Source organism: Asticcacaulis endophyticus (assembly GCF_014652575.1).
GTDB lineage: Bacteria > Pseudomonadota > Alphaproteobacteria > Caulobacterales > Caulobacteraceae > Asticcacaulis > Asticcacaulis endophyticus.
In genome coordinates this window covers 632,395-689,896 of the sequence record NZ_BMZB01000001.1, presented here as the reverse complement: position 1 = coordinate 689,896, position 57,502 = coordinate 632,395, and the positions used below count along the sequence as shown (strand labels likewise).

The window sequence follows — 57,502 nt, the reverse complement described above, 5'->3', positions numbered from 1 at the left end:
AACAGCGGTCGCAAAACCCAAAGGTGCACTTAGCCTGCTAGGCCGTCTGGCGCTATTGGGTGTAGCGTCCGTCGCGACCCTGATGGCCGTCGTGCTGGGCATCCCTGATGATAACGACTACGCGCGCGCTACCCTGTTGAAGCATGACCGGCTCTCGACCCTGCCGGGCAAAAAGATCGTTCTGGTGGGCGGATCGAACCTGTCCTACGGTATGGATTCAACGCTGATTGAGCGTGAAACCGGCTGCCCGGCCGTCAATATGGGCCTCAACGGCTATTTCGGTGTTCGCTATCTGATGCGCGAAGTGGCTGACGATGTGAAGCCCGGCGATATCATTGTCATCGCCTTTGAATGGGACAGCTTTGGCAAGCCGATCGAAGGGTCGGGCAAGGATCTTTACGCCATCGTCAAGACCAACCCCGCTGCCATCGCTTACCTGACGCCACAACAAATCGGTGAGGCCGTATCCGCCATCCCGTTCGTCGCCCAGTCCAAGCTGCTGCGCATAGGCAATCAGGCGGCGCGCGGTGAACTGTTCATGCCCAAAGGTGACAATCTGCTGGATAAGCTGATCGAGGTTGAATCCTTCAAGAGCTTTGCCCCGACCGGCGACCTGGTGGGCCACAAAGGTGTGACCTGGACCGGCGACATCGAAGAGGGCACCAAGCTTTATCAAACCGGCATTGACCCCACGGTTGTCCCCGCCATCAAGGCCTATGCCAAGGCGATGGAAGCCAAAGGTGTCCATGTGGTCATGTCCTACACCCCGACCATGCGCCACTATTACGCCGCCAACAAAACCCAGATCGACAGCGTTCATACGGCGCTTACCACCGGCCCTGATGCCGTTAAGGCCCCGCGTCCACCGTCCGATTATGTGTTCGATGAATCGCTATTTTTCGACACGGTCTATCACCTCAAGGCCGAAACCCGTCACCTCCGCGTCCAGCAAGTCGTGGGCGATCTGCGCACCACACTCAAGGACGCGGCCACCTGTCCTAAATCTAACTAAAGGAAACTAATAATGACCGAAGACCAAATCTACGCCGCCATCGTTGAAATCATCAGCCAGACTCTGGATGACAAGGGCCTCGACGTGCCGGAAATCACCCCGGCGACTGAAGTTCTGGGCGATGAACTGGGGATCGACTCGCTCGATCTGGCCACCCTCGTGTCTGAACTGGAAAAGAAGATCGGTTTCGATCCGTTCGCCAAGGGCTTTATCGAATTCAAAACGGTCGGTGAACTGACCAAGCTTTACGTGCGTTAAGCGCATGCGGATGGGGCTGGATCTTACACCCGGAGATGACACGCCGCTGGTAGCGCGGGGCGAAGCCCTGTTCACCCGCGGCGATATCCGGGCACGCGCCGACGATCTGTCGGCGGCTATTACCGAACGCGGGGTTTCCCGCGTTCTGGTGCGCAGTGACGATTCCGCCCTGATCTTTGAAGCGATCGATGCCTGCGACCGGGCGGGGGCGGATCTGTTCATCGCCCACACCACGATTGCGCAAGACCGCATTGAGGCCATCTGCGCCGAACATGGTATCGGGCTGGTGCTGAACGGTGAACTCGATTGGCGCTCAACGACCCAGACCCCCGCAGACGGCCGCATCTATATGATGACCTCCGGCACGACGGGCATGCCCAAGGTCGCTGGCCATTCCCTTGAAAGCCTGCTGGCCAAGGCCAAGGCCGGCGTCAAGCGCCGTCCCGATCAGGGCGGGCGCTGGGTGCTGACCTATCAGCCAACAGGCTTTGCCGGTATTCAGGTTTCTCTGACGGCGGCCCTGTGGGGCGGACTGCTGATCACCCCGGCTGAGCGCACCATCGGCGGGTTCTACCACGTCAGTCGTCACTGGAACGGCACCCATATTTCCGGCACGCCGACCTTTTGGCGGTCGTTCCTGATGGTGGCCGATCCCACGCAATTGAGCCTTGCGCAGATCACTCTGGGCGGCGAAGCGGCGGATCAGCCCACGCTTGACCGCATCCGCAAAGCCTTCCCCGACACCCGCGTCACCCACACCTATGCCTCGACCGAAGCAGGCGTGGTCTATGCGGTTCATGACGGGCTTGAGGGCTTTCCCGCCGCATGGTTAGAGTCCGCACCGTCTGGCGTGGCCCTCCGGATCAAGGACGGCTTTCTGCAAATCAAGACCCCCAATATGATGAGCGGCTACCTGTCGGCGGCGTCGCAACCGCTGCAGGATGACGGCTGGCTCGCCACCGCCGATCTGGTTGAACTGGCCGGAGACCGCGTCAAGGTTCTGGGCCGCGATGACAACACCATCAATGTCGGCGGCTCAAAGGTTTACCCACTGCCGGTCGAAGCCCTGATCCTGAAACAGGACGGGGTTATTGAGGCCCGCGTCTATGGCCAGCCCAATCCGGTCACCGGTGCGCTCGTTGCCGCCGATGTCGTGCTCGAAGCCGGTGCCGATGAGAAGACTGCGCGTAAAGCGATCCTGACCGCCTGTCGCGAAGCCCTGCCCGCCTATTCGGTGCCCAGATCACTTAATTTTGTCGATAAGATTGCGGTCTCGGCTGCCAATAAAAAGGGATAGTTATGCGTCACGTTATTGTCACCGGCGGCAGCCGCGGTCTGGGCGCGGTGATGATCGAAGGCCTTCTGGCTGACGGTTATCGCGTCTCGACCTGTAGCCGCAAGAAAACCGACAATATTGCCCGCCTTGAGGCCCATCCCGAATATGGCCCCTACTTTTTCTGGCAGGCGTGCGAAGTCGGTGAAGCCGATCAGGTTGATGCCTTCGTAGAAGCCGCCGTCGCCTGGGCGGGTGACGATGGCCTGTGGGGTCTGGTCAACAATGCCGGTGTGGCTCAGGCCGGGATTCTGGCCTCCTTCCCCAATGTCGAGAGCGAGCGGATCATAAAGATCAACCTGCTCGGCACCATTCAGATGGCGCGCGCCGCCTCCAAGGTCATGCTGGCGCAAAAGCCTTCGGAAAATCAGGGCGGCCGGATCATCAATATTTCCTCGATCATCGGCACGCGCGGCTATAACGGCCTGTCGGCCTATTCGGCCTCAAAAGCGGGCGTTGATGGCTTTAGCCGCGCTCTGGCCCGTGAACTGGGCCGTCGTCAGATCACGGTCAATAGCGTCGCGCCCGGCTATGTGGCGACCGAAATGTCATCGACCCTTAGCCCATCACAGCTCAAGCAGATTGTCGGGCGCACCCCGCTGGGTCGGCTGGCCGATGAGGATGATATCTTAAATGCCGTCCGCTTTTTCCTGAGCGACGGGGCGCGCATGATCACGGGTCAGACTCTGATCATTGACGGCGGCATTAGTACTTAAGTTTAGTTTTCAAGGCTTTATGAGTTTGAGTGGCGTGAGGTTGGATCAGATTTTTGCCTGATCTTCAAAGGTTCATATGGCACAGGTGTTGCACCGCGTCATGGCCGCAACCCAATACGGAGCAAGTGACATGACGCGCAAACCTTTGCTGTCTCTGGTGACCCCCGCCTATAACGAAGCGGAAGGCATTCAGGCATTTCATGCGCGCGCTCAGGCCGTCATGGAAAGCCTCGATGGGCTGGATTACGAAATGATCTATGTCGATGACGGCAGCCGTGACGACAGTTTTAAGATCATGAGCGAATTTGCCGCCACCAATCCGCGTGTCAAGGTCGTTAAATTTTCCCGTAATTTCGGCCACCAGATCGCGATTACGGCCGGCCTTGATCACGCTAGGGGCGACGCCATTGTCTTTATCGATGCCGACCTGCAGGACCCGCCTGAACTGATCCATGAAATGGTCACAAAATGGCGCGACGGCTTTGATGTGGTCTATGCCAAGCGCGCGCGCCGCGAAGGTGAAACCAAGTTCAAGCTATGGACCGCAGCGATGTTTTACCGCCTGCTGCGCTCACTTTCCAATATCGATATCCCGCAGGATGTCGGGGACTTCCGCCTGATCTCCGCCCGTGTAGCCAATGAGCTGCGGGCTATGCGTGAAAAGGACCGCTTCATTCGCGGACTGGTGAGCTGGGTCGGTTTTCCGCAGACCTTCGTGCTCTATGACCGCGATGAGCGCTTTGCCGGAGAAACCAAGTATCCGCTTAAGAAAATGCTGAAATTTGCCTTTGACGGCATTACCTCATTTTCCAATACACCGCTGAAAGTGGCGACCTGGATGGGTTACGGCGCGTCGGCTCTGGCGTTTCTTTATCTGGCGTCCGTATTCGTGCAGTGGGCCTTTGGGATCACGGTCGAAGGCTGGGCCACCATGATGGTCGCCATGCTGTTCTTAGGCGGCGTGCAGTTAATCTGCATCGGGATTCTGGGCGAATATCTTGGCCGCATCTTTAATGAGATCAAACCCCGCCCCGTCTATATCGTGCAGGAAGTCGCCAGTTCCGCCGAGACGACCACCCCCGACCTAGACACCACCGCCCCGATGGCGGCCTTTGCCGAACACGGCCGGAGATAGATTGTGACCTCTGACCTGACCCCCGTGACACCCAAATCCCTGCCCACCGCCCTGATCATCCGTGTACTGGCATTCAATCTGCCGCTGGTGCTTGGGCTATTTAGCCTCAAAGTCCTGCCGGAGGTGTTTCAGCCCTTTGTGGCGGGCCTGATGATGATGATCCTGCCGGGCCTGGCCTGGTCAGATATGCGCGGACGTGATTTTGTCGCCCTTCTGTTTCGGGTCGTTATCATTTCCATTCTGGCCTCAGCCGCGGTGTGGTTATTGCTGATGCCCCTGCCGGGCCCGACCAGCCGCATCGCGTTCGTGGTCGGTCTTGCCGTCATCGTCAATGCGGGCCTGTGGTTTGGCACCAAGCGTCAGTGGTTCGATCTGACCGAGATCGTCAAGCCCTTGCCCGCCGTTCTGCTGGCGGTGGCGGCCCTGTTTTACCTGCAATCGTTCCTGGGGGCGACCAAGTTCGTGCCGCAGCTCGAAGATCAGGACATGGAGCTTCAGGCGACCGCTTACGGCATGATCAATGACGGCACGCCCAACATGGTCACCAATCGCGGCACACGGTTCTATCTGGCCCACCCGCTGATGCTGCATTTCTGGATCGGCGAAGGGGCGCTGTTCGAGGATCAGATCGACGGCTTCAAATATTATTATGACGCCTCCGTCGCTGCCAAAGACCCAGGCTTTGATCGTAAGGCGGCGTGGGATCAGTCGTTCGTGCAGTTCAATACAACACCTCTGCTGCTGGCGACGCGCACACCCAATATTTTCCTCAGCTTCCTGATCATTTTCCCGCTTGGGTTTCTGGTCCACCGCCTGTCGGGATCGCTGATTGCCGCCGCCGGTGCGGGGGTATTTTACGCCACCTTCCCGGAGATATATGTCCGCTCCAGCTACGGCGGCTATATGGCCATCAGTAATTTCTGGCTGGTGTGCAGCGCCTATTTCTATTTGCGGGCTGCGGGCCTGTTCACCCACGGCGCAAGTCTGACCGATCCGGTCGACAGCGATCGCCGCCGCGGGTTCTGGGCGTCGTTCATGTCGTCTATCTCCGACCAGAAAGGCGCGCTTCTACCCATGGCCGTGCCAGTGCATGTAGGTTTGCGTTTCCTGATGGACGGCGGCCTCAAAGACCTGTTTGTCGGGGGCATCAAGGGCGCATGGCAAAAGGTCATGGCGCGCACGGATGTGCTGGCCGGGCTTGGCATCTGTTTCGGCTTTCTGGCCGGGTGGATGGCGTTCATCGCCTATGGCTTTACGGTCGATCCGCACGAGTTTTACGAAGAGCATATCTATGATCACCTGATCGGACGGCTCAAAGCGGCTGAGGATCAGGTGGTCAGTGACTGGGTCTATCCGTCTGCCGGTGAGTTGTGGATGCAGTTCATCACCCACTATGGCTGGCTTACCATGATCGCCTTTGGTCTGGCGCTGATCTACGGCGGGCGTCGCATCCGTCAGGGCGTGGGCTTTCTGGTGCTGTGGTTTGCGATTGGCGCGATTGGCTTTAGTCTGGTTGACTGGCGTCAGACCAAGCATTTTGCCCACTTTGTCCCGGCCCTTGTGATGCTGACCGCCGTTTACTGGGCGTCGCTCAAAGGCCGCTGGCAGCAAGCGTTTAGCGCTTTTATGGTCGTGACCATTCTGTGGAATTTCTATCGTGTGATTTTAACCATGCAAAACTTCACCTATATTTCACCGCTGCCGATCTGGTAGCCTTAGTCTGATTTTGAAAAAGGCGTTTCAAGGTGCGTAAAATTGTGGTCGCGGGTGCGGCGGGTCAGGTTGGCAGCCGGTTGTGCGCCTTACTGGCAAACGCCGGTCATGTGGTGCTTGGCATTGACCGCAATGTCCGCCCGCAGGACGCCCCCAGAGGCGTGGTCTGGATCAGGTCAGACTTGCTTGAACCGCAAAACTATGCCCATGCGCTTAATGGCTATGAAATCGTCATCGACTGTGCAGGCCTTGCCGGTAAGGCGCGCCCCGCCGACTATATGCGTGAAAATGTCGAAGCTACGCGTACCCTCCTTAATGCGGGGTTGAGCGCCGGGGTAACGCGGTTTATCTATATCTCCAGCATTGCCGCCAAGTTCACCGACCGTAAGCACTATGTCTATGCCGACTCACGCAGTGCCGCCGAAGCGGTGGTATCAGCCGCCCCGCTTAACTGGACCATTATTCGCCCGACCATGATCTTTGGCCCGGATTCAGCGGTTCAGGCCAATCTGTCGAAGCTGGCGGGCCTGCCGGTGACGCCCGTGTTCGGGGATGGCCTCAGCAAAGTGCAGCCGGTGACGTCAGACGACGTGGCCAGCCTGTTGTCGGCACTGGCTTTCGCAGACGATGCCAATGGCGCCACGATCGAAGTCGGGGGTGCGGAAACCTTTGATATGCATGGCCTGCTGACCAAACTGCGCGCACTTAATGGTGCCGATAAGCCCGCAAAATTTGTGCATCTGCCGCTGCCGTTCATGCGCGCATCACTGGCGATGGTTGAGGGCCTGTTATTCAAATTCCTGCCGTTCACCAGCGGTCAGTTAGCCGCCTTTGCCAATGATGCGGTAGCCAGCCCGCATCCGCTGATGGCCAAATACCTGCCCGCCCCGCAGGCGCTGGATGCGCGGATCGTCCCGCCCAAAGGCGCCCATGCCACTTCGGACTCGGCACTGGGCAAGGAGTTTTACCTGTTCGCGCGCCACCTGACCCGGACAGGTGGCACGGCCTATCAGGAAGGTAAATATCTCGATTTTCACCGCGGCCACCCGCTTGAGCCGGCCAACGATTTTGAGCGGTTGCTGCTCAAGGTCGCCCGCTCCGGCGCGTTTGGGGTGTGGCTGACCGACAGCTTCACCGGCCTGTTGGGGCGGCAATCGGTCGTGCGCGCCAAGCTGGTTCTGACCATGGCCCTGCTGGAATCGGCCCCGCCCAGTTTTCACGAACTGGATGCGCCTGACCCCAAGGGTATGGCCTGGCCGTTCATGGTTCTGCGTGGGATCGAAGCGGCCTTTGGGGTGCTGCTGGGGGCGCTGATCTTCATTCCGGCCAAGCTGATTTTGGGTCGAAAGGCTAAGGGAGCGCGGTCATGAGCGATAACCTCGTCATCATCGGCGGCGGCGCTTCTGCCGTCCATGCCGCCCAGACCGCCCTTGAACGTGGCCGCACCGTCACCCTGATCGATATCGGCGTCACCGGCCCTGATCCCGCCCTGCCCGGTGCATCGCTCAATGGCCTGAAAACCGAACTCGAAGACCCGGTTGCCTATTTTCTGGGTGAGGACTACTCATCCCTTATTCTGCCCTCAAACGGCAGTGAATATTACGGTTTCCCGCCATCAAAAGAATATGTCCTGCGCGATGTCATCGGTGCCGAGCAAAAGGTTGCCGGTATTGCACCTTTGTCGTCCTATGCCGGGGGCGGTCTGGCTCAGGCCTGGACGGCCGGGTCCTATCCGTTCACGGACGCAGAGCTTGAGGCCTTTCCCATTGGCTGGTCAGATATGGAACCGGCCTATAGCGAGGTTGCGCGCCGCATCGGCGTCAGCGGGGTCACCGATGATGACCTGTCGGTCTTCATGCCGACCCACGACGCCTTGCAAACGCCGATCCCGATGGATGAGCACTCGCAACATCTGCTGGCGACCTATTCGGCCAAACGCGCCAAACTGACCGCCAAGCACAATATGTATTTGGGTCGCGCCCGCATCGCGTCTCTGTCTCAGGATCATGGTGGCCGTCCCGCCTGCTCACAGTGTGGCCGATGCCTGTGGGGTTGTCCGACCCAGTCGATCTATACGCCGTCGGTCACGCTGGAGCATCTGCGCCGTCAGCCGGGGTTTAGCTACCTGCCCGGTGTGCGCGTTGACCGGTTTGAATTTGACGATGGTGGTCGGGTGACGCAGATCGTGGCCCATCGGCTTGAGGATGGTGAAGCCCTTACCCTGCCCGTTGAGACTCTGGTGCTGGCCGCCGGCACGATCGGCAGCGCGCGCATCCTGTTGCAATCGCTGCATCAAACGGGTCAGGACGTGTCGCTATCGGGCCTGATGGACAATCGTCAGGTGCTGATGCCGTTCATCAATCTGGCGCGGGTCGGCTCACCCTTTGATGACAACAGCTATCAGTATAATCAGCTCGCCATCGGCGCGCCGATGGATCACCCCCATGACTATGTGCATGGCCTGATGACGACGCTGACCACCGCCCTGATCCATCCGGTAGCGCAGTCCTTACCCGTCGGGATGCGCACTGCGACTGGGATTTTCCGAAATATTCACGGCGCGCTGGGGCTGGTCAACATCAACTTCGCTGATACCCGCCGCGCAGATAACACCGTGTCGCTGGAGCCGGGTAAAGACGGCAAGCATCGGCTGGTGATTACCTATACGCCGTCGGCGGATGAAGCCGACCGCATCAAGCGGGTGGTGCCAAAGTTCCGCAACTTCCTGATGGATATGGGCTGCTTTGCGCCACCGCCGATGACGCGTCTGCGCCCAATGGGGGCCAGCGTGCACTATGCCGGTGTGATGCCGATGCTGAGTGACGGAGATGATTTCACCACTGATCGCGCCGGGCGGTTGCGGCCGTTTGAGAACCTGATCGTGGCGGACGGTTCGACCTTTACGTCCCTGCCCGCCAAGAACCTGACCTTTACCCTGATGGCCAACGCCACACGCATCATGCATGAAGCGCTGGCCTAAGCGCACCCCAAAAAGTGTGATGCGGTTTTTTGGATAAAGATGCGCGTTAACAAATAAATTCCCTAATACGGCGGGTCGATCTTTGGGGGGTTACCCGCCACCGTCTGCTTGGCGATATCGACCGCTGCGGTGAACTGACCGACATTGTTGATGCCGCCGCACACCATGACCACCGCCGCCAGAACCAGCGCCTTAAGCCGGTGCGGGCTGAACCAAGAAAATGCCGCCAGCATGATCAGCGGCGGCAAGACATAGGGCGCATAGAGAAACGTCAGTTCACCGTACAGCACATGCAGTACACCTTCGGCCACAATCATCAGGGCCACCGCAATCGCTACCGGACGCAGGCGCTGATGGACAATCGCCCCCCAGATGCCGAGCCCCAGAAGGACGACCCACGCCACGGTCGCGGCTATACCCGGCACGGTTTGGCTAAAGCCCGAATGTTGATTATTGATGATGTAATATTCTTTGTTGACCCACTGCGAGACCTCCATGACCTGCAGATAGGGAGCCGGCGAAATCTGGGTGGTGATATAGAGCGACTGAAGGTTTTCCCACGGCGTCCAGCCCGGCCGGCCAGCCGCACCTGCGACCGGCTGCACGAAATAGGCTTCGGTTTTAACAATGCGCGGATCAAAGAACAGCCCGGCCTCGTTAAAGGTGAAAAACTGCACCACCGCCAGCACAAAAATAATCCCTAGCGCTATGGCTGAGATACGGATCACGGGCGATTTCATCCAATAGCCAACAAAAGCCTTTAGGGAAAACTTGCCTTGCGGGGCCGCTTCGCCGTCAGGCCGCATCGGCCAGCGTGCCAGGGTCGCGATCAACCCGAACATCCAGCTCGTGATCGTGATGCTGAGCGTACCCGCACTCATCAGTATCCACCAGATATGCGATTTTGTGCGGCCATAGGCCAGCAGGACCAGCGCCAGAATGATGGTTATCTGCGACGGCAGGCTCTGCTCAATGACGCTGTTCCAGTGCAGGAACGTGCCGCTGGAGGCCATGACGCCGACAAACAAAGCCGATACCGCCTTGGGCATAGCCAGCAACCGCAAGGCGGCATACATCAACCCAAGGCTTAGGGCCGAAAACAGCAGGATAATGTTTCTGGCCGCCTCATAGGGCGCCATGCCCAGCTTGGTGAGAATAATGCCAAAGGGCGAAATCAGGATCGAGGCCGCCGGGTGGACCGTGGTGCGGTAATGATCGCTGTCGGCATCGGTCATGTTCTGAGTGACCCGGTAGATATCGCCCTGAAACCACAGATCAAGTCCACGGGTGTCTTCGAGGGTCATCCCAAGCTGATTGAAGCCCCACAGCGACGTCATCAGCCCCAAGGCCCCTAATGCGGCGGCGATGACTCCGTCCAGCCGGTCAAGTTTAACGCGCTCACCCGTATCGTGTCGGGCAAGCGTACCCTGTAGCTCAAGCGCCTGTTGCGGCAGCCGTAAAATATCCTTGGTCGCAATGGTCATCGGAAGGCTTTCATTTTTATAGTTTTTTGAAAATGAAACGCAAAAACTAACGGGCGCATATCGCGCTGCAGCCAAAAATTAATAAAGCATAAACCACGTTATATGAACAAGATTCTCCAATATCAAACGCTTTGCGATAACGGTGATGTGTGACGGTCCTGCCACTGAATATTCATAGCTTAGCCCCCACGGTGTAAGCCGTTGACTTTCACGGTATTGACAGGCTCAGTGCCGCTTACGCCCTTTTTGCCATTGCCAACCCGAATTGACTAAGGTGACCTCTTGATCCCTGGCCTTAAGTTCACACCCGATCCGGTGACACAGCCTTTACTGCACCGCATCATGACTATACTGGCTCTGCCCATGGTCGGTCAGTTCGCGCGCTTTCTGTTGGTCGGGGCCACAGCGACCGTAACCCATTCGCTGATCCTGTTTCTGCTGGTGGAATATGCGCACCTGAAACCGCAAATCGGTAATGCCATCGGCTTCTGCGGCGGGGTGACGGTCAGCTATATCTTAAACAGCCGCTTCACGTTTCGCGCCAAGGCCGGAGCCCCTGCCGGTAATGCGGCCAATTTCCGCTTTGTGCGTTTTTTAGGTGTAACCGGGATCGGCTTTTGTCTGAATGGCCTTCTGTTTGGCCTGTTCCACAATATGGGTCTGCATTATCTGGCGGCGCAGTTGATGGCGACCGCTATTGTCGTATTCTGGAATTTTTTCGGGTCGCGCCTGCTGGTCTTTTTCCACCACCCGCATAAGACCGACGCCTGAGACCTAGAGCAAATTTTGATCATATTGGATCGAAAATTTGCTCTAATTTTTTAGTGGTCGCTCTTTCTGATCCATCAAGTGATTCCACTTGATGGGAAAACGCTCTAAAACGTGGGCACACTTAAGTGCAGAACGTCATCACCAGCAATGACATCGCCCGGTGCCAACGCCGCCTGAGCCTTGATCCGAGCATACAGCGGGGCGAAATCTTCCTGTGTGAAGTGTAACAGCCGCTCCAGATCCGGCAGGACGAAATAGGTTTCCTGAAAATCATCGATGCGGTAGCGCGTGCGCATGACCCGCTCCAGATCAAACATAATCCGGTTCGGCACCGGGCTTTCCAGCGCATAGGGCGTTTCGCTATGGGAGGACAAAATCCCGGCCCCGAAAATGCGCACTTCACCCCCTTCCCGCACCAGACCAAATTCAACCGTGTACCAGTAAAGCCGCGCCAGAGGTTCCAGCGCCCCCAAGCCTTGCGCCCGCAACCCACCCTGACCGTAAGCCTGAATGAAATCGGCCATGACCGGATGCATCAGCATCGGCACATGCCCAAAAACATCATGAAAAACGTCGGGTTCCTGCAAATAATCCAGTTGATCGGCTGTGCGGATAAACTGTCCGGCCGGGAAGCGGCGGTTGGCCAGATGCTCGAAAAACACCTCATCGGGCACCAGCCCCGGCACCGCGACAATCTGCCAGCCAGTGGCGGCATGAAGAATATCGTTCAGCCGTTCAAAGCGCGGGATTTCATTGGCTATGTTCAGGCGATCAAGGCCAGCCATAAAATCGGCGCAGGCCCGGTCTTTTATCTGTTTGATCTGGCGCTGATAAAGGGTCTGCCAGACCTTGTGTTCCGCGGGCGTATAGGCGTCCCAATCCTGCGGGATCGTCCAGTCGAGCCGGTCAGGGACATAGCCCCCGGCCTTGCCGTGCAGTTCAACTGTTGGCAATGGGCGCATGGATGGTGTCACCCTGATGTTCCGCCGCCGCATCATTAATAAAGCGCGCCAGCTTAAGGTCTTTTTCGGTCAGGCCCTTGGCATCGTGGGTCGTCAGGCGGATGGCGACGCGGTTATAGACATTGCTCCATTCCGGGTGGTGATCGACCGCTTCGGCATAGTGGGCGACCTCGGTCATAAAGGCCCAGGCGGCGCGAAAATCCTTAAATTGCAAGTGGCGCTCAAGGGCGGTATCGCCCGCCGCCAGATCCCAATCGGGCAGGGATTTTTTTAAGCCCTTAAGGTCATCAGCCGACAGGCGGGTAACTAAAGCCGTATTCATATGGGCCTCCGGTAGTTACATTTGATCTTAATTTAGCACGTTTTTGGCATGATCGTCAAAAATCATAACCCATTCGGCATAAAAGCATAATTATTTTTATTTTCCCGACTTCAAGGTCAAAGTTTTCACAATAACGTCAAATCCGGACGCTGATTAGGCCTGTTATTTCGGAAAGTATCATGTGATACTGGTTTCAATAACGACTATCAGCTTGCGGAGAGATCTTCCATGGCCCCCGACACTACCAATGATCCTACCAACCCCATCGGCCTGAACGGTTTTGAATTTGTGGAATTCACCAGCCCCGATCCGCACGCCATGATCGCCCATTTTGAGCGGCTGGGTTTCACCGCCAATGCCCGTCACCCGTCGAAAAATATCGTGCGCTATAAGCAGGGCCGTATCAATCTGCTGCTCAATCTGGAGGCCACGGGGCAGGCGGCGGATTTCCGCGCTGCCCACGGCCCATCGGCGTCGGGCATGGCCTTTCGCGTCGCTGATCCGAAAGCGGCCTTTGAACTGGCATTGTCGCGTGGTGCCAAGACCGCCGATGCCGCAACCGGCGCGCTGGGCGAAAACGCCTATGTTCTGCAAGGGATTGGCGGCTCCTATCTTTATCTAACGCCGGACTATGCCGCCGGACACTCACTGTATGGCGACTGGATCGCCATAGACGGGGCCGAGGCGGCTGAGCGCGAAAACAGTGTCGGCCTCGACCTTCTGGATCATCTGACGCACAATGTTAAGCGTGGCCAGATGCGGACCTGGGCCGCCTTTTACAATCAGATTTTCGGCTTTGAGGAGCAGAAGTATTTCGACATCAAGGGGCAGGCGACCGGCCTGTTTTCTCAGGCCATGATCGCACCGGATAAGGCTATTCGCATCCCGCTCAACGAATCCCAGGATGACAAGAGCCAGATCGAAGAGTTCATCCGCGAGTATAACGGCGAAGGCATCCAGCACCTGGCGCTGACCACCGCCAATATCTATGATACGGTTGAGAAACTGCGGGCGCGCGGCGTGAAGCTTCAGGATACGATCCTGACCTATTATGAACTGGTCGATAAGCGCGTGCCCGGTCACGGCGAAGACCTTGAACGCCTTAAGAAAAACCGCATCCTGATTGATGGTAATGTTGAGGATGAGGGCATATTGCTGCAAATCTTCACCGAAAACCTGTTTGGCCCGATCTTCTTCGAGATCATCCAGCGCAAGGGTAACGAAGGCTTTGGCAACGGTAATTTTCAGGCCCTGTTTGAATCGATCGAGCTGGATCAGATTCGCCGCGGCGTGATTGAGGTGGATGCGTAAAGCGCGAAACTAGGAGATTGCCATGTCGGACTATATCAGCGGTTTCGGCAATCATGTCGCCACAGAGGCCGTGACCGGTGCCTTACCTGTGGGTCAGAATTCACCGCAACACGTCCCGTTTGGGCTCTATGCCGAGCAGTTTTCGGGCTCGGCCTTTACAGCCCCGCGTCATGACAACCGCCGGACATGGTTCTACCGTCTGCGGCCATCAGCGGATCATCCGGCCTTTGATCCGTACACGGTGTCAAACTGGTTGAGCGCGCCGATGAGTGGCCCTGCCCCGTCGCCGGATCGCCTGCGCTGGTCACCTTTGCCCTATCCGGATGAGGCAGTGGATTTTGTTGATAGCCTGATCACCTATGCCGCTACCGGCGATGTCGCCACACAAACGGGCGTGGCCTTGCACCTCTATGCCGCCACGGCCAGCATGACCGAACGGGCGCTTGTCAATGCCGATGCCGAAATGGTCATAGTGCCGCAGGCAGGGCCGCTGAAGCTCATCACCGAATGTGGGGTGATCGACATCGCGCCGTTGCAGATCGCGGTCATTCCGCGCGGCCTGAAATTTCGCGTCGAGTTGCCGGACGGACGTGCGCGCGGCTATGTGTGCGAAAACTACGGTCAGCCGTTTCGTCTGCCGGATCTGGGGCCAATCGGGGCTAATGGTCTGGCTAATCCGCGTGATTTTGAAGCGCCCGTAGCGGCTTTTGAGGATATCGACGACGCCTGCGACCTCATCCAGAAGTTTCAGGGTGGATTTTGGGTGACGCGCATGGATCATTCGCCGTTCGATGTCGTCGCCTGGCATGGCAATAATGCGCCGTACCGTTATGATCTGCGCCGGTTCAATGCGATAGGCACCGTCAGTTTCGACCATCCCGATCCGTCGATTTTCACCGTCCTGACCTCGCCGTCCGAACATCCCGGCACGGCCAATTGTGATTTTGTGATCTTCCCGCCGCGCTGGATGGTGGCCGAACACACTTTCCGCCCGCCATGGTTCCACCGCAATATCATGAGCGAATTTATGGGCCTGATCGAAGGCCATTATGACGCGAAAGCCCAAGGCTTCGCCCCCGGCGGGGTCAGCCTTCACAACGGCATGAACGCCCACGGGCCTGATAAGGCGAGCTACGATGCCGCCATTGCGGCCGATCTGACCCCGCAAAAATATGACGGGACGATGGCCTTCATGTTCGAGACCCGATATGTGCTCAAGCCTGCGGTTCAGGTGTTGAACGCCCCCCATCTCCAGCCCGACTATGACCACGGCTGGGCCCGGTTCGAGAAAGCGAAACTGCCGAAATGATTGATCAGACCCACGACCCCAAGCGCCAAAGCTGGGTGGACAGCGCAAACGGCCACAGCGATTTCCCGATCCAGAACCTGCCGCTGGGGGTATTTAGTGTCGGCGGTGAAGCCCGGCGCATCGGTACGGCCATTGGCGATTATATCGTTGATCTAAAAGCCCTTTCCGGTCTGTTGCCTGCCGAGGTCGCGCCCGCCCTGTCGCAACCTGTGCTGAATGATCTGTTTGCGCTGCCCGTCGCAGATCGCCGTGCTTTGCGTCAACGCCTGTCCGACCTGCTGAGCGATGCGCGCCATCGCGCTGAGGTCGAGCCGCACCTTTATCCGGCTGCCGATTGCCGGATGCACCTGCCCGCCCGCATCGGCGACTACACCGATTTTTATGTCGGCATCCACCATGCCATGGCGGTGGGTAAGCTGTTCCGGCCCGATAATCCCCTGCTGCCCAACTATAAGCATGTGCCGATCGGCTATCATGGCCGCGCCTCCTCTATTCGTGAAAGTGGTGTGCCGGTCGTGCGCCCGAACGGCCAGACCAAGGCCCCTGACGCCGATGCCCCTTCATTTGGCCCGTCGCAGCGGCTGGATTATGAGCTGGAACTGGGCGTATTTATCGCCGGCGGCAATGCTCTGGGCCAGCCGATAGATATCAAGAACGCCCCCGATCATATCGCCGGTCTATGCCTGCTCAATGACTGGTCGGCGCGCGATCTTCAAGCCTGGGAATATCAACCGCTGGGGCCGTTTCTGGCCAAGAATTTCCACTCCACCATCTCACCGTGGGTCATCACCGCCGAAGCGCTGGCGCCATTTCGCAACGCGCAACCGTCCCGCCCCGACGGCGATCCTGAGCCCCTGCCCTATCTGAACGATGCTGATGATCAGGCATCCGGCGCGGTCACCATCGCGCTTGAGGTGCAAATCCTGACTGAGGCCATGCGCGCCCAAAACCTGCCGCCGCAAACCCTCAGCCGGTCATCGACCCTCGCTGCCATGTACTGGACCATCGCCCAGCTTATCACTCACCATAGTGTGGGCGGCTGCAACCTGATGGCCGGTGATCTGCTGGGTACCGGCACCCTGTCGGGGCCGGAGAAAGCCCAGGCGGGCAGCCTGCTGGAACTGAGCGATGGCGGCAAATCACCGGTGACGCTTGCTAACGGCGAAACGCGGCGCTTTCTTGCCGACGGCGATGAGGTTATCCTGACCGCCCGCGCCGAGGCCGAAGGATTTGTCTCTATCGGGTTCGGACAATGCCGCGCGCACATTCTTCCCGCGATTTGAGGCCCTTATGACCACTCTGACCCTGCATGGCTATTGGCGTTCCGGTGCCGCGTACCGCGTGCGTATAGCCCTTAATCTCAAAGGGTTAGAGTACGATCAGGTGTCCCATGACCTGCGTGCAGGCGAACAATCGGCCGCCGATTACACCGCCATCGCCCCGCAAGGTTTAGTGCCCGCCCTGCAATATGGCGACCTGACCCTGACCCAAAGCACGGCTATCTTAGAGTGGCTGGAGGAGACTTATCCGCACCCGCCGCTATTGCCCGCAAGCGCCGATGAACGGGCGATTGTGCGCGCCATGTCAGCCCTAATCGGCTGCGATATCCACCCGCTTAATAATCTGCGCGTATTGAAGAGACTTAAAAAAATAGGCCATGATCAGTCTCAGATCGACGACTGGGCGCGCCACTGGATCACGACAGGCTTTGACGCGTTGGAAAAAATGGTGGCACGGCATGGACGCGGCTTTTGTTTTGGCCCCACCCCTACCTTTGCCGATTGCTACCTGATCCCGCAGCTCTATTCCGCCCGCCGGTTCGGAGCTGATCTGGCGCCCTATCCGCGCCTTCTGGCCGTCGAGGCGCGGGCTTCTGAGTTTGAAGCCTTCAAACTGGCTCACCCGTCCGTGCAGCCGGACGCCGACCCCGAATGACGGTCACATGACGGAGCGCCTAACCGAGACCCGCGCCGGGATCGCGCTCGGCCCCCTGACGCAAATCCCTGACGGCACTGCACGCAACTATGTGCTGAAAATCGGGGACGCCTATTTCCACGGCTTTATTGTGCGTCAGGGCAAGGATGTGTTCGGCTATGTCGATGCCTGCCCCCATGCCGGACTGCCACTGGCGCAGGAACTAGATCAGTATCTGACCTCGACCGGCGACTTGATCATGTGCTCATGGCATGCTGCCCTGTTCAAAATTAATGACGGTGCCTGCGTTGGCGGCCCGTGCGCCGGGGCAAAACTTAAGCCCTGGAACGTGATTGTGCAGGGGGGAGCGCTATATACGGCTTGACAACCCCCCCCAAGATTTGCCCTTAAAGGACGCATATGCAACCTGTTTCGGGAGATCCAATCGTGTCCTTAAAGCCCGGCGCCCACCAACCCGGCACGCGCCTGACGCCCGCCGACGACGTTCAGTTCTTTCTGCACCCACATCCGCGCTCGCCGTTCTCTGAGGCTGTGCAGGTAAATAACGTACTCTATATCTCCGCCATGATCGGCCTTGATGCTGACGGTAAGGTCGTTGAAGGCCTGGAGGCCCAGACACGCCAGACCCTGTCGAACCTGGCTGAGATCCTCGGCAAATATGGCCTGGGACTTGAGCATGTCTTTAAGGTCACTGTGATGATGACCGATATGTCCAAGTGGAGCGAGTTCAACAAGATCTATCGCACCTACTTCCATCCGTCGCGCCTGCCGGTGCGCACAGCCTTTGGCGTCGCCGGTCTGGCGTTTGACGCGCTGGTCGAACTTGAAGTTCAGGCCTATATTCCCGCCTCCCCCGAAGAATAGACACTTATAACCCCATGACCGCCCTGATCAAAAAAGAACTGTTTTTGATTGTGGGCGTGGTCATGGCTGTCGTGGCATCCGCCGCCGAGCATAGTGTTTTACAGGCCGGACAGACCACATCCCTGATTACCGCGCTGATCCTGATCGGTGCGATCATTCTGGCATCCCTGCGGGTCGCCCACCATGCCGAAGTGCTGGCCGAAAAGGTCGGTGAACCCTACGGCACCATGATCCTGACCCTGTCAGCGGTGTTGGTTGAGGTGGTTATTCTGGCCATCATGCTTCAGGACAATCATTCCCCCACGCTGGCGCGCGATACCATCTATTCGGCGGTGATGCTTGATATCAACGGCATCTTAGGGCTGGCCGCCATTCTGGGCGGCTTCAAGCACGGTGAGCAGCCCTATAATGTCGATTCCGGCAACACCTATATCGTCATGATCCTGACGGCTATGGGTGTGTCGATGATCGTGCCGGAGTTCATTCCCCACGCCAATTGGCATGTCTATTCAATCTTTTCCATTGGTTCGATGGCGCTGCTTTACATGCTGTTTTTGCGGCTTCAGACCCATCAGCACAGCTACTTTTTTTCCTACGCCTACGAAGACAACCCCAACCATCATAAGCCCGAAACCGGTCACATAAAGCAATCGGCGATTACCCTTGTCGCCGGTCTGGTGCTGATCGGATTTCTGGCCGAGGTCATGTCAACCTTCCTCAATACCGGCCTCAAAGGTTCCGGCCTTCCGCCGATCGTACCGGCCCTTGCTGTAGCGGTAATTTCTGCCAGTCCTGAGATCCTGACGGCACTGCGGGCTGCGCTGAATAACCGGATGCAATCCGTCGTTAATATTGCCCTGGGCGCCTCACTATCGACGGTCATCCTGACCGTGCCGGTGATTGAAACTCTGGCGCTCATTCAGGGGGCACCGTTTCAAATGGCGCTGACCCCGCCGCAGACGGTAATGACTGTGCTGACCCTATTAGTGGCCGGGATCAATCTGCGCGACGGCGAAACCAATGCCATCGAAGGTGCCACCCATATCGTGCTGTTTGCCGCCTTTATCATGCTGGCGGCTTTGGGGTTGTAAGCTGTAAAATATCTGCTATGTTCTATTTTTGTTCTCGTCAAGGAACAGGAAGATGGACGACGCCTTAAGAAAAATCATTCACGTCGATATGGACGCTTTTTATGCGTCGGTCGAACAACGCGATAACCCCGACCTGCGCGGTAAGCCGGTAGCCGTGGGTGGGGTGCGCGAACGTGGGGTGGTGGCCGCGGCGTCCTATGAAGCCCGCAAATGGGGCGTGCGTTCGGCCATGCCATCAGTCACCGCACGCCGCAAATGCCCGGAACTGATTTTCGTGCCACCGCGTTTTGAAGTTTACCGCGCCGTTTCCAACCAGATCCGTGAGATTTTCGCCGCCTATACGCCGCTGATCGAGCCTCTGTCGCTGGATGAAGCCTATCTGGATGTCACCGAAAATCTGAAAGCCATGCCCACGGCCACGGAAATTGCCCAAAATATCCGTGCGGAAATTCTGGCCACTACGGGCCTTACTGCCTCAGCGGGCATATCCTACAACAAATTTCTGGCCAAGATGGCGTCTGACCAGAATAAGCCCAATGGCCAGTTTGTGATTACGCCAAAGACCGGCCCGGCCTTCGTCGAAGCGCTCAAAGTCGGCAAATTCTACGGTATAGGGCCTGCGACCGAGGCCAAAATGAACCGGCTCGGCATCTATACCGGCCTTGATCTAAAAGCGCAGACCCTGCCTTTTTTACAGCATCATTTCGGCGTGTCCGGCCCGTACTATTATGGTCTGGCGCGCGCCATCGACCACCGCCTGGTCAAACCTGACCGGGTGCGTAAATCGATCGGGGCCGAGAACACCTTTTTTGAGGATATCCATAGCTTTGAGGGTGCGCAGGCGCGCCTGAACCCCATTATCGATAAGGTCTGGCGCTACGTTGAAAACCATGACACCCGCGCGCGTACCGTCACGCTTAAGGTCAAGTTTTCAGATTTTCAGCAGATCACCCGCTCACGCACCGGCACAACCCTGATTGATAGCCGCGCCGATATTGCCGCGATCTGTCATGACCTGCTCACCGGCGTGTTTCCCATCATGAAAGGTATCCGCCTTTTGGGAGTGACTCTGTCGTCCCTTGATGATGACAGCCACAACGATGACGCCCCCGCACCAGCGCAAATGTCGTTAGCGCTTTAGAGGGGGCGTTTTGCCAAAAACCGCTGACACTTTTTTGGCATATCGCTTCGGGCCATAAACTGTTAAAGACCGCACACCTTTTTGTTTGTGTGCGTAATGACCTCATCCCCCCCAACACCGAAGCCCGAACCGTCTTTTGCGGAATTTGTCGCCATGATGGCGGCGTGCATGGCGCTGATGGCGCTGGGGGTTGACACCATGCTGCCCGCCCTGCCGCAGATGGGTATTGATCTTAAGGCCGACAGTCAGAACCACCTGCAATGGATTATTGTCGCCTATTTTTCCGGCGCCGGTGTCGGGCAGCTTTTTTTCGGCACCCTGTCCGACTGGCTGGGCCGCAGGCGGGTGCTGATCGCGGGCGTTCTGGCCTATGTGGTCATGTCCTTTGCCGCCGCCGCAGCCACAGCCTTACCCGCCATGATCGCCCTGCGGTTTCTGCAAGGGGTCGCCGCATCGTCCGCCAACGTCATTCCGCGCTCGATCGTCCGTGACCGCTATGTCGGCTCGACCATGGCCAAGGTCACGTCGATGATCTATGTCGTGTTTTTGATGGTGCCGGTCATGGCCCCCAGTCTGGGACAATTGATACTGTTCGTTCTGCCCTGGCGTGCCATTTTCCTGCTGTTTGCCGCAGCGGGCATCGTCGTTGCCCTGTGGATGTGGCGCAGGCTGCCTGAAACCCTGATGCCAGAGCACCGCAGCGCCCCCAACCCGCGCCATCTGGCGCATGTATTTTTGTTTGTCATCAAAGAGCGCACCTCTTTTTACTATATTCTGGCGATTACTTTGATGACCGCGTCGGTCGTCACCTATCTGTCGCTGATGCCGCAGATATTTGACGAAAGCTTTAAAACCCCAACCCTGCTGGGGCCGGTGTTTGCCGGTTGCGCTGTCGGCATGGCTTTAGGGTCAACGCTGAATGCCCGTATCGTTGAGCGCTTCGGCTCACGCCGCATTTCCCACATAGCCCTCAGCGCCTTCACCCTTACCGCCATAGTCCACTGGCTGTGGGCGATGATGGGCCAGGAAAGCCTGATCAGTTTTATCGTCTTCCAGACCCTGACCATGGCCTGCATGAGCCTGTCGACCTCGAATTTCGCGGCCATTGCCATGGAAAAAGTAGGGCACGTTGCGGGCACTGCAGCCTCTCTGCAAGGGGTCACATCGATGGTCGGCGGCGCCCTGATCGGCAGCTTTATCGGTCAGCACTGGACCGGTGATATCGCGCTGTTGCCGCTGGGGGCCGCCCTGTGCGGGGCGCTGGCGTTTGGCTTCGTGTGCCTTGCCGAAAAGGGCTGCTTGTACGGCCGCGCGACCGCCAGCTAAACTAAAGTGTGTCACACGGGATGGGGGCAATTCATCAAATCGTCATATAGTCCGTATAAAGCGCTTTTTTGAAGGACTTCAGCCACGCCTACGGGGATTTATGACGATCAGAGCGACCTATGCCGTCATGATCATGCTTAGCGCCCCGGCGCTGGCCGTAACTGCCCACGCTCAGGTGTTCGAGGTCAATGGCGCGGGCGACCTGCAAGCGGTGTGTGCGTCACTGCCGCCGATGAAGCCTGCATCGCCATTGATCAGCTACCCCTATCAGGCCGCCATCAACCGCGCCGCCGCAGAGTTTGACCTAAGCCCCGATCTGATTGCCGCCATTATCCGTCAGGAATCCGCCTTTAACCCCACGGCCATTTCACCGCGCGGTGCGATCGGCCTGATGCAGCTTATGCCCGCCACCGCCCGCGACCTGGGGGTCAATCCGCACGACCCCGAACAAAACATCTACGGCGGTGTGGCCTATCTGCGGCAACAGCTTGATCGCTTTGATGGGCAGCTTGATCTGGCACTGGCTGCCTATAATGCCGGGGCCGGGGCGGTTAATCGTTACGGAGGGATTCCGCCCTACCGTGAGACGCGTACCTATATCGACAAAAATCTCGACAGTCTGGCGCAAGCCATGCCAAATGACACCCAAACGCCCGTGACGCAAACGGCCTGTTCCTGATCCCTTTCCTTAAGAGATATGCCATGAAACGCCCTTCGTTCTTAGCCCCCGTAGCTGCCCTTCTGGCCTATGCGATCAGCGCCACAACGGCGGCTGCGCAAACCGCCCAGTCGAACCCGCAGGGCTCAAGCCCGATCCTTGGGGCCGTTAACTGGATACAGGGCACGCTGCTTGGCAATGTCGCGACCGCCGTCGGCGTCATTGCGGTCGCCGCAGTCGGTTTCATGATGCTCACCGGAAGAATGAACTGGCGCTTTGGGGCGACCGTGATCCTTGGCCTGTTCATTCTGTTTGGCGCGGCAACCATTGTGGCGGGCATCCAGTCCGCCGCCGGATAGGATCAGGCCATGACCGATCTTGTCAAAGCGCCCATCTTTCGCGCCCTGACCCAGCCGCAGATGTTCGGCGGCGTGACCTACAGCTATTTCATCATCAATGGCGTGGTCACGACCGAGTTTTTTCTGATCACACGCTCATTCTGGGCGTTTGGCATAGCGCTTTTGGTCCATGTGATCGGGTATCTGGCCTGCCTGCGTGAACCGCGCATTTTCGACCTGTGGCTGACTAAGGTCTCGAAATGCCCGCGCATCAAAAACTATCGCTTCTGGCGGTGTAACTCCTATCGACCCTAAGGATTAGGTTAAGCGTATGTCCGTAAACGGATTTTTAGGTCTGGGGCCAAAGGAACAGAGAATAGGCGACCGTTTGCCCTATTCGCATCTGTTCAACGATTCCACCGTCGTGCTGCGCGATGGCTCGCTGATGCAGGCGCTCTATATCGACGGTTTCGGCTTTGAAACCGCCGACACCACCGACCTCAATACGCTCCATGCCCTGCGCGAAAGCGCGCTTAAGGCCATTGGCCATTCGCGGCTGGTGCTGCATCATCATATCCTGCGCCGTAAGGTCAGTGTGGCGACCTCCGGCCAGTTCGATAATGCCGTAGCCGAACACATCAATGACCGCTGGCAGGCGCGCTTAAGCTCACGCCAGTTGTTCGTCAACGACTTGTTCATCACCATCGTGCGCCGTCCGGCCAAGGGTAAGGCGGGCTTAGCCGAAGGCCTGGCCAAGCTGTTCGGCAGTGGGGCTACGGACCGCGAAGCTGAAATCCACCGCGATATGCGCGACCTTGATGCCGCGCGCGAAGCCCTGATGGCCGCCCTTGGTCGCTATGGCCCGCGTCTGCTCGGCGGTTATGACACCAAGGATGGGCGCTGCAACGAGCCGCTGGAGCTGCTGTCAGCGATTTTCCACGGCGAAATGCGCCCGGTGATGCGCCCGGCGCTTACCGCCAAAGACGACCTCGGCCATTACATCCCCTATCAGCGCTTAAGCGTCGGTGTCGATGCGCTGGAGCTGAAATCGGCCAGTGATGCCAAAAGCTTCGGGGCCATGCTGTCGGTCAAGGAATACCCGCCCCATGCCGTGCCGGGGATGCTGGATGCCCTGCTGCACCTGCCCTATGAAATGACCCTGTCCCAAAGCTTTCAGTTTGTGGATCGTCAGATCGGCCTTGAGCGAGTGGGGCTGGCGCTGCGCCGTCTGCGCGCCGCGGACGATGACGGCGTGACCTTGCGGGCCGGACTGATGAATGCCAAGGATGAACTGGCGTCCGGTCAAACGACGCTGGGTGAACATCACCTGTCGGTTATGGTGCGCACGCCAACGCTTGACCAACTGGATCAGGCGGCGGCGCAGTGCTCATCGGCACTGGCTGATATCGGTTCAATTTCGGTGCGCGAAGACATCAATCTGGAACCGGCGTTCTGGGCGCAGTTTCCGGGCAACGAAAACTATATCGCCCGTCGCGCTTTGATCTCCAACTCGGCCTTTGCGGGCATGGCCAGTCTGCATGGCTTTGCGCTCGGTAAGGCTGCCGGCAATCACTGGGGCGATGCCATCACGGTGCTTGAGACGACCTCGGCCACGCCCTATTTCTTTAATTTCCACGCGGCGGATCTGGGTAATTTCACCATCATCGGCCCGTCCGGGTCGGGTAAGACGGTCGTTCTGAACTTCCTGGCGGCTCAGGCCCAAAAGATCAATCCGCGCACCATCGTATTCGACAAAGACCGCGGGGCGGAAATCTTTATCCGCGCCATCGGCGGCCATTATGCCGCTCTGCGTGCCGGGGAGCCGACCGGTTTTAATCCACTGCAACTGCCCGATACAGCGACCAACCGTGCCTTCCTGCGCGATTTCATCAGCCGTCTGATCACCGGCGATGGCACGCCTCTGGCACCCGATGAAGACGCCGTTATCGCCGCCGCCGTCGACAGCCAGTTCGAGCAGGAACCCCGCTATCGCCGCTTGCGGTATTTTCAGGAACTGCTCGGCGGATCACGCCGCCCGTCCCAAGGCGATCTGGCCACCCGTCTGGCCCCGTGGGTCGGCAGCGGTGAGTGGGCATGGCTGTTCGACAACGAAGTCGATCATCTTGATCTCGAAGCCCGCGTGCTGGGCTTTGACATGACCCAGTTCCTTGATCAGCCCGCCTTGCGCACGCCGATCATGATGTACCTGTTCCACCGGGTCGAAGAGCGGCTCGATGGCAACCCGACCATGATCCTGATTGATGAGGGCTGGAAGGCGCTGGATGACGAAATCTTTGCCGCCCGCATCCGCGACTGGATGAAAACCCTCAGAAAGCGTAACGCAATTCTGGGCTTCGGCACCCAAAGCGCATCTGATGCGCTCGACAGCCGGATTTCCTCGGCCATTATCGAACAATCTGCGACCCAGATTTTCATGGCCAATCCGCGCGCCCAGATGGACGATTACGGCGAAGGCTTTGGCCTGTCCGAACACGAAGTCGGCCTGATCCGCGCCCTGCCGTCCCATGCGAGGGCGTTTCTGGTCAAGCACGGCAACCATTCGGTCGTCGCGCGTCTTGACCTGTCGGCCATGCCGGATCTGCTGACTATGCTGTCGGGCCGCGAATCCACCGTGCGCCGTCTGGATGAACTGCGCGCCGAGTTGGGCGACGATCCGGCCCACTGGTGGCAGCCTCTGGTCGGCACACCCTATCCGGGCAAACCCGCTGCGTTAAATGAGCCGCGTCTGAAAGCGGGGGCCTCATGACCCCGGTGATTTCCGCCTGCCCGTCCATGCCACTCGAAGGCTCAACCGGCATTTCCGGCGCCCTGATCAGCGTCGATTGCCAGATCAGCCAGGTCGTGGAATCGAGCTTTGCCCGACTATTCGGGTCGGGCGGGATGCTGGGCTCGGTGCTGACGGCGCTTCTGACGCTCTACATCGCCTTTCTGGCTTACGGCCTGATTACCGGTCGGACGCGCATGACACTGACGACCATGAGCCCGCGTGTGCTGGCCATCGGTCTTGTGCTCACCTTTGTCACCGCCTGGCCCGCCTATCAGACGGTTGTCTATAATCTGCTGACGCGCGGGCCGGATGAGATTGCCGCCGCCCTTACCGGCTCGCCCGGCGGGGCAACCATCGCCTTTTCACGGCGTCTGGATGTGCTGTTTGTGCACTTTGCCGATGCCGCCACCGCCCTTGAAAACTCCACCGCCCAGACGGCGCAGACCACCACCTCCCTGATGCGTAACGGTAAGACGACCGCGTCTGACCTGTTGTGGGGTTCGGGGCTTATCCTGCTACTATCGACGGTCGGGACGCTGATCCTGTCGCGCCTGATCCTGACCCTGCTGCTGGCGACCGGGCCGATCTTCGTGATCTTTGCGCTGTTTTCGTCCACCCGCGGTTTGTTTGAGGGTTGGCTGCGCACCGCTGTCGGGTTTGCGTTCGTACCGATGCTGGTGGTCTTAGGCGGTTCGGCCTGCCTGACCCTGCTCAGTCCGGTCATTCTGGCCATATCGAACGACCCCTTAAAAGCGCTCAATGACATTCAGCCGATTGTTATTCTGTTTATGGGCTCGATCATATATGCCACGCTGTTGCTGCTTTTGATGTGGACGGCGTTTAATATGCTCAAAGGCTGGCATCCGCTCAAAGGCCGTTCTGAGCCACAAACCCCTGAAAATATTCAGGTCGCCCAGACCCTGGCCGCCGGACAATCCGCCGCCCTGCAAACCCAAGGCCTGATCAACCGGATGGGGGCTGCCGGTTCAAACACCGCCACCTCAGTGTCTAATTCCAGCCGCCTGCAAAGCGTCAGCACGTCTTTGAGTACCGTGCAGTCAGCCGCAGGGTCATCGTCATCCTCATCCGGCGCCCGCCGCGCCAACACCGTTCAGGGCCTTGGCCAGAGGTTCCGCGCAAACGCGCCCTCCCCGGCCGCCGCCCCCTTATCAAAGACACCGGGTTCATGAGACACTTACCGCTTATCTGCCTGTTAACCGCATCTGCCTTCGGGCTTTGCACAACCACTCTGGCTCAGGTCAGTGCGGTCGGATCGGATGACCGTATCCGCAACATCAAATTTGATGACGGCGCGGTCGTTCAGCTTGACACCTGCCTTGGCTTTCAAACCATGCTGTCGTTTGCCGACAATGAAAAGGTTGAGAACATCGCCATCGGTGACGCCGCCCAGTGGCAGGCCACGCCCAATAAGCGCGGCAATATCATGTTCATCAAGCCGTTCATCAGATCGGCCCATACCAACATGACCGTGGTGACCGATAAACGTAACTACAGCTTTGAACTGAACGCGCGCGACACATTGGCCTGCAAGCGCGGCGAAGTCACCTATGATCTGCGCTTCCAATACGATCCCGAACCCGCCGCCATGACAACTACCGCCGACGGTCAGATAAAGACTGAGCCCGCCTCACGCCTGCCGGAAAAGCGCAATACCGACTATACGTTTTCGGGTCAGGCTGATCTGGTGCCGTTGCGCGTGTTCGATGACGGCACCTCAACCTATATGCGCTGGTCGCAGGGTCTGGTTATTCCGGCCATCTATGCGTTCGGTTATGACGGCAGCGAAAGCATGGTCAATTTCGCCCATGTCGAAGGCTATATCGTGATCGAACAAATCGCTCCGGCCTTTGTGCTGCGCACGGGTGAGGCCCGCACTGTGCTTTATAACGAAGGCTTCACGCCGCCGCAGCTAGACGCCAATTCGCCCAGGCCCCGCCCGGAGCCGGAAAAGAAGAAATTCAGCCTGTTCGGTTCAAAACCGAAAACGGGAGAGTGAGATGAAATATAATCTGTCCTCATCAACTCAGCCGCAAAAAGACCCGCGCACTCAGATGGATTCGTCTGAGCTTAAGGCCGCCTCGACCCGATCCCTGCCCGATGTGGCGCAAAAATCAAACGCCAAGGACGCGCTGGTCATGGCCGGTGGCATATTGGGGGCCGTGTTTCTGGGGGCCGTGACATTAGTGACCCTCAGCAATAATCGCCAAAACCCAACCGCTCAGACACCGGCAGCGCAGGCACCGGCGCAGACCCCGCCGGGGTCGGTGATCATGGATCAGCCCGCCACGCCGCTGACTGAGGGACCGATCATGCCGGTCCCACCGATCGAACAACCGCAGCCGCCCATGCCCGCGCCCGGTGCACCACCGCCGGCGACCCCTGACAATAATCCCCGCGCCAATACGCTGGTCTATGACGTCAGCGCGCCTGAGCCCGGTGCCAATGCGCCGGCAGCTCCCGGCACAGCGCCGGTATCGCCGGTTCTGGCGGCCCGTGGCCCCAGCGTCGGTGACCTGACCGGTGTCGATGCCACCTTTCAGGCCCGCGCCTCACGGATCAACAATCCGGGCTTTGTGGTCCCCCAAGGCACCATGATCCCCGCCGTGCTGGAAACCGCACTCAATTCCGACCTGCCCGGCTATACCCGCGCTCTGGTGTCACGCGATATCAAAAGCTTTGACGGGTCGCGCGTTATCATCCCGCGCGGGTCACGCCTGATCGGAGCCTATCGTTCGGGTCTGTCGAGCGGCCAAAAGCGCCTGTTTGTGACCTGGACGCGCCTGATCCGTCCCGATGGCACCGCCATTCAACTGGCTGACCCCTCAACCGATCCCCTCGGACAGGCCGGTCTGACCGGTGATGTCGACAGCCATTTCTTTAAGCGTTTCGGCTCGGCCATGTTGTTGTCGATCATCGGCGGCCTGTCGTCGTCGCTGAACGATTCCAGCTCCAACACCGTGGTCATCGGCACGGCCAGCGGTGCCAATAATGCCGCAACCGCCGCCTTAGAATCCGACTCCAAGATCGCCCCCACCATCAAGGTCGCCCAAGGCACACCCATTCAGGTGTTTGCTTCCCGCGACCTCGACTTCACGCAGTGATCTAATGGCCGTTGAACCGCTCCATCCCGAAGGCGTTTATCTCCGCACCTACCTGGCACCGTTTCGCCAGTGGCTGGACCGCGAAGACGTGACCGAAGTCATGGTCAATCAGCCCGGCGAAGTGTGGGTGGAAATTTCCGGCCAGCCGAACATGCAGCGTTTCGACGCGCCCGACATCAATGACCATCTGGTCAGTCGCTTGGCCGCCCAGATCGCCCGCATCAGCCATCAGGGCATTAACCGCGAAAACCCACTGCTCGGGGCGACCCTGCCGACGGGTGAGCGCGTGCAGGTCATCGGCCCGCCCGCCACACGCAAAAACTGGGCGCTGGCTATCCGGCGTCACGTCATGGTTAATCGCCCGCTTGAGGCCTATGACCGCGGGCCTATCAAAGCCGCGACCTACACCACCCGTGAGCAGGATCAGGTGGCGGCTCGTCGCGATCCGGTCGGTTTCCTGAAAAAAGCGGTGCTCGCGCGCAAGACCGTACTGATTTCCGGCGGCACCTCATCGGGTAAGACGACGTTTCTAAACGCCATGCTGCAAACCGTGCCGGAATCTGAGCGCATTATTCTGGTCGAAGACACGCCGGAAATCATCGCCCATCAACCCAATGCGCTCGGCCTTGTGGCGGTTAAGGGCGAGCTGGGCGAAGCCAAGGTCACGGTCAATGACCTGCTTCAGGCCTCATTACGGCTGCGGCCTGACCGGATCATTGTCGGGGAAATCCGAGGGGCTGAGGCGGTGACTTTTCTGCGCGCCATCAATACCGGCCACCCAGGATCGTTCACCACCGTCCACGCCAACTCCCCGCAAGGTGCGCTGGAGCAACTGGCGCTGATGGTCATGCAGGGCGGCATGAGCCTGTCGCGCCAAGAGACGCTGGCCTACGCCTCAAGCCTGATTGATGTGGTGGTGCAACTGTCGAAATCGGGCGGTGAACGCGGCATTAGCGATATCTACTGCCCGGTTTAACCGCTTTCGGCCACATCATTTCAGACTCGAAATATCAGCGTTACCGAATTTGCCGCATTGGCTTTGTAAGGCCTTAAGTCCCCACATAAAATAAGGACTTAAAGCTTTGACCCACCCCCACACCCCTAATGAGCCTTATCATAAGGACGAAGGCAGCCTTCAGGATTTGATTGAAAGCGTTGCCTCGCGTAGGCGTACCCTGTCCATTATCGGCGGAGGGCTGTTTACGGCCACATTCGCCTCGGCCTGTGGCGGAGGGGGCGGGACAACGACCGCCACGGTCAGCAGCAGCGCCTCATCATCGTCGTCAAGTTCATCATCCACCTCGACCTCAAGTTCGGCCTCGTCATCCTCTATCGCCAGCGGCACCTGCACCACCTATGCCGAAGAAACCGCCGGTCCCTATCCCGGTGATGGCTCTAACACGGTGTCAGGTTCAGTGATCAATGTGCTGGCCTTATCCGGCATCAACCGCAGTGATATTAGAACCTCCATAGGTTCGGCGTCCGGCACCGCACCCGGCCTGCCGATGACGCTTACCATTACGCTGGTCAATTCAGGCAATAGCTGTGCGCCTCTGGCCGGATATGTCATCTATCTGTGGCACTGCACCCGCGACGGACTTTATTCGCTCTATACCCTGACCGGCGAGAACTATCTGCGCGGCGTGCAGGTGACCGACGCCAATGGTCAGGTGACCTTTACCACCATCTTTCCCGGTTGCTATGACGGGCGGATGCCGCACCTGCATGTTGAGGTTTACCCGTCACTGGCCGCCGCCACATCCTATGCCAACAAGCTAAAGACATCGCAGTTTGCCCTGCCCCGCGATGTGTGCGCCAGCGTCTACGCCAATGTCAGCGGCTATAGTGCCAGCGTCAGTAATCTGAATGGCATCACCTTTGCCAGCGACAATGTCTTCTCAGACAACAGTTCGGCCCAGCTTGCCGCCCAGACGATAGCCTTAAGCGGCGACACCACAAACGGCTATACCGGCACGGTGACCTATGGGGTGACTATTTAGCGTTACGCTTTGCGTCCAAATGAAAAGCCGCCAGCCCTTATTCAGGGCTGACGGCTTGTTTGAAAGCGCCTCTATGGGGGAAAGGGGCCTTCAAATAGGGACTGTCCTAGCTTAAGGGGGGAAGTCGTCGGGACAATCCTTTAAAGCGTTTCTCAACGAAAAGCTTATGATAAAAGACTATCACAAAAGGCGAATTGCACCATAAGCGCTCGCATCACAGTTGTGTGAGTCACGCGCGGATCAAATCGCCGTTTGCGCGAAAAACATCTTGAATATCACCCCCTTAAGGCCATAGGGTTTGCGGGCTCGATATTGCACAAAAACGTGAAGGGTTAAGGATCATGGCGGATACAACAGGCGTTCTGGTCGGATATTCGCAATCGCCCACCTCTGGCGGTGCGCAAACCCTGCTGTTCACCCGTGCCAACCGCCACGGTATTGTGGCTGGTGCAACAGGTACGGGTAAAACCGTGACCCTGCAAATCCTGGCGCAGGCCTTTTCCGACGCCGGGGTGCCGGTGTTTGCCGCCGACATCAAGGGCGACCTGTCGGGCGTGGCGGTCGCGGGGTCGCCCAATGAAAAACTGCTGGAACGCGCCAAGATCATGAACCTCGATCTGGCGCCCAAGGCCGCGCCGGTCATCTTCTGGGATATTTTCGGTGAAAAAGGCCACCCGATCCGGGCGACGATTTCCGAGATGGGGCCACTGTTGTTGGCGCGGCTGTTTGAACTGAACGACGTGCAGGAAGGGGTTCTGAACATCGCCTTCCACGTCGCGGATAAGGAAGGGTTGTTGCTGCTGGATCTGGCCGATCTGCGCGCCCTGCTCAACCATGTCGCTGAAAATGCCAAAGAGATTTCGGCCACTTACGGGCAGGTCTCGGCCACCTCGATCGGTGCCATTCAGCGCCAGTTGCTGACGCTGGAAACCCAAGGCGGTGCCAAGTTCTTTGGCGAACCGGCGCTGCGCCTCGAAGACCTGATGCGCACGGATTTATCGGGCAAAGGTTATATCAATATTCTGTGTGCGGACAAACTGATCGGCTCACCGCGGCTCTATTCGACGTTTCTGCTGTGGCTGCTGTCGGAATTGTTCGAGGAACTGCCGGAAATCGGTGACCCGGAAAAGCCGCGCATGGTGTTTTTCTTCGACGAAGCCCACCTGTTGTTCAACGAAGCGCCCAAATCCCTGCTGGAAAAGATCGAGCAAGTCGTGCGCCTGATCCGCTCCAAAGGGGTCGGCATCTATTTCGTCACGCAAAACCCCGCTGATGTGCCCGACTCTGTGCTGGCCCAGCTTGGCAACCGCATCCAGCACGCCCTGCGCGCCTATACGCCGTCAGAGCAAAAGGGCCTGAAAGCCGCCGCCAACTCATTCCGCGCCAATCCAGAGTTCGACACCATTGAGGCCATTCAGGGCTTAGGCGTCGGTGAGGCGCTGGTGTCGCTGCTGGATGAAAAAGGTCGCCCGACGGTGACCGCTCACGCCCTGATCCGCCCGCCCGCGTCGCGTCTGGGGGCCGCGACCGATGCGGAACGTCAGGCCGTGTTTGCCAAATCGCCAGTGGGTGGCGTCTATGACGATGCCAAAGACCGCGAATCCGCCTTTGAAATCCTGTCCAAACGCAAACAGGCTGAGGTGGTCGAAGAGGAAGAGGTGAAAATCACCAAAACCACGGTTAAAGAACCGGCGCGCAAAGCCTCATCGACCGAAAAAGCAGTGACCTCAGTGGCGGTCTCGGTCATCCGCACCATCGGTGTGACCCTTGGGCGCGAACTGGTGCGTGGGCTGTTGGGCTCGATGAAGAAAACGACCAAGCGGCGGTAAAAACTCTCCTCCCTATGCCACAGGCATGGGGAGGAGAGAAACTCCAGGTTACGGGTCAAGGGTTTTTTTTAGTGCGCTACCGCTTCGCTTCTTGAGCGCTTTTTTAGTTGCCCTAACGCTGCGCTTCTTGAGGGCGGTGGCGTTATCTTAGGAATTTCAGATTATAGTACCGGATATGTTGCACCCGGTTCTGGCCCTGATTGCGTGGACGATGCTGATGCTGGTTTGGCTTTATGCCGCCCGCATAACGGCTTTGTTTGCCCATAAGGTAGACCCGCAGCGCCTGACCGATAAGCGGCTACTGGCGCAATTGCCGCCCTATGCCCGTGACCCTGCCGATAACTATGCCAACCTGCTGGAGCAGCCCGTGCTGTTCTATGCCTTAAGCAGCGTCATTCACCTGAGCGGCTGGGGCGATCGCCTGTTTATAACGCTGGCGTGGATCTATGTGGGCCTGCGGATCGTCCATTCGCTGATACAGGCGGTGCACAATATCATCATTTTGCGCTTTTGCGTGTTTTTGTGCGCCACTGGCATATTGGGTTACATGCTGATCCGGACGATCCGGGTCGCCTTTAATGTTTAGGTACGATCCGCCACATTTTCAGCTTATGCTTGACCCGGCCCGCTTCAGTACCGGCGCGGGCGCCGTGGCCCATATAGAGATCAGCGCGGATTTTACCCTTGATCGCGCCGCCGGTATCGAGCGCCGAGACCATGCGCTGATACTGCGGAAAGGCGTCTTTTAACGCGCCCGCATTGGCATCGATCCAGTACAGATCACCGTACTGATGGTGCGCCGGATCAACCGCAATCGCTGATCCGCCCGGCAGAGGCACACCCGCCGCACCCAGAGGATCGTGAGGGTCTTCGATCTTGAAAAACGCATAACGCGGATTGAGATTCATCATCTCGCGCGCGACATCGCCGCGGTTAGCTGCCAGCCAGGCGCGAATATTGTCACCGGAAGATTTGTCTTTTTCCAAGATTCCGCGATCGACCATCGGCTTTGCGATCCCCACAAACGGGTGGCCATTATCGGCGGCATAGGCGGCCAGAAACTTTGATCCGTCCGGCAATTCCAGATAGCCTGACCCCTGAAGCTGCATGAAGAAATAGTCTTCAGGCCGCATATAAAGAGGGGTCTGCGCGGGTTGGGCTTCGATCTCAGCGCGGGTGTAATAGGGGACATATTGGCCGTCGACCACACGTGCAGCGACCTTAGTGGCTGTTTGCGGCGGAAACATCTGATCCCCGCGCACAATCACCAGATCGGCAGGCTTAAGGCGCACGGGCTGCGAAAACTCGGCATCAGGCGCACTGACCGCCTGGTATTCAGGCACGAAATAGGCCGTCAGCAGACCCTCGCCGTCCAGACCCTCAACGCCAAAATTGGCCTCGAAAAAGGCCTTAATATCATCAGGGTCGGCAAAATCAGTGTGGCTTAGTTTTTCGCACACGCGCTGATACTGCCGGCCTTTTTTATAGGCGCAGGTCCCGCGCAGGGCTTCAAACGCCACAAAAGAATCCGACAGCCCCCATCCGGGCAGGCTGGTCAGAGGCTTAAGCGACGAAGATGGTTCGGGAACCGGCGCAGGCTTCGGTATTACCGGCGGCAGCGGGGTCGGCGTTACAGGTTTAGGGGTTTGCGCGCACGCCGCCACCATGGCCGACAGCGCAAGGCCCGCCAGTAGCTTAAACCTCACGCCTTGGCCGCCTCGACCTTGGCCAGCAGCCACGGATTATTGCCGGATTTCAGGTTCTTATGGAACGTCCAGTATTCGGCGGTGCGCTTATGGGTTTTCTTGGCTTCGACAGGCACCGGCAGTACATCGGTTTCCGGCACAGCCTGATCCGCAGGCTTTGCGGCTTCTGTCTGGTAAAGCAATTCCGACAGGAAACGCACACGGATATGCGCAAAGTCATCCTTGAAATCGATCAATTCCATATCGACCTTGGGTCCATCGACAAAGGTGACCGTTTCCTTGGGCGCTGACGGATCGCGGTTTTGCACGGCTTTTGAGAACACATTATAGACGTTGTCGGCCAAACGATCCTTGACCGGATCGACATCGCCCTTGGTGAAAGCCACGACCACGCCTTCATAGGTTTCGCGCGCCTTTTCAATGAAGTTTATTTCATTGAATTGCGGGTCGCGGGCTTTGAGCGCTTCGAGGTTGGGAAACTTCGGGGCTTCGGGCTTTTTTTCGATACGAACCGGCCCGTCACCATCCTCGCTTATCCGGGGAGCAGGCTTGTCCTCGACCTTAAAGCCCACACGACGGCCTAAGACATTATAAAGCTGGAACAAAACCACTACGGCAATGACCGCAAATATAACCAGTTCGACCGACATCCCTTTAAACTCTCTTACTTTGCGTGTTTGATTTACTATCTATATAGGGAAAGTTTAAGGAAACGGAACCGTTCAGTTCGATTGCTTATTGTTTTCTTGCGTGATAGCAGCGTTTTTACACTAAAAAGCGCGGGTCGCAGCACCCTTGCGCCCATAGCCGGAGTTGTTTTGTTATGACTGATACCGTGGCCCCCGAAGCCAACACCCAAACCGATGGCCTCACCGCCCTGCCCGCCAATATGCAGGTTCTGGCCCAGTTCATTCGCGATTTTTCGTTTGAAAACCCGCGCGCGCCGCAATCTCTGCGCATGGATGTCCGCCCCGAAGTCGATATGGGCGTGGAAATGAACGCCAAGGGCCGCCCGGATGGCCTGTTTGAGGTTGACCTTAAGCTGTCGGTTAAGGCCACCAATCCCGAAGGCCCGGTATTCAATATCGAACTGGTTTACGGTGGTCTGTTCCAACTGGCTAACGTGCCGCAAAATATGGTCGAGCCGACCCTGCTGGTCGAATGCCCGCGCTATCTGTTCCCGTTTGCACGCCGTATCATTTCGGATGTCACGGCTGATGGTGGCTTCTTCCCGCCGTTCATGGTCGAGCCAATCGATTTCGCGGCGCTTTACATGTCGCAAAAGAACGCAGGCTCTATCGGCGAAACCGCCGGTCAGGCCTAAGTGAGTTCGATAAAAAGTTGCCCTGCGGGTACTTTTTATCGGTTCAATATTGTCAAACCGAAGCTCGGGGCGGCCCGACGCTTCGGTTTGTCTTTTGTGTTTATTGGTAGTTGGTATCCGCAGGCCAGAGGGCCTTGTCTTTCAGGTACTTAGCGATAAACGCTTTGTGAGCCTGCGCCTCCTCCGGATGAATTTGCGATGGCAAAGGTTTCGGGCGCGGGCCATAGGGTTTGGCCTTATAGGCCAGACCATCCTCACCAAAGTCGCTGGCCATAGCGAGGTCAAGCCCGCGCTCCTTGCCGCCCATCAGTTCCAGATAGACATCGGCCAGCAACCGCGCATCAAGCAAAGCGCCGTGCTTATCGCGCTCAGCCAGCGAAATATTGTAGCGCCGGCACAGGGCATCCAGAGAATTGGCCATACCCGGAAAGACGTTACGCGCAATCTCAAGCGTGTCGAGCCATTGGGTCTCCGGCAACGGCACACGACCTACGCGCTCCAGCTCCATATTGATGAAGCCACGGTCAAAGCTGGCATTATGGGCGATGATGCGGCTATCCCCGACAAAGTTGAGGAATTCTTCGGCCAGATCGGCAAACTTCGGTTTACCCGCCACCATCTCATTGGTGATGCCGTGGATGCGCGTGGCATCGGCCTCGATAATCCGCTCAGGGTCCATGTAGCGGTGCAGACTGCGACCTGTCGGCAGAAGATCCTCAAGCTCGACACAGCCGATTTCAATCAGGCGGTGCCCCGCCCTGGGGTCAATGCCGGTGGTTTCGGTATCGAAGACAATTTCTCTGGCCATGCTTTTTTATGGGTTGCTTCGCAGGGGTTTGTCCAGATTGCCGGAGATTAATTTGGTGTACAGTGCCGCCACCTCGGCGCGGGTCGCCTCAAGCGGCTGATCGGTCAGGATCAGAAAGTCAGCCCGACGACGTTTCTCAGCATCGCTGATCTGGCGCGACAGAATGTCATTGAACTTGGTCTCGGTCATGCCGGGGCGGGCCATGACGCGCGCTTTTTGCACCTCAGCCGGGGCACTTACCACCACAACATAGTCGAGGTTTTTCTCAGACCCAGTCTCATACAGCAGCGGAATATCAGCCAGAACCAGCAGCGTCTCCAGGTGGCTCTCCATAAAGTCCGCACGATCTTCGCGCACCAAAGGATGGACAATGGCGTCCAGTACCGCAAACTTCGACGGATCAGCTTTCAGGATTTCCGACAAACGGGCGCGGTCAATGCTGTTGTCTTTTAAGATCACCCCGAACGCCGCACATAGCTTATCCTTCAGAGGTTGCGAGGTCGCATAGAGCCGATGGACCACCTCATCAGCATCCCAGACCGGCACGCCCAGATCCGCGAACATCTTCGCGACCGTCGATTTGCCCATGCCAATTGAGCCGGTCAGGCCCAATCTTATTACAGGCTTTTTGATCACAGAACTTCCCCCAGATAGCGCAGGGCCAGATCGCGGATATCAAGTTCGGCAGGCGGCGCTTCGCTATAAAAGGCTTCAAACGACGGCCGCGCCTGTTCGATCAGCATGTTCAGACCATCGACCAGCTTAAGCCCCCTCGCCTCCGCGGCCTGTAACCACGCCGTTTTGAGTGGCCGATAGGTCATGTCCATCGCCGTTGCCTGATCTGGGGCGTGGTCAAACAGCGGCAAGGGCCCGCCGGACGCCGCATTGATGATCGCGCTCACTCCGTCAAAAGCCCGCGCGATCTGGGTGACATCAAAGGCCGACACGCCGTCTTTGAAGGCGAACACCAGTTCTTCGGCACGGGCGATAGTACGATTAACAATGCGCACATCGGTGCAGCCCCTGGCCAGCAGGGCCGCGATCACCGCGCGGGCCGCACCCCCTGCCCCCATGATTGCCACCGGTTTCGTCAGATCGCAACCCGGCGATTGCAGTTCAAACGCCCGGATCAGGCCAAAGCCATCGGTGGAATCGGCATGGACATGGCCCTCATCATCAAAGGTCAGTAGATTGGCCGAGCCGCAGGAAAGCGCAATATCGGAATAGCTGTCGGCCAGCTTAAGAGCGATTTCCTTAAATGGGGCGGTGACGTTCAATCCTTTGATACCATTGGTACGGCACGACAGGATCAGACGTTCAAAGCCGTGCTCATCCTTTGGCGAAAACGGCACATAAACCCCGTTCAGTCGCAACTCCCGCAACCAGGCATTATGCAAAAAGGGGCTCAACGACTGATGGATTGGCTGGCCAACCACGCCGGCCACTTTCGCCGCCCCTGTGGGTAAGGTCTCAATCATGACGCAATGACCTCCAGATGACGCAGTTGGTTTAGCAGTGGCAGCATGGGCAGGCCCAGGATTGTAAAATAATCGCCGCGAATATCATCAAACAGTTGCAGGCCCAGCCCTTCGAGTTGGTAACAGCCTACGCTTTTCAACACCTCTTCGCCAGCCTGCGCCAGATAGCCATCGATAAAAGCATCGTTCAGGCGGCGCACGCTCAGTTCAGCCGTGCCGACATGCGACCAGACAATCTGCCCGCCCTGAGCCAGAGCGACGGCGGAATGCAGATAATGGGTCTGGCCGCTGAAACGCTTAAGCAGGGCTTTCGCCGCATCGAAAGTGTCTGATTTGCTGATCAGGTCGCGCTCAATCTCAACCACCGAATCCGCACCGATCACCAGACCGTCGTGACGCAGAGATATGTGCAGCGCCTTTTCTTGCGCCAGTTTCAGCGCCACTGATTTAGGGCTATGGGCGCGGGCAAGATATTCATCCTTAATCGCCTCTTCGTCGATATGGGCGGGCATAACGTCAAAGCTTAAACCCGCATTGGTCAGCAAGGTGGCGCGGATTTTAGAGCCGGAAGCAAGGATCAGGTTTTCAGTCATATTAGATAAGCTTTTCTTTTCGCAGGGGTTGCAAACCCCTGCACCCCATAACCGGGTGAACAACCCCATAGAGACGTGATGAATTATCGTTTCGGGGTGCAGGGGACAAGTCCCCTGTTTAAATCCCGCCTAAACGACCTGTGCGTTTCTCGTTCAACAGGCTGATAATCGCGGCTGAGGTTTCTTCGATACTGCGGCGGGTGACATCGATCACCGGCCACTCTTTACGCTCAAAAAACCGGCGGGCGGCGATGATCTCATTTCGGACGGCCTCGGTATCGGTATAGGTCGAGGGCCGGTCGTCATTATTGAGCGACAGCAGCCGGTTTTTGCGGATAGAAATCAGCCGCTCCGGTGACGCAATCAGGCCGACAATCAAGGGCTCGGTCAGATTATCAATTTCTTCGGGCAGCGGACTGCCCGGCACCAGCGGAATATTGGCGGCCTTGATGCCGCGGTGAGCCAGATAGATGCAGGTCGGTGTCTTTGAGGTACGCGAAACGCCGACCAGAATGACTTCGGCCTGGGCCAGACGGTCGGCTAGAGCGCCATCATCATGGGCAATGGCATAGTTCAGCGCCTCGATACGCTCAAAATATTCATTATCAAGATTGTGCTGGGCGCCAATGCGCTTGGAGACCGCCGCCCCCAGATAACGCGAAAACGCCACCACCATAGGGTCAAGCACACCGATCGCCGGTATATCCAGTTCACGGCAGCGGATCTCCAGATTTGTGCGCAGCTCGGAATCGACAATGGTATGCAAAACAATGCCCGGAAAGCTTTCGATCTCGACCAGGGCCCGGTCAAGCTGCTTGGGTGAGCGGATCAGCACATAGATGTGTTCAATCGGCAAAATGCCTTCAAAGCGGGCCGCCGCCGCCTTCGCCAAAGCATTAAGGGTTTCGCCGGTTGAGTCCGAGACCAGATGGACATGAAAATAGGTGCCAATCTTAGAGGATAAGGTTTTCAGGCTGTCCGAGGTCATAATTCCGGCTTTCGGCTTACAGTTTTCAAAGATGGTAAAATATATCTGTGTATCGAATTTGGGGAAAACCCGCGTATAAGTTCGTGCGTAATTCCCCCGGCAAGTCAAGCGCTGTGCCCTGCCCCTGTGATTGGGGAAAAGGGTTAAGATATCCTGCAAGCGCCCCGTGATTTTCCCCAATCCGGCGCGCTGGGGGTTTTATATCGGGCCCATTGTGGGTAAGTTAATCTTTCATTAACCCTGTATATTTACCTCCCGTTAAGCATTAAGAATTTTTTAAGGATTCCTAATATTTGGTTAATTATCCCGCCTTTTCACAGGCTGTGAAAAGTAAATTTTTCATTAATTCCGAACTGTGAAAAACCCGTGATAAGCGCGTGCGTGCGCCAAATTGTCCCGTTCATTAAGCCACCTACTACCACTGCTTCCTTTTATTATTTTATTATGTCATTGGAGCCCATATCCGGATAATACGGCAGGCTTGACCAAGTTAGTTGTGGCAGATATGACGATTGAACCTTCCTCAGTGCCTATGGCCCCGATCCTTAAGGCACTAAATGGCCAAACCCAAGCCATACCGCCGGTATGGTTTATGCGTCAGGCCGGACGCTACTTGCCGGAATACAGGGCTTTACGCGCCACCACACCTGATTTCATCTCGTTCTGCCTCAATCCGGAGAAGGCGGCTGAGGCCACTTTGCAGCCGATAAGGCGCTTTGGATTCGATGCGGCGATCCTGTTTTCAGACATACTGGTGATCCCACAGGCCTTGGGTCAGAACGTCGCCTTCGAAGCCGGTGAGGGGCCGGTCTTAGGAGAACTACCCGCGTTAGAGGCCATGCGTGATCTGGCCGGGCAGGCGGGCGTGCACCTTAAAAACGTCGGTGAAACCCTGATGCGGGTGCGGGCGGCGCTCGATACGGATAAAACGACGTTGATCGGGTTTTGCGGCGGGCCGTGGACGGTAATGACCTATATGCTCAACGGTCGTAAAGCGCAGGATCGCACCCTGATCCGGGCCTTTGTCTATGACAATCCGGTCTATGTCGCGCAACTGATGGATATCGTCATCGAAGCGTCGGCCCATTATCTGAAGATGCAGGCGGACTCTGGCGCGCAGGTGCTTAAAATCTTTGAAAGCTGGGCGGAAGGGTTGCCAGATCCGTACTTTCATCAACTGATTATCGAGCCGCACCAAAAGCTGATCGCGCGGGTGAGGGCGCTAGGCGTGACACTACCGATCATCGGCTTTCCACGCGGATCAGAAGTGCGGCTGTTCGATTATCTTGAGGCCGTTAATGTCGAGGCTCTGGCGCTGGGCACCGCGACGCCACTGAAGCTTGGCCGTGAATTACAAAAGATAAAACCGATCCAGGGCGCGCTCGATCCCGTAGTGTTAAGATCGGGCGGTGTGGCCCTTGATGCAGCCATTGACCGGTTGATGGAAGCGTGGGGGCAGGGGCCTTACATCTTCAATCTGGGTCACGGTATCTTTTTAGATACGCCGATTGCCCATGTCGAGCTGGCTTTGAAACGGATCAGGGGCTGATGAAAAAAGTTGCGGTTTTACTGTTCAATCTGGGCGGGCCTTTGGAATCAAAGGACGTCAAACCGTTTCTCTATAACCTGTTTAAAGACAAATATATCATCAGCCTGCCGTTTGGCCTGCGTCATTTTGTAGCCCGGCTGATATCGACGACGCGCGAAAAACCGGCTCAGGCCAACTATAACTTCATGGGCGGCGGCTCACCCATATTGGCGCAAACACAGGCGCAGGCTGAGGCTTTGGCGGCCCATTGCCAGAAGACCATCAAAGGCGCTGAGGTTAAGACTTTTATAGGCATGCGCTACTGGCATCCGTTTGTTGAGGATACCGTCAAAGAGATAGAGACGTGGGCGCCGGATGAGATTGTACTGTTGCCGCTCTATCCGCAGTTTTCCAAGACCACGACCCTGTCGTCACTGGTGGCGTTTAAGGCGGCCTATAAGGGTCGCGCCAAGGTTACCGCCGTGTGCTGCTATCCCGAAAACGACTTCTTCATCAAGGCGCAGGTCGATCTGATCCGCGCGGCTATCAAGGACATCAAGAACCCGAACGGCTACCGGATTCTGTTTTCGGCACATGGTTTGCCTGAAAAAGTCATCCAGGAAGGTGATCCTTATAAGGCGCAGGTCGAAGCGACCGTGGCCAAGGTCATGGCCGAACTTAACAGCGATATCGACCATGTGATCTGTTACCAGAGCCGGGTAGGGCCGCTGAAATGGATCGGACCGGCGACTGACGATACGATCACTCAGACCGGGAAATCGGGTAAAAACATAGTCTTGGTACCGATTGCCTTTGTTTCGGAACATATTGAAACGCTTGTGGAACTCGACATCGAATATAAGCATCTGGCTGATGAAGCCGGGGTGACCGATTATATCCGGGTACCTGCGGTCGGCACGAATCCTGATTATATTCGCGCTTTGGGGGATCAGGTGCTTAAGGCGCTGGCCACGACCGATGCCGTCATCAGCGACCATGCGTGCGCAACCTGTCACAAACACTGCCCGAAACTAAAGGCCGCCTAAGATGAACTATGATCTGTTTCGCGCCCTGCATATCCTGTCGGTGATCGCGTGGATGGCGGGGTTGTTATATCTGCCGCGGATTTTCATCTATCATATCCAGAACCACGATAAGGCTGAGGTTACATCGGTCTTTCGGATGATGGAGCGCAAACTGATCAAGCTGATTATGAACCCGGCCATGATCGCGGCGTGGATATTTGGGTGCGGCCTGATCTATATCGACTACAAGGCGCGTGGGGCAGGGTTCCTTACCCAAGCGTGGTTTCTGACCAAGATCGCCGGGATTATTGCCATCACCGGCTGGCATCATTACCTGACGGTGACATTTAAAAAGCTTGATCGCGGTGAGGATATCGGCTCCGAAAAATACTGGCGTATCGTCAACGAAGTGCCGTTTGTGATTGCCATCATTATGGTTTTGGCGGTGACGCTGGAATTTGGGGCGTGACCCCTCAATCAAAATTGACTTGACCGAAATTTAGCGTGGTGTAAGGGTTCCCTGCAAATTGAGTATGTATCGGGTTTAGATCTGATCCTCAAATCTTAAGACAGGCGCCACGGTTCTGCTGGTTGGCCTTTTCAAGAACAATTCATTCAGGACGCTTCGCTATTGGCGTCCTATATAAACCTTATGGGGTTCGCGCAGCGCAGACAAACCGTCTGTGATTCATCGCGGACGCCGCCATCGTGAGACCAGGTCTATGCAAGACGAAAACGAATTTGAACCGACGCCAGACCAAGAAGCTGAAGAGACGGATCTGGACCTAAATGGTGATGAGTCTGGGGACGGTGCCGAAGACATTGCCAACCCACAGTCCATGTCGCTTCAGGAACTGAAGGAAAAATCGCCAGCGGACCTGTTGGCGTTTGCGGAAACGCTTGGTGTTGAAAACGCCAATAATATGCGCAAGCAGGACATGATGTTTGCCATCCTCAAGGTTCTGGCCGAAGAGGGTGTCGAAATCTCAGGTTCCGGTGTGATTGAAGTGCTCCAGGACGGGTTCGGCTTCCTGCGTTCGCCCGAAGCCAACTATCTGCCGGGCCCGGATGACATCTATGTCAGCCCTCAGCAAATCCGCCGCTACGGTCTGCGCACGGGTGATACGATTGAAGGCCAGATCCGCAGCCCGCGTGAGGGTGAGCGCTATTTCGCGCTGCTCAAAGTCGCGACCATTAATTTCGAAGACCCCGAAGCCACCCGCCATAAGGTTCATTTCGATAACCTGACGCCGCTCTATCCTGATGAGCGCATGACGATGGAAATGGAAGATCCGACCATTCGCGATCGTTCCGGCCGGATCATCGATATCGTCGCACCCCTCGGTAAGGGCCAGCGGTGTTTGATTGTGGCCCCGCCGCGCGTCGGTAAGACGATGATGTTGCAGAATATTGCCAAGTCAATCGCCGCCAATCACCCTGAGTGCTACCTGATTGTGCTGCTGATCGATGAACGCCCGGAAGAAGTGACCGACATGCAGCGCACCGTGCGCGGCGAAGTCATTGCCTCGACCTTTGATGAGCCGGCGACCCGCCACGTTCAGGTCGCCGAAATGGTGATCGAAAAGGCCAAGCGTCTGGTCGAACACAAACGCGATGTGGTCATTCTGCTCGATTCCATCACCCGTCTGGGCCGTGCCTATAATACCGTTGTGCCGTCATCGGGTAAGGTGTTGACCGGCGGTGTGGATGCCAATGCTCTGCAACGTCCGAAGCGTTTCTTTGGGGCTGCGCGTAACATCGAAGAAGGCGGCTCGCTGACCATTATCGCTACCGCCCTGATTGATACCGGCTCACGGATGGACGAAGTCATCTTCGAAGAATTCAAGGGCACCGGTAACTCGGAAATCGTACTGGATCGGAAAGTGGCCGATAAGCGCGTCTTCCCGGCGATGGATATCCTCAAGTCCGGTACCCGTAAGGAAGACCTGCTCACGCCGAAGGATGTGCTGCAAAAGACCTATGTCCTGCGCCGTATCCTTAACCCTATGGGTCCGCAGGATGCGATCGAGTTCCTGATCGACAAGCTGCGCCAGACAAAAACCAATGGCGAATTCTTCCAAAGCATGAATACTTAAGCGACAGGGCCGGAGAGACTTTCCGGCCTGTTTGCCATCTGGGAGCTGGACATGAAAGTCACCGTAAACTGCGAATGTACCCCTGAAGAAGCCCGTGCCTTTCTGGGTCTGCCAGATGTCGCACCGCTGAATGAGTTTCTGGTCGAACAAACCCGCGCGAGCTTTGAGAAGAACATCCACCAGATGCAGCCCGAAGAATTGCTCAAGACCTGGTCGGGTCTGGGCGTTCAGATGCAGGATAATTTCCTGAAACTGTTCCAGATGTCTGCGTCCGCAGGCATGAGCGGGTTTCCCAAAAAGTAGGTGTTTCACGTGAAACATACGATTTTCGCTCTGGCCAGCGCACAGGGCCGGGCGGGCGTGTCGGTTATCCGCATCTCTGGCCCGCATGCGTTTGAGGTTGTCACGGCCTTACTGGGTCGCTTGCCGAAGCCGCGCTTTGCCAGTTACGGCGAACTGACCTGGCAAGGCGATCTGATCGATAAGGCGCTGGTGATGGTCTTTAAAGGCCCGCACAGCTTTACGGGCGAAGACTGTGCCGAATTTCATGTCCATGGCTCACGCGCCGTTATGGATCGGCTCTATCATATATTTAACGAGATGGGCCTGCGTCATGCCGAGGCCGGAGAGTTCTCCCGGCGCGCGTTTGAAAACAATAAGCTTGATCTGACCCAAGCCGAAGCTATTGCTGATCTGGTTGATGCTGAGTCCGAAGCCCAGCGACGTCAGGCCCTGACCCAACTCGACGGTGGGTTGAAGGTTCAGTACCGGACATGGCATGGCGATCTGCTGAAAATTCTGGCCCATATTGAGGCGCTGATAGATTTTCCGGACGAAGATATTCCACAGGCACTTGCCGATCAGGTCATAGGCGACATCATCCGTCTGAAATCCGAACTGGGTCAGGCGATTACTGAGTCCAAAAAAGGTCGGCAAATCCGCGAAGGCTTCCGGATTGCGATCTTGGGTCAACCTAACGCCGGTAAGTCGAGCCTATTCAATGCCCTATTGCAAACGGATGCGGCGATCGTAACGCCCATAGCCGGGACGACCCGCGACGTAATCGAAGCGCCGATCCACATCGGGGCCTATAGCGCGCTGATCTATGACACCGCCGGTTTGCGTGAGACCGATGACCTTGTCGAATCCGAAGGGATTCGCAGGGCGCGGGTGAGGGGCGAACAGGCCGATCTGCGCATCTGGGTGGTCGATAGTTCGCAGGCCCTAAGTTCTGATTGGCCACAGGTTCAGGCAGGGGATTATCTTATTCTGAACAAAGTCGATCAGTCGTCGGCGGATGTGCGCGACGCTATCAAACGAAAACTTTCTGATTTGAGTCTAAAGATATTTGAAACCGACCTGACGACCGAGCAGGGGGTGTCAAACGTTAGATCGGCCCTGCAAAACCATTTGGAGCAGGCACTTTCCCTATCGACGTTTCCGGCTGCGACACGCGCACGCCATTTTGAACGTTTGCGGGATATCGACCTTAGTCTGGAGCGGGCTTTAGGTATCGGGTTCAACGTGCCTGAACTAATGGCCGAAGATATCCGTCAGGCCATGAGCGGATTTGATGCCCTCTATGGACGCACCGATGTTGAGCAGGTGCTTGACCATATTTTCTCAAGTTTTTGCATTGGTAAGTAAAAACAGCCCTTGGCCATGTTTCACGTGAAACACTTCGTTAATCAAGATTATTGCCGCCTTAACCTCTGAAGATTCGACGCACCCGTTCCTATCTGATATAGGCAGCGTTCCTTCATGCCGTTTGAAAGTTTGACCGAATATGTCGCAATCTCCTTTGCGCTTTTGGGACGTTATTGTCGTTGGCGCGGGCCATGCCGGCTGCGAAGCTGCGGCCGCGTCGGCGCGCATGGGTGCCAGGACCCTGCTGTTGACCCATCGCCTGGAAACCATCGGTGAGATGTCGTGTAATCCGGCCATTGGTGGGCTGGGCAAAGGCCATCTAGTGCGTGAGATTGACGCTATGGACGGCGTCATGGGCCGCATGGCCGATAAGGCGGGTATTCAGTTTAAGGTTTTGAACCGCTCTAAAGGTCCCGCCGTGCGCGGGCCGCGGGCGCAAATTGACCGTAAGCTTTACCGCGAGGCCATGCAGGCGGAACTGTTTGCCACCGAAAATCTGGAGATTATCGCCGCCGCTGTCGAAGACTTGATCCTGAATGGTGATCAGGTCGTGGGTGTGATCGATGCTGACGGAGTGCAGTACCGGGCCAAGGCTGTGGTACTGACGACCGGCACCTTTTTGCGCGGGATAATCCATATTGGTGATAAGCGCACGTCGGCCGGACGGTTTGGAGATCAACCGGCTAATGGTCTGGGGCAGCGGCTCTATGACTTGAAACTGGATATGGGGCGTCTGAAAACTGGCACGCCCGCGCGTCTGGATGGCAAAACCATCAACTGGGATATCCTTGAAAAGCAGGAAGGTGACCCCCATATCCAGCCGTTTTCGATGATGACGGACAAGATTAAGCGCCCGCAAATCACCTGTGGTATCACCTATACCAATGCCGAAACCCACCGGATTATCGAAGAGCATCTGCATGAATCCGCAGTCTACGGCGGCTATTTATCGGGTCGCGGGCCGCGCTATTGCCCGTCGATCGAAGACAAGGTCGTGCGCTTTGCCGATAAGACCAGCCATCAGATTTTCTTGGAACCCGAAGGCTATGACGACGATACCGTCTATCCCAATGGTATTTCGACCTCGGTATCTGAGGCCACGCAGGAAGCGTTTTTGCGCACAATCGTAGGGCTGGAAAATGTGGTTATCAAACGCTATGCCTACGCCATTGAATATGACTATGTCGATCCGCGCGAGCTATACCCAACCCTGCAATTGAAAAAATTGCCCGGACTGTTTCTGGCGGGGCAGATCAATGGCACAACCGGCTATGAAGAAGCCGGGGCGCAGGGGCTGATAGCCGGGATCAATGCCGCCGCTCAGGCCGGTGGCAAAAGCCCGCTTATCTTAGGTCGTGATCAGGCCTATATCGGTGTGATGATTGATGATCTGGTCACCAAGGGCGTCACTGAACCTTATCGCGTGTTCACCAGCCGCGCCGAATTCCGTCTGAAACTGCGGGCCGATAATGCTGATCAGCGTTTATCGAATATTGCCCTGAACATAGGGGTGATGGGCCCGACGCGTAAAGCTCACTGGCTCTCGAAAAAGGCTGATCTTGAGACAGTGCGCGCACGAGCGGCTGAGTTGAAGCTGACCCCCAATGAAGCGCGTGTTCACGGCATTCAGGTCAATAGCGACGGTCAGAAGCGCAATGTTATGCAGCTTTTGGCCTATGATACGTGTGACCGCGCAAAGCTAGAAGCTATCTGGCCGGAAATCCGCGAATGGGCCGATCATCTGTTTGAGCAGGTCGAAATCGATGCGCTCTATGCGGGCTATCTGGGCCGTCAGGAAGCCGAGATTAATGCCTTCCGTAAGGATGAAAATCTCGAGCTGCCGGATGACCTAGATTACAATGTCATCGGCGCTCTGTCGAACGAAGCACGCGAAAAGCTTAATCGCATCCGTCCGAAAACTGTGGGTCAGGCCGGACGTATCGAAGGCATGACGCCGGGGGCACTTACGGCGCTGCTGTTCCATGTGCGTGGCCTGAAAGCCCGTGTCGCCTGATGAGTGATGGTTTACCTATGACGCCTGAACAGATGGCGTTGCATCTGGTGTTTCACGTGAAACATGAGGCGATTGAAGACCTCACACGGTTTCAACAGGTGCTCGCCGATAAGAACGCCGTCATGAATCTGGTCGGGCCCGCCACCGTGCCGCACTACTGGTCGCGCCATGTACTCGATTCCGCCCAGCTTCTCAATCACGCGCCGGACGCTAAAATCTGGGCTGATCTAGGCGCGGGGGCAGGGTTTCCTGGCGTGGTGCTGGCCATACTTTTAAAGCACGCCGAACCTTCAGACATCACACCACATGTCTATCTGATCGACAGCCTGACCAAGCGCTGTGTATTTTTGTCCGAAGTGGTCAAGGCGCTTGATCTGCCCGCCACCGTTATCAACGACCGGGCCGAAAATATTAAGCTCGAGGTCGATGTCGTGACGGCTCGTGCCATGGCGCCTTTGCCGAAACTGCTGGGCTTTGCCGAGGGCTTTTTCAAACGCGGTGCGCAAGGATGGTTTCTAAAAGGTGAAAATGTGGATAGCGAACTGATGGAGGCCGAAAAGGCTTGGCAATTCGCCTCAAACAAGTATTCATCTCTAAGCGACCCGCGCGGGCGTGTGGTGCATATCCGGAGTTTAAAACATGTCAGATAAGGCCATCCAAAAACCCCGCGTGCTGGCAATTGCCAACCAAAAAGGCGGCGTCGGCAAAACCACGACCGCGATTAATCTGGGTACGGCGCTGGCGGCTGTCGGTGAGCGCGTGCTTTTGATCGACCTAGACCCGCAGGGTAATGCCTCGACCGGCCTCGGTGTGCCCCGGTCTGCCCGCACCACCACCATCTATGATGTCATTGTTGATCAGCAACCGATCGGCGATATGGCCATTAAAACCCTGGTGCCGGGTCTTTATATCCTGCCGTCCGACCCAGATTTGTCGGGCGTTGAAATCGAACTGGGGCAGGCTGAGCGCCGCTCTTACCGGTTGCGCGATGCGCTGGACCGGATGGCGGAATTTGAGATGCTCTATTCCTATGTGCTGATTGACTGCCCGCCATCGCTGAACCTGTTGACCGTCAATGCCATGTCGGCCGCCGATGCCGTTCTGGTGCCGCTGCAATGTGAGTTTTTCGCACTCGAAGGCCTGACGCAATTAATGCGCACCATAGATCTGGTACGCGGAAGCCTCAATCCCAAGCTTGAGATACAAGGGATTGTGCTGACCATGTATGATCGCCGTAATGCTCTGTCCGGTCAGGTGGCGCAGGATGTGCGTAGTCACTTTGGTGAAAAGGTCTATGAGACGGTTATTCCGCGTAATGTGCGGGTGTCTGAGGCACCGTCCTTTGGCAAGCCGGCGCTGATTTACGATCTTAAATGTTCGGGCAGTCAGGCTTACCTGCAATTGGCTAAAGAAGTGGTCACCCGTGAAAAACGCCGTAAGCGCCAAATGGCGGCCTAACCCCCAACTCTAATGGAATTTGATATGTCAGAAAAACACAGGGGTTTAGGCCGGGGTCTGTCAGCGCTGTTGGGGGAAACCGCAACACCCGTGCCGGTCACACCGCCGCAGGCTGAAACCAAATCCGCGGACGCACCGGTAGGGCCGGTATCGATGAGCCTGGAACAGCCGATCGAGTTGCTGAAACGCAATCCTGATCAGCCGCGTAAGGTTTTCAGTGAGGCCGAAATCGACAGTCTAGCGGCGTCTATCAAGGAAAAAGGGGTGCTACAGCCCATTCTGGTGCGCGCGATTGCGGGCACGAACGAATTTCAGATCATTGCCGGGGAACGCCGCTGGCGGGCCGCGCAAAAAGCCGGCTTGCGCAATGTGCCGGTGCTGGTGCGCGATCTGGATGATCTTGAGGTGCTGGAAATCGGCATCATTGAGAATGTTCAACGTGAAGACCTTAACGCGATCGAAGAGGCCAAGGCCTATAAGGTGCTGATGGAGCGCTTTGGGCGTACGCAGGATGCAGTGGCGCAGGTGGTTTCCAAGAGCCGTTCCCACATCGCCAATATGCTGCGTCTGTTGAACCTGCCCGAAAGCGTGCAGGATCATGTGCTGGAAGGGCGTTTGTCGGCCGGTCATGCGCGCGCCATTGCCACGGCATCCGATCCGGCAGCACTGGCTGAGCTGATTATCGAAAAGGGTCTGTCGGTGCGTCAGGCTGAGGTGCTTGCCCGTCAGGAAGGGCAGGGCACGACGTCCAAGACCTCAAAACCCCGCCACTGGGACGACCCGGACACCAAGGCCCTGCAACAGGATTTACAGGATGTGCTGGGCCTTAAGGTGCGTCTGGACGACAAAGGCGGTAAGGGCGAACTGCGCCTGAGCTATGCGTCGCTGGAGCAGCTTGATGAGGTCTGCCGTCGTCTTATGAAGATGTCCTAGTCAGAGGCCAAGCCGCTTGGCGCGACCGGCAATGCTCATATAGAGCCGCTCGGAGATCAGCAGGTCGGGCATACCGGTCGATTTACAGGCCTTGTCGGTTTCAATCAGTTCGCGGGCAATCGGGTCAAGCACGTCCTCGCGCCATGACCTGACCTGACGCAGAAATTCGGCTTCCTGTTTCCAGAAAACCCCCGCTGATTTGGCGGCTTCTTTCGCACCAATCCCTTGGCCGATCAGGGTCTGGATCAGGCGGATCTTGGCGAAATGACCGCTGAGGGCGCGCACCGCATCTGTCCCGGCTTCACCTTCGGCAAAGGCCCGGCGCAGGGCGGCCTGAGCGGGTTTCATCTTGCCGCTAAAGGCATCCTGGGCGGCCTGAAACAGAGAGGCTTCGGGCTCAACCCCTAAGAAATCCTCTAAAGTCTTGGCATCCAGCGTACGCTTTGAGCCCGGCCCGATAAACAGACACAGGCGTTCAATTTCCTGACGCGCCACACCGCGCTCACGCGGCAGGCGGGCGACAAAGATATCGAGGGCTTCGGGGCTGAGGCTGACGTCGTTTTGCTGGAGGGTTTCACGGGTCATGCGCGCCACGTCCCCGGCTTCGTCTTCATAGCAGGCGATGGAGGCGACGTTTTTGTCGTTATCGGCCTGCCGGCGCAGGGCGGAATCCGTGCCTAAACCACCGGCTTCGATCAGGAAAAAGGCGTCCGGGTTAAACTCACCGGCGGCGTGCGCCTTGAGGCTGGCGGCAATGGCCTTATCAAGCGTGGCTTTTTCGGAACTGAATTTGATCCGCACCAGACGCCGACCACCCATCAGGGACTGCGCCGTCAGTTCGTCATCAAGCTTGGCCGGATCATGGTCAATATCGCTGTCGGTCAGGATGGAGACGTTGAACGGGTCTTTCGGATCGGCGACGATCTTTGAGGCCAGCAGATTAGCGCGCTCTAAAACCTGCCCGCGATCCTTACCGTAGATCAGGCAGGCATTGATCGGCGCTTGCGGCTTGGCCAGAAAAGCCTCGATCTCAGGCCGTTTGACCAGCTTCATTTCTTATTGTGGAAATAGAGCGCCAGATCGGCCTGAATCTTTTGAGATATACCGACGGCGGCGCGCTCTTGCCCGTCCTGCTGCGAGGCCATAGACGCATAAGGGCTTTCGGCGGCGTCATAGGTGGTGGCGTCGACAAAGCTCGATTTATAAACCACTTGCCGGGTCGTAAGGTCGGTCAGGCTATAGGCGACGACGTTTGATATTTCATAACGAGACGCCGTGTCATCCAGTCCCAGACCCACAGCAAAGCGGCGCTCGGTCAGGGTGACGTCGAGTTTATAGCGCTTGGCGGCTTTGGAATCCTCAAGCAGGCCCTTGGACAGATCCTGTTTCAGGAAATAGCCGGTGCGGGTATCGGGGACGACGATGTCCACTTGTGACAATGAGGTCACCAGACCGCGATCAGCATAGAGCGGCTGAAACCCGCAGGCACTCACGCCTAAGAGGCTGAGCCCCATCAGGGTTGCCACGACCAGTTTTGCGGGCTTTATCATGACCTGTTATCCTACGACAAAGTTCAGGATGCGGTTCGGCACCACCACGACCTTACGGATCGTAACGCCTTCAAGATGTCGCTTAACGGCTTCGTCTTCAAGCGCCAATGTGCGGATTTCGTCTTCGGTCGCCCCAAGCCTGACCAGAAGCTCACCGCGCTTCTTACCATTGACCTGAACCGGCAGGGTGTAGACATCGTCCTGCGCCAGGGCCGGATCGAACTTCGGCCAGGCGGCATCAACGATCAGACCATCATGGCCAAGGCGGGTCCAGCATTCCTCAGCCAGATGCGGCGTGACGGGCGCGATCAGTCCGGCGAGGATTGTGAGGGCTTCATGGCGGGCGTCAGTGCCGGTCTCATTGACGTCGAAACTACGCAAAACATTAACGAATTCATAGAGTTTTGCGATCGCCGAGTTAAAGCGGAACGACTCGAAACCGTCTGTGACGAATTTGGCGGCCTTATGTGCGGCCTTGCGAATTTCCTGCGCGGCAGCTTCGTTTTTTGCGGTAATATGTTCCGACGGAAAACTGTCAACCTGATCCCAGACGCGCGAGGTAAAGCGCCATGACCCTTCGACGCCGGACGCCGTCCATTGCACGTCGCGCTCAGGCGGTGAGTCAGACAGCACGAACAGACGCGCGGCATCGACGCCGTAGGTATCGAAGATGTCTTCCGGGGCGACGACGTTCTTTTTCGACTTCGACATTTTTTCAATGTCGCCGATTTTCAAAGCTTCGCCGGTCGAGAGTTTGATGGCGGTGCGCTTACTTCCCTCAGCCGACAATTCGACATCGGCCGGTTCGACCCAATCGCCCGACACCGTCTTATAGGTCTCATGGGTCAGCATGCCTTGGGTGAACAGGCCAGCGAACGGCTCCTTCACATCCAGATAGCCGCAAGTATTGAGCGCGCGGGTGATGAAGCGCGAATAGAGCAGGTGCAGGATGGCGTGCTCGATGCCGCCAATATACTGATCGACCGGCAGCCAGTAATCGGCCGCGGCCTTATCAATCGGGGCATCCGCCTTCGGGTCGGTAAAGCGGGCAAAGTACCACGACGAGTCGACAAAGGTATCGAGCGTGTCGGTTTCGCGGCGTGCATCCTTTTGGCAGTGCGGGCATTTGACGTGCTTCCAGGTCGGGTGGCGATCGAGCGGATTGCCGGGCACATCAAAGGTGACGTCTTCGGGCAAGATGACCGGCAATTGATCGTCCGGTACCGGTACAACACCGCAGTCTTCACAGTGGATGACCGGGATCGGGCAGCCCCAATAGCGCTGACGCGATACCCCCCAGTCGCGTAGGCGGTAAACGGTTGCGCCACGGCCCAAGTGCTTGGCCTCGATCGCCGCAATCGCTGTTTCCTTGGCCGTTTCAATATCAAGGCCATCAAGGAAACCGGAATTAAATATAGTTCCGGGGCCGGTATAGGCCTCCGTACCGACCTCGAAGGTCTCCGGGTTTTCACCGTGCGGCAGGACGACTTCGGTGACTGGCAGGTCGTATTTGCTGGCGAAATCGAGATCGCGCTGATCGTGGGCCGGACAACCAAAAATGGCGCCGGTGCCGTAGTCCATCAGGACGAAATTGGCGATCCAGATGTCGAGTGTCTTATGGGAATCGAACGGATGCGCGACCTTTAGGCCGGTATTGAACCCCAGCTTTTCGCCGGTATCGATCTCTTCTTGAGTGGTGCCGCCGCGCTTAACCGTCTCAAGAAACTCTGTTAATTCAGCCGTTTGCGGTAAGGTCTTGACCAGCGGATGATCAGCGGCGACGGCCACAAAGCCCGCGCCATAAAGCGTATCCGGGCGGGTGGTATAAACTTCTAAGCCCGTTTCAAACAGGTCAGTGCGCGGCTCAGCAAACTGAAACTTAAAGCGCAAACCCTTGGAGCGGCCGATCCAGTTGGCCTGCATCAGGCGCACCTTGTCCGGCCAGCGATCCAGCGTTTCCAGACCTTCGGTCAGATCATCGGCATATTGGGTGATCTTAAGGAACCACTGGGTCAGCTTTTTCTTTTCGACGAGGGCCCCGGAGCGCCAGCCCTTACCGTCGATGACCTGCTCATTGGCCAGAACCGTATTGTCGACCGGGTCCCAGTTGACGACGCTTTCCTTGCGGTAGACCAGTTCGTGCTTCAGCAGGTCAAGGAACCACTTTTGCTGCTTGCCGTAATAGGCGGTATCACAGGTCGCAAATTCCCGTGTCCAGTCAATCGACAGGCCTAAGCGTTGCAACTGCGCGCGCATGGCGGCTATGTTGTCATAGGTCCAACCCTTGGGGTGGATACCACGCTCCATAGCCGCGTTTTCCGCCGGCATACCAAAGGCATCCCAGCCCATCGGGTGCAGCACGTTAAAGCCGCGCGCGCGTTTATAACGGGCGACAAGGTCACCCATCGCATAGTTACGCACATGGCCCATGTGAATCCTGCCCGAAGGATAGGGAAACATTTCAAGGACATAGTACTTATCCTTAGCTTCTGCCTCTTCGGGGGTGCGCGTCAGAAACACGCCTTTATCATCCCATCTTTGACGCTGACGGGGTTCGGACTCTTTGGGATTATAACGTGACATTAAACCGGTCGGTTTTGGGAAGTTAAGGCTTTAAAGGCGGTCTGATTTTACTTATTGACGTTAGATAGGCGCAACTGACGGGCACGGGTCAGGATAGCATTTTCTACGTCGATTTCGGTCTGGGCCGATACCGCTGAGTCAATCCAGCCGCCATTTTGCATGACCTGCTTATTAACCGTGACGTTGAGTGCATCGGCGCGCAGACGCGAGTCCAGAATATAGACCGTGGTCTTGAAACGCTCATCCGGCTTTTCCGGGTTGGCGTACCAATCAGAAATGATCACACCGCCCCAGGGATCAGCCGAGGTCAGCGGCATAAAGGAAATGGTGTCAAGCGAGGCACGCCACAGATAGGCATTGACCCCGATACCGGCTTCGGTCGTGTTGGCAGCCGGCTGGCTGCCTTTGAACATTCCTAAAAAACCTTTGTTTTCAGACGATACGGCGACGGGGCCGGTGTCGTCTTTTTTGCCAATCATGGCGCAGGCGCTCAAAGAAAGGGACAGGGATAACGCGGTAAAACCAAACACAGCGCTACGAATAATGGTCATCTGAAGGATCACTCCGCATTAGTCTTTTAGGATAGTCACCCTTATCGTCGCCAAACTGGACTTAAGTGTGTCATGATTATAGGCCGCCTTGTAACAGCCGCCAAACCCTGTTTGACTGCCGTTTGCGGTTCTATAGCATGGGGATACGGGGGTCTGACAAGCGTTTCGTGAACTTGAGCGCAGAACGGTACGGTTAAGCGGCGTTAAGCGATGGTTAGCCATAAGGCGTTGCCAAAGTGACACATTGTCTAAGGGAATCCGAACAACCCTGTTTGACTCTTCGTGATTGGCTTGACCACTGATATGATCAGACTTAATTGATTTTTGACATATATCCGTCGCAAAATCTGACTAAGGGTGACACGCGTTATTTTTAGGCTCAGATACAGACGATATTCAGGTCGTGTAGCGCGTTTAACGAGTATAAAAAGATGAAACGGTTCGGGCAAATATTGGCGGGAGTTGCGGTTCTGGCATTAGCCGGTTCGGCCATGCCTGCGCTTGCTCAAGGCAAATCAGCTAAACCGTCCGCATCTACTCAGGTTTCAGGCCTGTCTGAGGCCACTCTGGCGCTGGCGTCCAATGTGACGACTGAGCCCGCGGCCAGTCCGGCGTCGAACTTCAACAAGCCGCAATCCAAGTCGATCCAGCTCAACGGCCGTGGCCGCTGGGGCGTGCAGGTCGATGTCAGCGAACAACCCGTTCGGCCTTCGGGCTGGAACGATGTCGAAGCCGGGGCCTTTTATAAGGTGAACCCAAAGCTGCGCGTCGGCGGTTCGGTCGGTTTTGGCGAAAAGACCAATGCTTTGAAGCCAGTCACCAAGCAACAGCAGGACGCCGAGGATAAGCCGCGCGTCCGTTTGGAAACCCGCTTCAAGTTTTAAGCGGCGCTTTTAAGCCATTTCGCGCTTAAACCCTTATCTCATCTTCGATCATGAAGGCATCGACGGCGCCCAGACCGCGTAAGCCCGTGCCCATCAGCGCGTCGACCGTATCGACACCGATACCGCCCAGACCATATACCGGCACGGGCGACAGCTCACAAAAGGCCTTAACCCCCTTGGTGCCTAAGGGTTCAATCCCGTTGGCGGACGAGCTGTTTGACGCAAACACCGGCGAAATAAACACGGCATCGAGCGCATTGATCCCGTCGTTGTCCAGAGTTTTCAGGCTGTGACAGGCGGCGGTGATGTAAAGCTGCGGGTGTAAGCGACGTATGCCTGTCGCCGCCTCCAGATTGCGTTCTGACAAATGGACGCCGTCGGCACCGACCTCCAGCGCCAGATCGACATCATTACCGATGAAAAGTTTCAACCCGCGCTGCTGCGCTATGCTTTTGAGCACACGGGCATGGGCGGGGGCGTGTTTGTCACCAAAGCTGCGATAGATGATGCCGCAATCTGCGGGCAGGAGGCTGGCGACATCTTCAGGGTGCGGGGTGCGCTCAGGGTCGGTAAAGAAAAACAGCGGCGGCAGATCAGACGCAGGTTCGTGACCGTAAGCTGATTTGGGCGTGTGGCCATTAAGGTGAATCAGGGGGCTGGACATATGCGCGCTCTTGGCTATGTCTTTGGCCTTGTTCATCATATACGCAAAACGGGTTTTGTAGGTCATGGTCATCAGCACCCAACCGGCGGCATCGGCCGTCGCTTACAATCGCATTGTAGCGCAAATGTCGAAGGCCTTAAAGCTTGCTGGTCGCCCGTCGGATGCTGCGCGCTTGACAGCCGTGTCTAAAAACCAGCCTTGGGAGGTGATTGAGCCGGTATTACTGGCTGGTCACCGCACCTTTGGCGAGAACCGCGTGCAGGAGGCGATCGAGCGCTGGGAGCCGGTGCGAGATGATGTCTATAGCGGCCTTGACCTGCGGCTGATCGGGCCGTTGCAGTCTAACAAAGCCGAAGAGGCCGTCGCCTTTTTCGATGTAATTGAAACCGTCGATCGCGACAAAATCGCCCGCGCTATTGCTGATGCGGCGCAAAAAAAGGGCCGCTGTCCGCGCCTGTTTGTGCAGGTCAATATTGGCGAAGAGGTTCAAAAAGCAGGGATTTTACCGAGCGTTGCGGATACATTTCTGCAAAAAACTGTGCGTGACTACGGCCTAAACATCGAAGGGCTGATGTGCATCCCCCCTATCGATGGCCCCAAGGGCCCATACTATGCCCTGATGCAAAAGATTGCCGCCCGCAACGGTATCGCGCACCTGTCTTATGGGATGAGCGACGATTTCGAGGTCGCCTTACGGTTTGGATCGAACGAAATTCGGGTTGGTACGGCGATATTTGGCAGCCGCTGATTATTGAAGGCAACCTTCACGCAGATTTGATCTCAATGGCGCTGTCCGGTTCGGCCAGCTCCAGCAGCATCAGAACATCTTTGATTTTCATCGCCACGCAGCCCTCAGTGCCGACATATCCCTCGCGCGCGACGTGGGCAAAGATCGCGGAACCGTGCCCCGGCACGACCGGATCGTCATTATAGCCGAGCACGATAATGACATCATAGACATGGTCTTCGCGCCAAAGGCTTTCCGTGCGCGCCTTATAGGGCAGCTTGACCGGCTGGTTGTAGGCCTCATCCATCGCATCGTCGCACCAGCCGTCATCGGGCGTGAGCGCCACAAGCGGCAGCACGGTCTTGGGGGCGGGGGTACGGTCAGGCCGGTAATAAACAAACCTAACCGGCCAAACCCCCAACGGAGAGCGCAAATCGCCCTCTCTTTTGCGCTCAGCGGCAATAACGCCCTCTTTCCCCAGCGCGCAACGCACCCTATGTTGGTTTAGAACGACCTCGCCGCGGTTTTGCTCTGGTATATCATGGGC

General features: G+C 57.1%; 58 protein-coding genes (2 of these 58 running past the window's edge). 42 read left to right on the top strand and 16 right to left on the bottom strand.

Annotated features, from left to right (window positions below; genetic code table 11):
• The 8 genes from IE102_RS03215 to IE102_RS03180 all read left to right on the top strand — a co-directional run.
• Positions 1-1,012 carry the 3' portion of a hypothetical protein gene (locus IE102_RS03215; protein WP_189484930.1) on the top strand. 50 nt of this gene lie to the left of the window's left edge, so the window shows 1,012 of its 1,062 coding nt (coding positions 51-1,062); its start codon lies beyond the left edge, outside the window; the stop codon is at positions 1,010-1,012.
• A gap of 12 nt (positions 1,013-1,024) precedes the next feature.
• Positions 1,025-1,270: an acyl carrier protein gene (locus tag IE102_RS03210; RefSeq protein WP_189484929.1), complete on the top strand. Its 246-nt coding sequence runs from the start codon at positions 1,025-1,027 to the stop codon at positions 1,268-1,270.
• Positions 1,271-1,280: 10 nt separating this feature from the next.
• Entirely contained in the window at positions 1,281-2,567 is a 1,287-nt protein-coding gene (locus IE102_RS03205; protein WP_189484928.1) for a class I adenylate-forming enzyme family protein, read from the top strand.
• 2 nt (positions 2,568-2,569) lie between these two features.
• Positions 2,570-3,319: an SDR family NAD(P)-dependent oxidoreductase gene (locus IE102_RS03200; RefSeq protein ID WP_189484927.1), complete on the top strand. Its 750-nt coding sequence runs from the start codon at positions 2,570-2,572 to the stop codon at positions 3,317-3,319.
• A gap of 130 nt (positions 3,320-3,449) precedes the next feature.
• Positions 3,450-4,454 carry a glycosyltransferase family 2 protein gene (locus tag IE102_RS03195; protein WP_189484926.1) on the top strand — a complete coding sequence of 335 codons (1,005 nt, stop codon included), beginning with the start codon at positions 3,450-3,452 and terminating at the stop codon, positions 4,452-4,454.
• Positions 4,455-4,457: 3 nt separating this feature from the next.
• The gene (locus IE102_RS03190) at positions 4,458-6,167 is read left to right on the top strand and encodes a hypothetical protein (RefSeq protein WP_189484925.1); all 1,710 of its coding nucleotides are present in this window, start codon (positions 4,458-4,460) and stop codon (positions 6,165-6,167) included.
• Between the two features lie 32 nt (positions 6,168-6,199).
• The gene (locus tag IE102_RS03185; protein WP_189484924.1) at positions 6,200-7,537 is read left to right on the top strand and encodes an NAD-dependent epimerase/dehydratase family protein; all 1,338 of its coding nucleotides are present in this window, start codon (positions 6,200-6,202) and stop codon (positions 7,535-7,537) included.
• Entirely contained in the window at positions 7,534-9,147 is a 1,614-nt protein-coding gene (locus tag IE102_RS03180; protein WP_189484923.1) for a GMC oxidoreductase, read from the top strand. The genes IE102_RS03185 and IE102_RS03180 overlap by 4 nt, the downstream gene beginning before the upstream one ends.
• 62 nt (positions 9,148-9,209) lie before the next feature.
• Here the strand turns inward: IE102_RS03180 and IE102_RS03175 are convergent, their stop codons facing one another.
• Positions 9,210-10,631 (bottom strand): hypothetical protein, encoded by a 1,422-nt coding sequence (locus IE102_RS03175; RefSeq protein WP_189484922.1) that lies wholly within the window; start codon positions 10,629-10,631, stop codon positions 9,210-9,212.
• 282 nt (positions 10,632-10,913) lie between these two features.
• Here IE102_RS03175 and IE102_RS03170 point away from each other — a divergent pair, with 282 nt between their 5' ends.
• Complete coding sequence (locus tag IE102_RS03170) at positions 10,914-11,402, top strand: GtrA family protein (protein ID WP_189484921.1); 489 nt, start codon at positions 10,914-10,916, stop codon at positions 11,400-11,402.
• 104 nt (positions 11,403-11,506) lie between these two features.
• Here IE102_RS03170 and phhA read toward each other — a convergent pair whose 3' ends face one another.
• Together phhA and IE102_RS03160 are read right to left on the bottom strand one after the other, a co-directional pair.
• Complete coding sequence (phhA, locus tag IE102_RS03165) at positions 11,507-12,364, bottom strand: phenylalanine 4-monooxygenase (protein ID WP_189484920.1); 858 nt, start codon at positions 12,362-12,364, stop codon at positions 11,507-11,509.
• Complete coding sequence (locus IE102_RS03160; protein ID WP_189484919.1) at positions 12,342-12,686, bottom strand: 4a-hydroxytetrahydrobiopterin dehydratase; 345 nt, start codon at positions 12,684-12,686, stop codon at positions 12,342-12,344. The genes phhA and IE102_RS03160 overlap by 23 nt, the downstream gene beginning before the upstream one ends.
• A 228-nt stretch (positions 12,687-12,914) precedes the next feature.
• Here IE102_RS03160 and hppD point away from each other — a divergent pair, with 228 nt between their 5' ends.
• From hppD to IE102_RS03060, 20 genes are all read left to right on the top strand, one after another.
• Entirely contained in the window at positions 12,915-13,997 is a 1,083-nt protein-coding gene (hppD, locus tag IE102_RS03155; protein WP_189484918.1) for a 4-hydroxyphenylpyruvate dioxygenase, read from the top strand.
• A 22-nt stretch (positions 13,998-14,019) separates the two neighbouring features.
• Positions 14,020-15,306, top strand: coding sequence for a homogentisate 1,2-dioxygenase (gene hmgA, locus IE102_RS03150; RefSeq protein WP_189484917.1), 1,287 nt, complete (start codon positions 14,020-14,022; stop codon positions 15,304-15,306).
• Positions 15,303-16,589, top strand: a complete 1,287-nt coding sequence (gene fahA / locus IE102_RS03145) for a fumarylacetoacetase (RefSeq protein ID WP_189484916.1) — start codon at positions 15,303-15,305, stop codon at positions 16,587-16,589. The genes hmgA and fahA overlap by 4 nt, the downstream gene beginning before the upstream one ends.
• Before the next feature lie 16 nt (positions 16,590-16,605).
• On the top strand, positions 16,606-17,241 hold the full coding sequence (gene maiA / locus IE102_RS03140; protein WP_373295589.1) for a maleylacetoacetate isomerase: 636 nt from the start codon (positions 16,606-16,608) through the stop codon (positions 17,239-17,241).
• Between the two features lie 7 nt (positions 17,242-17,248).
• Positions 17,249-17,605: a Rieske (2Fe-2S) protein gene (locus IE102_RS03135; protein ID WP_189484914.1), complete on the top strand. Its 357-nt coding sequence runs from the start codon at positions 17,249-17,251 to the stop codon at positions 17,603-17,605.
• A gap of 62 nt (positions 17,606-17,667) precedes the next feature.
• On the top strand, positions 17,668-18,105 hold the full coding sequence (locus tag IE102_RS03130; RefSeq protein WP_229807537.1) for a RidA family protein: 438 nt from the start codon (positions 17,668-17,670) through the stop codon (positions 18,103-18,105).
• A 14-nt stretch (positions 18,106-18,119) separates the two neighbouring features.
• Entirely contained in the window at positions 18,120-19,196 is a 1,077-nt protein-coding gene (locus IE102_RS03125) for a calcium:cation antiporter (RefSeq protein ID WP_189484912.1), read from the top strand.
• Positions 19,197-19,248: 52 nt separating this feature from the next.
• Positions 19,249-20,337, top strand: a complete 1,089-nt coding sequence (gene dinB / locus IE102_RS03120; protein WP_189484911.1) for a DNA polymerase IV — start codon at positions 19,249-19,251, stop codon at positions 20,335-20,337.
• A gap of 96 nt (positions 20,338-20,433) precedes the next feature.
• Complete coding sequence (locus IE102_RS03115) at positions 20,434-21,663, top strand: multidrug effflux MFS transporter (protein WP_189484910.1); 1,230 nt, start codon at positions 20,434-20,436, stop codon at positions 21,661-21,663.
• A 100-nt stretch (positions 21,664-21,763) separates the two neighbouring features.
• Positions 21,764-22,342, top strand: coding sequence for a lytic transglycosylase domain-containing protein (locus IE102_RS03110; RefSeq protein ID WP_189484909.1), 579 nt, complete (start codon positions 21,764-21,766; stop codon positions 22,340-22,342).
• 23 nt (positions 22,343-22,365) lie between these two features.
• Positions 22,366-22,680, top strand: a complete 315-nt coding sequence (locus tag IE102_RS03105) for a TrbC/VirB2 family protein (protein ID WP_189484908.1) — start codon at positions 22,366-22,368, stop codon at positions 22,678-22,680.
• A gap of 9 nt (positions 22,681-22,689) precedes the next feature.
• On the top strand, positions 22,690-22,974 hold the full coding sequence (locus tag IE102_RS03100; protein WP_189484907.1) for a VirB3 family type IV secretion system protein: 285 nt from the start codon (positions 22,690-22,692) through the stop codon (positions 22,972-22,974).
• Positions 22,975-22,990: 16 nt separating this feature from the next.
• Positions 22,991-25,426, top strand: coding sequence for a VirB4 family type IV secretion/conjugal transfer ATPase (locus IE102_RS03095; RefSeq protein ID WP_189484906.1), 2,436 nt, complete (start codon positions 22,991-22,993; stop codon positions 25,424-25,426).
• On the top strand, positions 25,423-26,637 hold the full coding sequence (locus tag IE102_RS03090; RefSeq protein WP_189484905.1) for a TrbL/VirB6 family protein: 1,215 nt from the start codon (positions 25,423-25,425) through the stop codon (positions 26,635-26,637). The genes IE102_RS03095 and IE102_RS03090 overlap by 4 nt, the downstream gene beginning before the upstream one ends.
• Positions 26,634-27,464: a TrbG/VirB9 family P-type conjugative transfer protein gene (locus tag IE102_RS03085; protein ID WP_189484904.1), complete on the top strand. Its 831-nt coding sequence runs from the start codon at positions 26,634-26,636 to the stop codon at positions 27,462-27,464. Before IE102_RS03090 ends, IE102_RS03085 begins: the two co-directional genes overlap by 4 nt.
• A gap of 1 nt (position 27,465) precedes the next feature.
• On the top strand, positions 27,466-28,569 hold the full coding sequence (locus tag IE102_RS03080; RefSeq protein ID WP_189484903.1) for a TrbI/VirB10 family protein: 1,104 nt from the start codon (positions 27,466-27,468) through the stop codon (positions 28,567-28,569).
• Positions 28,570-28,573: 4 nt separating this feature from the next.
• Complete coding sequence (virB11, locus tag IE102_RS03075; protein WP_189484902.1) at positions 28,574-29,545, top strand: P-type DNA transfer ATPase VirB11; 972 nt, start codon at positions 28,574-28,576, stop codon at positions 29,543-29,545.
• 106 nt (positions 29,546-29,651) lie between these two features.
• Positions 29,652-30,569, top strand: a complete 918-nt coding sequence (locus IE102_RS03070) for a dioxygenase family protein (RefSeq protein WP_229807536.1) — start codon at positions 29,652-29,654, stop codon at positions 30,567-30,569.
• Positions 30,570-30,910: 341 nt separating this feature from the next.
• Positions 30,911-32,398 carry a helicase HerA-like domain-containing protein gene (locus tag IE102_RS03065; RefSeq protein ID WP_189484901.1) on the top strand — a complete coding sequence of 496 codons (1,488 nt, stop codon included), beginning with the start codon at positions 30,911-30,913 and terminating at the stop codon, positions 32,396-32,398.
• A gap of 175 nt (positions 32,399-32,573) precedes the next feature.
• Positions 32,574-32,984 (top strand): MAPEG family protein, encoded by a 411-nt coding sequence (locus IE102_RS03060; protein WP_189484900.1) that lies wholly within the window; start codon positions 32,574-32,576, stop codon positions 32,982-32,984.
• Here IE102_RS03060 and IE102_RS03055 read toward each other — a convergent pair.
• Entirely contained in the window at positions 32,974-34,104 is a 1,131-nt protein-coding gene (locus IE102_RS03055) for an MltA domain-containing protein (protein ID WP_229807535.1), read from the bottom strand. The two genes, IE102_RS03060 and IE102_RS03055, sit on opposite strands and share 11 nt — an antisense overlap.
• Positions 34,101-34,754: a Tim44/TimA family putative adaptor protein gene (locus tag IE102_RS03050; protein ID WP_189484899.1), complete on the bottom strand. Its 654-nt coding sequence runs from the start codon at positions 34,752-34,754 to the stop codon at positions 34,101-34,103. The genes IE102_RS03055 and IE102_RS03050 overlap by 4 nt, the downstream gene beginning before the upstream one ends.
• Positions 34,755-34,927: 173 nt before the next feature.
• Between IE102_RS03050 and secB the strand changes: the two genes are divergently transcribed.
• Complete coding sequence (secB, locus tag IE102_RS03045; protein ID WP_189484898.1) at positions 34,928-35,428, top strand: protein-export chaperone SecB; 501 nt, start codon at positions 34,928-34,930, stop codon at positions 35,426-35,428.
• Between the two features lie 100 nt (positions 35,429-35,528).
• Here secB and dnaQ read toward each other — a convergent pair whose 3' ends face one another.
• The 5 genes from dnaQ to IE102_RS03020 all read right to left on the bottom strand — a co-directional run bounded on the left by dnaQ (position 35,529) and on the right by IE102_RS03020 (position 39,295).
• A complete protein-coding gene (dnaQ, locus tag IE102_RS03040) occupies positions 35,529-36,236 on the bottom strand; it encodes a DNA polymerase III subunit epsilon (protein ID WP_189484897.1) in 708 nt (235 codons plus the stop codon).
• A 6-nt stretch (positions 36,237-36,242) separates the two neighbouring features.
• Entirely contained in the window at positions 36,243-36,872 is a 630-nt protein-coding gene (gene coaE / locus IE102_RS03035; protein ID WP_189484896.1) for a dephospho-CoA kinase, read from the bottom strand.
• Positions 36,869-37,714 carry a shikimate dehydrogenase family protein gene (locus IE102_RS03030; protein ID WP_189484895.1) on the bottom strand — a complete coding sequence of 282 codons (846 nt, stop codon included), beginning with the start codon at positions 37,712-37,714 and terminating at the stop codon, positions 36,869-36,871. Before IE102_RS03030 ends, coaE begins: the two co-directional genes overlap by 4 nt.
• Positions 37,711-38,307 carry a Maf family protein gene (locus IE102_RS03025; protein WP_189484894.1) on the bottom strand — a complete coding sequence of 199 codons (597 nt, stop codon included), beginning with the start codon at positions 38,305-38,307 and terminating at the stop codon, positions 37,711-37,713. The genes IE102_RS03030 and IE102_RS03025 overlap by 4 nt, the downstream gene beginning before the upstream one ends.
• A 118-nt stretch (positions 38,308-38,425) precedes the next feature.
• Positions 38,426-39,295: a pyruvate, water dikinase regulatory protein gene (locus IE102_RS03020; RefSeq protein WP_189484893.1), complete on the bottom strand. Its 870-nt coding sequence runs from the start codon at positions 39,293-39,295 to the stop codon at positions 38,426-38,428.
• Between the two features lie 505 nt (positions 39,296-39,800).
• Here IE102_RS03020 and hemE point away from each other — a divergent pair.
• From hemE to IE102_RS02970, 10 genes are all read left to right on the top strand, one after another.
• Positions 39,801-40,844 (top strand): uroporphyrinogen decarboxylase, encoded by a 1,044-nt coding sequence (hemE, locus tag IE102_RS03015; RefSeq protein ID WP_189484892.1) that lies wholly within the window; start codon positions 39,801-39,803, stop codon positions 40,842-40,844.
• The gene (gene hemH / locus IE102_RS03010) at positions 40,841-41,869 is read left to right on the top strand and encodes a ferrochelatase (RefSeq protein WP_373295588.1); all 1,029 of its coding nucleotides are present in this window, start codon (positions 40,841-40,843) and stop codon (positions 41,867-41,869) included. Before hemE ends, hemH begins: the two co-directional genes overlap by 4 nt.
• Position 41,870: 1 nt before the next feature.
• Positions 41,871-42,317, top strand: a complete 447-nt coding sequence (locus tag IE102_RS03005) for a CopD family protein (protein WP_189484890.1) — start codon at positions 41,871-41,873, stop codon at positions 42,315-42,317.
• Positions 42,318-42,570: 253 nt separating this feature from the next.
• Positions 42,571-43,944: a transcription termination factor Rho gene (gene rho / locus IE102_RS03000; RefSeq protein WP_189484889.1), complete on the top strand. Its 1,374-nt coding sequence runs from the start codon at positions 42,571-42,573 to the stop codon at positions 43,942-43,944.
• Positions 43,945-43,995: 51 nt separating this feature from the next.
• On the top strand, positions 43,996-44,247 hold the full coding sequence (locus IE102_RS02995) for a DUF6489 family protein (protein WP_189484888.1): 252 nt from the start codon (positions 43,996-43,998) through the stop codon (positions 44,245-44,247).
• Between the two features lie 9 nt (positions 44,248-44,256).
• Positions 44,257-45,591: a tRNA uridine-5-carboxymethylaminomethyl(34) synthesis GTPase MnmE gene (mnmE, locus tag IE102_RS02990; protein ID WP_229807534.1), complete on the top strand. Its 1,335-nt coding sequence runs from the start codon at positions 44,257-44,259 to the stop codon at positions 45,589-45,591.
• A gap of 139 nt (positions 45,592-45,730) precedes the next feature.
• On the top strand, positions 45,731-47,605 hold the full coding sequence (mnmG, locus tag IE102_RS02985) for a tRNA uridine-5-carboxymethylaminomethyl(34) synthesis enzyme MnmG (RefSeq protein ID WP_189484886.1): 1,875 nt from the start codon (positions 45,731-45,733) through the stop codon (positions 47,603-47,605).
• 17 nt (positions 47,606-47,622) lie between these two features.
• On the top strand, positions 47,623-48,255 hold the full coding sequence (gene rsmG / locus IE102_RS02980) for a 16S rRNA (guanine(527)-N(7))-methyltransferase RsmG (RefSeq protein WP_189484885.1): 633 nt from the start codon (positions 47,623-47,625) through the stop codon (positions 48,253-48,255).
• On the top strand, positions 48,245-49,063 hold the full coding sequence (locus IE102_RS02975) for a ParA family protein (RefSeq protein WP_189484884.1): 819 nt from the start codon (positions 48,245-48,247) through the stop codon (positions 49,061-49,063). Before rsmG ends, IE102_RS02975 begins: the two co-directional genes overlap by 11 nt.
• Positions 49,064-49,087: 24 nt before the next feature.
• Positions 49,088-49,996: a ParB/RepB/Spo0J family partition protein gene (locus IE102_RS02970; RefSeq protein ID WP_189484883.1), complete on the top strand. Its 909-nt coding sequence runs from the start codon at positions 49,088-49,090 to the stop codon at positions 49,994-49,996.
• Here the strand turns inward: IE102_RS02970 and holA are convergent, their stop codons facing one another.
• Genes holA through IE102_RS02950 form a run of 4 tightly spaced genes read right to left on the bottom strand, consistent with a single transcriptional unit; the run spans position 49,997 to position 54,680 of the window.
• The gene (holA, locus tag IE102_RS02965; RefSeq protein WP_189484882.1) at positions 49,997-51,049 is read right to left on the bottom strand and encodes a DNA polymerase III subunit delta; all 1,053 of its coding nucleotides are present in this window, start codon (positions 51,047-51,049) and stop codon (positions 49,997-49,999) included.
• Complete coding sequence (locus IE102_RS02960) at positions 51,046-51,546, bottom strand: hypothetical protein (protein WP_189484881.1); 501 nt, start codon at positions 51,544-51,546, stop codon at positions 51,046-51,048. Before IE102_RS02960 ends, holA begins: the two co-directional genes overlap by 4 nt.
• 6 nt (positions 51,547-51,552) lie before the next feature.
• Positions 51,553-54,129, bottom strand: coding sequence for a leucine--tRNA ligase (gene leuS / locus IE102_RS02955; protein WP_189484880.1), 2,577 nt, complete (start codon positions 54,127-54,129; stop codon positions 51,553-51,555).
• Between the two features lie 47 nt (positions 54,130-54,176).
• Positions 54,177-54,680 (bottom strand): DUF3576 domain-containing protein, encoded by a 504-nt coding sequence (locus tag IE102_RS02950; RefSeq protein ID WP_189484879.1) that lies wholly within the window; start codon positions 54,678-54,680, stop codon positions 54,177-54,179.
• 431 nt (positions 54,681-55,111) lie between these two features.
• Between IE102_RS02950 and IE102_RS02945 the strand changes: the two genes are divergently transcribed.
• A complete protein-coding gene (locus IE102_RS02945) occupies positions 55,112-55,564 on the top strand; it encodes an NtrZ family periplasmic regulatory protein (protein ID WP_189484878.1) in 453 nt (150 codons plus the stop codon).
• A 25-nt stretch (positions 55,565-55,589) separates the two neighbouring features.
• Here the strand turns inward: IE102_RS02945 and IE102_RS02940 are convergent, their stop codons facing one another.
• On the bottom strand, positions 55,590-56,228 hold the full coding sequence (locus tag IE102_RS02940) for a thiamine phosphate synthase (protein WP_229807533.1): 639 nt from the start codon (positions 56,226-56,228) through the stop codon (positions 55,590-55,592).
• Positions 56,229-56,292: 64 nt separating this feature from the next.
• Between IE102_RS02940 and IE102_RS02935 the strand changes: the two genes are divergently transcribed.
• Positions 56,293-56,976 (top strand): YggS family pyridoxal phosphate-dependent enzyme, encoded by a 684-nt coding sequence (locus tag IE102_RS02935; protein WP_189484876.1) that lies wholly within the window; start codon positions 56,293-56,295, stop codon positions 56,974-56,976.
• 16 nt (positions 56,977-56,992) lie between these two features.
• Here IE102_RS02935 and IE102_RS02930 read toward each other — a convergent pair whose 3' ends face one another.
• Positions 56,993-57,502, bottom strand: partial view of a L,D-transpeptidase family protein gene (locus IE102_RS02930; RefSeq protein ID WP_189484875.1) — the 3' portion only. Its footprint extends 24 nt past the window's final position; only the last 510 of its 534 coding nucleotides appear in the window; its start codon lies off the right edge, out of view; it ends in the stop codon at positions 56,993-56,995.

Bases quoted from the DNA above. Each gene is read 5' to 3' on its own strand.
- IE102_RS03050 (WP_189484899.1), bottom strand. From the start codon at position 34,754: ATGTCGGTCGAACTGGTTATATTTGCGGTCATTGCCGTAGTGGTTTTG.
- IE102_RS03110 (WP_189484909.1), top strand. From the start codon at position 21,764: ATGACGATCAGAGCGACCTATGCCGTCATGATCATGCTTAGCGCCCCG.
- IE102_RS02975 (WP_189484884.1), top strand. From the start codon at position 48,245: ATGTCAGATAAGGCCATCCAAAAACCCCGCGTGCTGGCAATTGCCAAC.
- holA (WP_189484882.1), bottom strand. From the start codon at position 51,049: ATGAAGCTGGTCAAACGGCCTGAGATCGAGGCTTTTCTGGCCAAGCCG.
- rho (WP_189484889.1), top strand. From the start codon at position 42,571: ATGCAAGACGAAAACGAATTTGAACCGACGCCAGACCAAGAAGCTGAA.
- IE102_RS03060 (WP_189484900.1), top strand. From the start codon at position 32,574: ATGTTGCACCCGGTTCTGGCCCTGATTGCGTGGACGATGCTGATGCTG.
- IE102_RS02960 (WP_189484881.1), bottom strand. From the start codon at position 51,546: ATGATAAAGCCCGCAAAACTGGTCGTGGCAACCCTGATGGGGCTCAGC.
- leuS (WP_189484880.1), bottom strand. From the start codon at position 54,129: ATGTCACGTTATAATCCCAAAGAGTCCGAACCCCGTCAGCGTCAAAGA.
- IE102_RS03125 (WP_189484912.1), top strand. From the start codon at position 18,120: ATGACCGCCCTGATCAAAAAAGAACTGTTTTTGATTGTGGGCGTGGTC.
- IE102_RS03115 (WP_189484910.1), top strand. From the start codon at position 20,434: ATGACCTCATCCCCCCCAACACCGAAGCCCGAACCGTCTTTTGCGGAA.
- IE102_RS02970 (WP_189484883.1), top strand. From the start codon at position 49,088: ATGTCAGAAAAACACAGGGGTTTAGGCCGGGGTCTGTCAGCGCTGTTG.
- IE102_RS03175 (WP_189484922.1), bottom strand. From the start codon at position 10,631: ATGACCATTGCGACCAAGGATATTTTACGGCTGCCGCAACAGGCGCTT.
- secB (WP_189484898.1), top strand. From the start codon at position 34,928: ATGACTGATACCGTGGCCCCCGAAGCCAACACCCAAACCGATGGCCTC.
- IE102_RS02945 (WP_189484878.1), top strand. From the start codon at position 55,112: ATGAAACGGTTCGGGCAAATATTGGCGGGAGTTGCGGTTCTGGCATTA.
- dinB (WP_189484911.1), top strand. From the start codon at position 19,249: ATGGACGACGCCTTAAGAAAAATCATTCACGTCGATATGGACGCTTTT.
- hemE (WP_189484892.1), top strand. From the start codon at position 39,801: ATGACGATTGAACCTTCCTCAGTGCCTATGGCCCCGATCCTTAAGGCA.
- IE102_RS03180 (WP_189484923.1), top strand. From the start codon at position 7,534: ATGAGCGATAACCTCGTCATCATCGGCGGCGGCGCTTCTGCCGTCCAT.
- IE102_RS03080 (WP_189484903.1), top strand. From the start codon at position 27,466: ATGAAATATAATCTGTCCTCATCAACTCAGCCGCAAAAAGACCCGCGC.
- IE102_RS02935 (WP_189484876.1), top strand. From the start codon at position 56,293: ATGGTCATCAGCACCCAACCGGCGGCATCGGCCGTCGCTTACAATCGC.
- rsmG (WP_189484885.1), top strand. From the start codon at position 47,623: ATGACGCCTGAACAGATGGCGTTGCATCTGGTGTTTCACGTGAAACAT.
- IE102_RS02995 (WP_189484888.1), top strand. From the start codon at position 43,996: ATGAAAGTCACCGTAAACTGCGAATGTACCCCTGAAGAAGCCCGTGCC.
- IE102_RS03105 (WP_189484908.1), top strand. From the start codon at position 22,366: ATGAAACGCCCTTCGTTCTTAGCCCCCGTAGCTGCCCTTCTGGCCTAT.
- IE102_RS03095 (WP_189484906.1), top strand. From the start codon at position 22,991: ATGTCCGTAAACGGATTTTTAGGTCTGGGGCCAAAGGAACAGAGAATA.
- hppD (WP_189484918.1), top strand. From the start codon at position 12,915: ATGGCCCCCGACACTACCAATGATCCTACCAACCCCATCGGCCTGAAC.
- IE102_RS03030 (WP_189484895.1), bottom strand. From the start codon at position 37,714: ATGATTGAGACCTTACCCACAGGGGCGGCGAAAGTGGCCGGCGTGGTT.
- IE102_RS03005 (WP_189484890.1), top strand. From the start codon at position 41,871: ATGAACTATGATCTGTTTCGCGCCCTGCATATCCTGTCGGTGATCGCG.
- IE102_RS03100 (WP_189484907.1), top strand. From the start codon at position 22,690: ATGACCGATCTTGTCAAAGCGCCCATCTTTCGCGCCCTGACCCAGCCG.
- IE102_RS03020 (WP_189484893.1), bottom strand. From the start codon at position 39,295: ATGACCTCGGACAGCCTGAAAACCTTATCCTCTAAGATTGGCACCTAT.
- phhA (WP_189484920.1), bottom strand. From the start codon at position 12,364: ATGCGCCCATTGCCAACAGTTGAACTGCACGGCAAGGCCGGGGGCTAT.
- virB11 (WP_189484902.1), top strand. From the start codon at position 28,574: ATGGCCGTTGAACCGCTCCATCCCGAAGGCGTTTATCTCCGCACCTAC.
- fahA (WP_189484916.1), top strand. From the start codon at position 15,303: ATGATTGATCAGACCCACGACCCCAAGCGCCAAAGCTGGGTGGACAGC.
- IE102_RS03025 (WP_189484894.1), bottom strand. From the start codon at position 38,307: ATGACTGAAAACCTGATCCTTGCTTCCGGCTCTAAAATCCGCGCCACC.
- IE102_RS02950 (WP_189484879.1), bottom strand. From the start codon at position 54,680: ATGACCATTATTCGTAGCGCTGTGTTTGGTTTTACCGCGTTATCCCTG.
- IE102_RS03085 (WP_189484904.1), top strand. From the start codon at position 26,634: ATGAGACACTTACCGCTTATCTGCCTGTTAACCGCATCTGCCTTCGGG.
- IE102_RS03195 (WP_189484926.1), top strand. From the start codon at position 3,450: ATGACGCGCAAACCTTTGCTGTCTCTGGTGACCCCCGCCTATAACGAA.
- IE102_RS03160 (WP_189484919.1), bottom strand. From the start codon at position 12,686: ATGAATACGGCTTTAGTTACCCGCCTGTCGGCTGATGACCTTAAGGGC.
- dnaQ (WP_189484897.1), bottom strand. From the start codon at position 36,236: ATGGCCAGAGAAATTGTCTTCGATACCGAAACCACCGGCATTGACCCC.
- IE102_RS03135 (WP_189484914.1), top strand. From the start codon at position 17,249: ATGACGGAGCGCCTAACCGAGACCCGCGCCGGGATCGCGCTCGGCCCC.
- hmgA (WP_189484917.1), top strand. From the start codon at position 14,020: ATGTCGGACTATATCAGCGGTTTCGGCAATCATGTCGCCACAGAGGCC.
- IE102_RS03205 (WP_189484928.1), top strand. From the start codon at position 1,281: ATGGGGCTGGATCTTACACCCGGAGATGACACGCCGCTGGTAGCGCGG.
- IE102_RS03065 (WP_189484901.1), top strand. From the start codon at position 30,911: ATGGCGGATACAACAGGCGTTCTGGTCGGATATTCGCAATCGCCCACC.
- IE102_RS03200 (WP_189484927.1), top strand. From the start codon at position 2,570: ATGCGTCACGTTATTGTCACCGGCGGCAGCCGCGGTCTGGGCGCGGTG.
- IE102_RS03090 (WP_189484905.1), top strand. From the start codon at position 25,423: ATGACCCCGGTGATTTCCGCCTGCCCGTCCATGCCACTCGAAGGCTCA.
- IE102_RS03210 (WP_189484929.1), top strand. From the start codon at position 1,025: ATGACCGAAGACCAAATCTACGCCGCCATCGTTGAAATCATCAGCCAG.
- IE102_RS02940 (WP_229807533.1), bottom strand. From the start codon at position 56,228: ATGTCCAGCCCCCTGATTCACCTTAATGGCCACACGCCCAAATCAGCT.
- mnmG (WP_189484886.1), top strand. From the start codon at position 45,731: ATGTCGCAATCTCCTTTGCGCTTTTGGGACGTTATTGTCGTTGGCGCG.